The organism is Eubacterium album (assembly GCF_025336545.1).
Classification (GTDB): domain Bacteria; phylum Bacillota; class Clostridia; order Lachnospirales; family Lachnospiraceae; genus Eubacterium_U; species Eubacterium_U album.
Genome location: NZ_JAODBU010000010.1, coordinates 1 through 57,671, shown reverse-complemented (window position 1 = coordinate 57,671; position 57,671 = coordinate 1). Strand labels below are relative to the sequence as shown.

The window sequence follows — 57,671 nt, the reverse complement described above, 5'->3', positions numbered from 1 at the left end:
GGGTGTAAAGCCGGGACCAAAGATTGGAGATATATTTGACAGACTATTAGACATGGTATTAGAAAATCCTCAGTTAAATGAAAATGAAAAATTACGAGAATTAGTTTTAAAATTTAATGCATAAAAAGAAAACTTTTCCAGCTCCATATTCTGGATTTGCATTGCAACCGTCTTAGAATTTAATGTATAAAAATAGAGCGAATAAAGTTTTGACAACGAAAAAATTTGCTACCAAAAATTAAAATATCTTCCGAAGAATTTAATACTTAGGAATATCGCAACCAAAAATATCATAGTATAAAAAAGCTGAAACTATCTGAAACAAAAAGAAAAAGTCCCAGATAAACAGAATATGGTATTGAGAGGTGGCTGTATGAATGAAAAATCGTTAACTGTATTAGAGCAGTATGAAATTAATCTAAAGGAGATATTTAGAACAAAGGGAAATTATGGGTGCGTCACGGAAAAAGACATATATATTTTGCAGGAATATAATGATGGCGAAAAAAAGGGAGGAACCCATAATTTGATAGGTACGTATTTGGAGAAAAATGGGTTGTGCTGCGATTATCCTATTCCAAATAAGGAAGGCAAGTATGTGTCGGTCAGCATAGACGGATATACGTATATCTTAAAAAAATGGTTTAATGCCAGAGAGTGTGATATATCACTAAAGACAGATATAATGAAATCTGTTAGTAATTTAGGAAAGTTCCATAGCATAACCGAAAATACCTACGATTTATGGAATGATGAATATGGTTTACATAATATTGATAATATAATAAACGTCTATGAAAGACATAATAGGGAAATAATAAAAGTAAGAAATTATATTAATAAAAGGAAAAATAAGTCTAAATTTGAGCTTGACCTTCAGGTGGAAATTGGCAAATATTACAGGCAGGGTGAGCAGGGAATATGGGAACTGAAAAATAGTTCATATGAGCAGTTATATAAAGAGGCTATAGCTAATAAATCAGTATGCCATGGAGTGTTTAATCATCACAGCGTTCTATTTGAAGATGGAAAAACGATTGTTATTAATATGAAAAAATTTGGATATGGATTGCAATTATATGACTTTTACGGATATTTAAGAAAGATAATGGAAAAAAATGAATGGGATGAAGAACTTGCATGGGAAGTCATGGATACATATTCTTTGCAGGTAAATCTGACCAAAGAAAAAATTCGTGTATTATGGAGTTTTTTTGTGTATCCGGAAAAGTTTTGGAAAATTATAAATTACTATTTTAATTCAAATAAAGCATGGAGTTCAGATAAAAATCAGGAGAAACTAAAACAATTTCAATTTCAGGAGGAAAAAAGACAGCAATTTATAGCACAACTTAAGAAAAAATGGGAATAAAAAATATTTTTTTATCTAAATTGTTATTTATTTTATGGTATCTTTGTATTATAATAAGTTCGAACTTTGTAGGAAGAGATTGAGGAAGTAGGAGGAGAAATCATGAGCTATAAAGATATATATAACGAATGGCTTAATAATCCATATTTTGATGAAGCTACGAAGGCAGAACTTCAGGCTATTAAAGATGACGAAAAGGAAATTGAAGACAGATTTTATATGGATTTAGAATTTGGTACTGCAGGGCTTAGGGGAGTTATTGGAGCCGGCACAAACCGAATGAATATTTATGTTGTCAGAAAGGCAACTCAGGGACTTGCAAATTACATCAATAAGATGGAACAGGGAAGCAAGGGAGTTGCAATTGCTTATGATTCAAGAAATATGTCACCTGAATTTGCAGATGAGGCAGCTTTATGTCTTTGTGCAAATGGAATTAAGGCTTACGTTTTTGAAAGTCTCAGACCAACACCTGAATTATCATTTGCAGTTAGATATTTAGGATGTACAGCAGGTATTAATGTGACAGCAAGCCATAATCCGGCAGAATATAACGGATATAAAGTTTACTGGGAAGATGGAGCGCAGATTACACCACCTCATGACACAGGAATTATGAGTGAGGTTAAGGCAGTTGCGGATTATTCAGCATGTAAGACAATGGATAAAGAAAAGGCAATTGCTGATGGTTTATACATACAGATTGGTGCAAATGTAGATGATCCTTACATTGCAGAATTAAAGAAACAGGTAAAGAATCAGAAATGCATAGATGAAATGCAAAAAGATATCAAGATTGTTTATACACCACTCCACGGAACAGGAAATATTCCGGTAAGACGTGTGTTAAAAGAATTAGGATTTGAAAATGTATACATAGTAAAAGAACAGGAATTACCTGATGGTAATTTCCCAACAGTAAGTTACCCTAACCCTGAAGCTGATGAATGCTTTGCGCTTGCAAAGAAAATCGGTGATGAAGTAGGAGCAGATTTACTTTTAGCTACAGACCCTGATGCAGACAGACTTGGAGTATATGTAAAAGGTGATAAACCAGGAGAATATCATGTACTTACAGGAAATATGTCAGGATGCTTATTAGCAGAATATGAACTTAGCCAGATGAAGGAAAATGGAACATTACCTGAAGATGGAGCTTTAATTAAGACTATTGTTACAACAAATCTTGCAAATGGAATTGCAAAATATTATGGAGTAAATCTTATCGAAGTACTTACAGGATTTAAGTACATCGGAGAACAGATTCTTAAATTTGAAACAACAGGAAAAGGACATTACTGTTTTGGATTTGAAGAAAGCTATGGTTGCTTAATCGGAACTCATGCAAGAGATAAAGACGCAGTAGTTGCATCAATGGCACTTTGCGAAGCGGCAGCTTATTATAAGTCAAAAGGAATGTCATTATGGGATAAGATGATTGAAATGTACGAAAGATATGGATATTGCATGGATGGAGTACAGTCATTAACATTAAAGGGTAAAGAAGGAATTGAAAAGATTCAGAATACTCTTGAAAAATTAAGAAAAGACGTTCCAATAGAATTTGACGGACTTAAGATTCTTTCAGCAAGAGATTACAGAGAAGATGTAATTAAAGATATGGTAACAGGAAAAACAACTAAGACAGGTTTACCTAAGTCAAACGTACTTTACTATGATTTAGAAGATGATGTATGGGTATGTATCCGTCCATCAGGAACAGAACCTAAGTTGAAATTCTATTACGGTGTAAAGGGTACAAGTTTTGAAGATGCACAGGAGAAACTTGATAAGTTAGGCAAATATTTACTCGATATGGTTAACTCAATGCTTTAAGCCGTAAATATAACTAATATTTATTTGTAAAGACTAATTTATGTTATAAAAATAAAAGCACTATAATATATTCTTAATAAGAATTATTGTGGTGCTTTTTTTATGGCAAAATGTAGAATGGTTTTAGCATTTACTGTTATTTTGGTGGGCATTTGCTTATGCTCCTGTAAAATAGAAAAAATAAGCAGCGAAAAAACGAAGGATGTTGAATACACAATTGTTCCTGAAAATGAAATACCACAGGAAGTAAAGAAAGTAATAGATGAAAAGAAAGGCTCGGAATTTAAATTGGCCTATACTGATCCTGAATACACATATATTCTTATAGGATATGGAAAGCAGGATTATCAAGGTTACTCAATTATTTTAAAGAAACTATATGAAACAACAAATTCAATATATGTACAAACTAAATTTAAAGGTCCTAAAGAATATTCAAATATACAATCAGAAACATTTCCGTACATAGTAATAAAAATAGAATCCACGAATAAAAATATAATATTCGCAGAATAAAAATAATGGGAGGGCATATGGAATTAGTTAAAAATAATGTATATTTGAGAAATAAGGCAGGGCAGGCTGCTAACAAAATGTATGTAAATGAAGAAGTGAATGTATCAGAGGTTTTTCCGGAAATTTACAATATTGTAAGGGAAAAAACAGAAATTCAATTGGATAAAGTTACACCCGAAACTGACCAGGTCATATTAAATGGATACATAAATTACAATATTTTGTATTATACAAATGATTCAGATATGGTGTATGGAATAGAGGGAGAAATTCCATTTGAGGAAACATTAAGAATTGGAAACACAGATGAAAATAGTATTGTTGATGTGAAAATGGAAGTTGATAGTTCAAATGTGAAACTATATAACTCTAGAAAATTTGCATTAAGGGCAGAAATTTTGATTTCAGCTGTGTCAGAAGGGCTTGAAAGCATAGAATTTCCGGATAAGATGGAAAACAGTAGAGGGATGGAAGTATTAAATGATACGGTAGAAACAATGTCCGTAGTTGCTGAACAAACTGAAAACATACGCATAAAAGAAAGCGTGTATATACCGGGAGTTAAGCCGGCAGCAGATAGAATAGTATGGAAAGAGTTGAAACTTAAAAATGTGACATCAAGAGTAAATGATGGAATGATAAATGTATCCGGTGAAATGTATGTGTTTATTATGTATTTGCCGGAGGAAGCAGATATGCCTAATCAGTGGATAGAAACGACCGTAGATTTTAAGGATAATTTGGAAATGAGTGAAGCTACAGAAGATTTAATTTCATTTATAAATGTGACGCTACAGGATGGAAAAATACATTTAAATGAAAATGAAGAGGGAGAAAATAGGGAACTTTCGATAGACGCAGTTTTGCAATTAGAGATAAAACTTTATAAGGAAAATAAAACTGAAATTTTAATGGATATATATTCACCAACTAAAAATGTACAGACAAAATTAAAAGATGTATGCTATAAAAAATTGCTTGTGAAGAATGCATCCAGAACAAAAACAGTAAAGAAAATTGAACTTGATCAGTCTAAAGGAAATGCTTTGCAGATTTGCAGCAGTACAGCAGATTTGAAAATAGACAATATTGAAATTGTTGATAACGGAATCGTGGCTAAAGGAAAAATGAAAGCATGTATAATGTACATTTCTTCAGATGACAAGAGACCTGTTTGTGCAAAAGAAGACAGCTGGGAATTTGAACACAGAATTGATGCAGACGGCATAAGTAAAGATGATTCATACTATGTTAAATGGCGCGTAGAACAGGTAAATACAAATATGGTAAACAGCAGTGAAATTGAAGTTAAAGCCGTAGTTGCACTTGAAGCTATCGTGTTCAAAAAATGTGATATGCAGGTTATAAATGAAGTTGAAGTAAAAGAGTATGATAGTGAAATGTTAAATGAAGTTCCGGATTTAGTTGGTTATATAGTTCAGAGAGATGATACTCTGTGGAATATTGCAAAATCTAATTTTACAACAATGACACAGATAATTAATGTAAACAAGTTGGAAAACTCCAGAATAAAAGAGGGAGAAAGACTTTTGCTTACGAAAACCTGTAATGAGTAAAAGTAGGATACTTTTGTTTACAAAAATCTTTAATGGAATATATGGAGAATACTTTTGCCTAAGTAAACTTGTAATGAGTAAAAGAAATTAGTATACTGATATGGCGTAAGTAGAAGCGTATTTGATTGTTTGAAAGGTTAAGTACAGAATATGGATAAAATTGAATTAAAAGCTTATGGAAAAATAAACATAGGACTTGACGTTATAAGAAAAAGAGAAGATGGTTACCATGATTTGGATATGATTATGCAGACAGTAGGTGTGTATGATGATGTAATAATATCAAGGGAAGATGGCACGCAAACTTATGAAATAGAAGTAAGCACTGATGCAGATATTTTGCCAAATGATAAAGGAAACCTAGCTTTTATGGCTGCAAAAGTATTAATGGAAGCTTATGATATAAAATCAAAAGTTAAAATTCATATAAATAAGAGAATACCTATAGCAGGAGGAATGGCAGGAGGAAGTGCTGATTGTGCAGCTGTATTAAGAGGTGTAAATAAGTTATTTCAATTAGGGCTTACAGATGAACAGTTACAGGAATACGGTGTAAAGCTTGGAGCGGATGTGCCTTATTGCATAGTAGGTGGAACAAAAAGAGCGCAGGGCATAGGTGAAATATTGACAGATTTACCTACACCGCCAAAGTGTTATGTGATAATTGCAAAGCCGGACGCATTTGTTTCAACAAAATTTGTTTACAGCCATATACGCCCGGCGCAGATAGAAAATCATCCTGACATAGATGGAATAATCGAATCTATAAAAGCAGGTGATTTATACGGAATGTGTGAAAAGATTGCAAATGTAATGGAAGATGTAACAATTCCTGAATATCCAATTATTCAGAAGGTTAAGGATATTTTGAAATCAAATGGAGCGGTCAATGCGTTAATGAGTGGAAGTGGACCTACAGTCTTTGGTATATATGATGATGAAGAGAAAGCTAAACAATCAATGGATGCATTATCAGGAAAAGAGTTTGTGAGTCAGCTTTATCTTACAAAATTTATTTAAGCTTTATCTTACGGAATTTATTTAAATAATTTATTTAAAAACGTTAAATATTTGAAGCGGAAAACAGTGTTGTCTTCTGAAATATAACTATAATCTTCCTCGGAGATATTTTCTTTGATAATTTCTTTTGATGATTCGGGAAGAATACCGGAAGATGCATCAACAAAGCATAAAGGTGGATAAAGAACGCACCACCAGTTATGACCTTCTCCACTTCCTATATACATTGTATAAGAAAGATAAGTGCCGGAAGGAAATGACATATCACCGTATTTTTTAACCGGGAAATCATCTAAGCCAAATGAGGAAGAAACAGCGTAATTATAGCCATTGTTTTTAATAACAGTATTAGCTATTTCCTTTAAATCTTCATCATGAGAGGCAATGAATTGTTTGACATCTTCTAAAGAAGTGAATTCAGAAGAATGCTGATTCATATAGCCAACAACATTGTCTTTGACTTTCAATTTTAAATTTTGGTCTGGAATGGTATCGCTATTTGCCTTAACATGGAAACGGATAACACAATTGCTAAGGTCATTTTGTACCTTATATGATTTTGAATTATGCATAATTATAATAGCAAAAAAAGAAACAACAAATATAACAGAAACAAAAAATTTATTTATATGTAACATGTGAATACTCCTCTATAAAAAATATATAACTATGTGCAAAGTAAAAAAATAAATAATTATGTGCCAAATAAAAAATAAATAACTATGTGCAAAGTAAAAATAATTATGTGTAAAATAATTTAAATCTAAGTGGGGTTGCGGACTGTTAGAATAAACGATATATATTAATCCGCAATATAATTTATTGCAACAATATTATTTATATAGAGAGTTCCCAAAAAAGAAAAAAATATACATATTTGATAAATAAAGAACAAAAAATAGAAAGAGATAAATAAAAACTATGAATGAAGAAGTAATTATTTCAATAAAAGGATTAAGAGTTACCGAAGACACCGACGAAGATGTAGAGGTTATTACACCTGGAAAGTATTATCTTAAAAATGGAAAACATTATTTGCTTTATGATGAAATTGATGAAGAAAGTGGTAAGACAATTAAAAATATGATAAAGATAACTTCGGAATATGTAGAAGTTACAAAACGAGGAGGCATTAGTTCAAAATTATGCTTTCAGGAAGAAAAGTCTTATCAATCAATTTACAGTACGATGTTTGGTGAATTCCTTATGGAAACAAAAACAGATGCTGTGATGCTTGACGAATCAGATGAAGTTATTGAAGCAACAGTTAAATATGAATTGTTTATTAATGGAAGCAGTGTTTCGACAAATAATATAGTTATTAAAGTTGAAAATAAAGTAAAATAAAAATTTAGAAACTAATATAGAAAAGTGCTAGATTTTACTCATGATTTAAAAATCGAGAAAAGTGCTAGGTTTCATCTATCCTTGAAAAACGAATAAAAAACAGATTATGTTGTCACAAGTTACAAAAGCAAATGATTAAATGTTGCTTTATGCAAACTGTATTATGACATCATAATCTGTTTTTTATTATAGTTGTTATTTCTTTTTCTTACCAAAGAGACCTTTTTTCTTAGGTGGTTCATATACAGGACCACGGATTCTCTTAAAGTTAGTGATGTAAATTCCGCTTACAGTAGCTTTGATTTCCTGCTTAGGAAGAATCTGGTCAAAAATCTTTCCGTCGCAAATAAGGTTCATAACCTTAGGACCGGCTTTTACTTTTACGATTGGAAGTTTAGCTCTTCTCATGTATTTAGGTGTCTGTTCAACAACGATACTTGGAAGTCCGGCTTCCTTTAATTTCAGTTTCTTTTTATCGATTACTAATAAATTAACTGTCTGAGCATTTGCTTCTAAAGTTTTCTGCTGTTCAGCCTGCTTCTTTTCCGCTTTTCTTCCTAAGAAATATAAAACAACGAAAGCAACAAGTAAAACGGCAATTATTACGATAAGTGTTATTGTAAGTGCCTTCATTACTTACCTCCTATATAAAATTCTTTCAATATTTTAGCATTTAAAACAAAAATTTACAACATAATATAAAAATATGTTGTAAATTAAAGAATCTATTTATTTTCATCAAGAAGTTTAACTACACATTCCTGAACATGTGAAGTAAGTTCACGTTGTTCAGGTCTGCTTAAATCCTTTGTTTCAATTGGCTTTCCGAAAATGATTTTTACAGTTCCCGGTTTTATTTTTGGAAAATGTTCTTCAAAAATTGCCGCTGAATTAATAATTCCAACAGGAACGATAGGTTTTTTAGCTTTAATGGCCATTTTTAAACTACCCTCTTTAAAAGGAAGCATTTCGTTAGTTTTTGAACGTGTTCCTTCAGGACAGATGAACATTGAAACACCGTTTTGTAAATAGTCAGTACCTTTTTGAATTGTCTTTAGGCCTTTACGTGGATTTTCTCTGTCGAGAAAAAGACAGTTAACAAAGTACATAATCCAACTTAATAATGGAATTTTTTTCATTTCAGCTTTAGCAATGTAACCTGTAGGGCGTTTCATATATTGATATGTAGTAACAATGTCAAAGTAACTTTTGTGGTTTGATGCAAATAAAACAGAAGTATCATCAGGAATGTTTTCTAATCCTTTAACTTCAGTTTTAACACCACTAATTTTCATTACAATCCAAAATCCAAATTGTACCCATTTTAAACAAATTACGCTTCTAAGATTCATGTTAAACTGCTGAATGATTAATTCAACTAACATAAATGGCAGAGAAACGATTAAATAAATTACCAAAAAGATGGCTAAAATAATAAGTCGTATCATATTATTTAGTATTCTCCTTATATCATTATTGCATTCGTATAATTGTAGTCGCAAATATATTTAGTTGGAATATTACAATTAAAAAAATGCCTTTTATTATTGTAAGTGGAAAGAATGAAAAAATCAATATACACTATATTTGATAATAAAACGAATATATTACGTGAAGTGAAAAACTGAAAGCCACTTTTAACAGATGAAGTGGATTTTAGGTTTACACAAATATACTAATAAGATAGAAAAGACAATATTAAAATAAGAAAAGAAAAAAGATTGATTTACAAAAAAAGCGTTGGAAAATATGCAATTTAAATATAAATAAGAATAAATAAGAGAAAAATGTATTAAAATAACAAATTTATTAGTAATAATATACATTGTAAAGACAGAAAAGTTGGCGAATATGTATAAAACACCCATAAAAACGGTTTTATTTATTGAATATTAAAATTGCGCGTGATATACTATGGTTAACTTGCGAAATAGTCATTTCGCACTATGAAATAGGAGGAGATTAAAATGAAGTTAGTAAAGAAATTTGCAGCAGCTGTAGCAGCAATGGCACTTACAGTTGCTATGACAACATCATGTTTTGCCGCTAGCTGGGGAAGCTATTTCGGACAGAACGAAGGATGGTATGAAGGAGCATATGGTGAATTAAAGAGCTCAACAGATACAAGCTGGACAGCTAACATGGACGCTATCGGTTGGGGCGGATGCTGGGGAGGTCAGGTATTCCAGCAGAACCTTAAGATTAAAAAAGGCGATGAATATCAGCTTAAGTTTAATATGACATCAAGCAAGTGTGATAAATGGGTATTTATCAAAATCGCAACAAAGGATGATATTGCATACGGTGATTGGATTCAGTTAAAGGCTGGAAAAACAACAAAGTATGATGTTACTTTCAAGGCTAAAGTAGATGCTGATTCAATTTACTTTGGTATCGGTGGTGATTTTGGTGACAGAGCTGAGGGAACAGATCAAGCAAAGGGAGCTATTTACCAGTATTCAAAGACAAAACCAAATGATGGTGATGCTACATACGCTACAGAGCTTAAATGTACAGGTTACTCACTTGCAGCAACTAAGGCAGCAAGCACAGATACAGCATCAAATGATAATGCGTCAGCAGACAGCACAGATACAACAAGTGCTTCAACAGATACAGCAAGCACAAGCGTAACAGATTCAACAGATACTTCTGCAGTAGCAACAGGTGATTTCGCACCTATCGCTTGCGCAGGTGTTGCAATTGCAGCAGCTTCAGTAGTTGTTATCTTTTCAAAGAAGAGAAAAGAAGCTTAATTAAAAATTAATTGAATTTAATATTTAATAAAAAGATAGAGCAAAATTTGCAAATGCGGTTTTGCTCTATCTTTTTTTGTTATACACAATGAGCCGAATAAAAAAAGTTTGTTATACACATGACTGCGTCATGAATAACCACCTCAAATCCGCTGCGCTACTTTTCGGTGATTATACATTCGCCAAATATATAAAATTTTATGTAAACATAAAATTTTATATGTCTGGCTCATTGTGTATAACAAACAATAATAAATAATAACAAACAATAAAAGGCTGAAAGTGGCATAAATAAAGGGTTTTACCACCAAATATCGCAAAAATACAACAAAAAATGTCTATATATAGTAATTGTGAATGATTTAACAAAGAAATGAAACGGTTTTAAATAACAAAGTATACAAGTTTGGGAAAATGAGAAATAACAAAAATGTATAAAATATACAAGAATACGATTTGTAAAATCGTTTTTTTATGTTGATTTGTACATATATGTGTGCTAGAATATGAATTAGGAAATCACGATGTGAATTCTAATGTAGGTGAAATTTTTAAATTTTTTGAAGGAGGAAGTTATAATGAGAAAATTTAGCCGCAAAGCATTAGCTTTATCACTTTGCGTAGTTTTAGGAGCTACAGGTTTTACAGGTTGTGGCGATAAGAAAAATGGAGGCGGTTCTTCTAAGGGAGATAATACTGCAGACATGAGCACAGGCCTCGACAAAGATGCAGAAGGTGACATATCAATCATGGTATGGTCAGGTGATGGTCAGTATTATGAAGATATAGGACATATGGATTGGACAAAGGATGACATTAAAGCACAGAACGTTGCAGCAGTTTATGCAGTAGCTAAGAAGTTTAACGAAACATATCCTAATGTAAAGATTAACCTTTTTGCTAAATCAGGTGATCCTAACCAGGCCGGAACAAACACATGGGATCAGGAAATTGAAAACTTTAAAGTAGACCATGGTAAATATCCTGATATTTGGGCATCAACAGATGTTCCTAATGACATTAAGAAAGGTTTAGTTGCAGATTTATCAGTTTACAAAGATGAAAGTTCATACAAAGCATACAATGAATCACTTATGGCAACAATGAACTATTGGGGATTCCAGGGCGCATTGCCATCATACTCAATTCCTTGGGGTATTTGGGTTAATAAATCACTCGCAACAGAAAACAATATCGATGTTCCTGATATTGATTGGGATATTGATGAATATACAGATTTTATCAAGTCAGCAGATTGTGAAACATTCTGGGGCGATAAGAGCACTCCTGTACGTTTAATTGAAACAGGAACAGAAGATATTAATAAGAGCATCTTAGAGAATGGAACAGTTAATGTTAACTCAGATGCAGTTAAAGACTTGCTTACATATGTACCTGAATGGGCTGAAACAACAGTTGACGTTGCTGAAGGTGCAGGAAATCTTTCAGAAGAAATTGCTAAGGAATGTGGTCAGTACAGCTGGTATTACTTCTGTAACAATAGATTATTAACAGATTCAAATGATCCTTGGTATCTTGCTAGTGCAGCAGATCCTAATGCAAAGAGCACACTTGGTGTTGTACAGGCAGATGACTTTGATATTTATCCAAGACCGTCTACAGAATATTGTGATAATACAGTAGGAACAGTAGTTGACCCAATCTGTGTACACAATTATGCATTAGATGATAAGAATGCTGAATGGAGTGATTCAGAAAAACAACAGTTATTAGTTGCTTACACATTTGCAACATACTGGACTGGAAGCACAGAAGCTAAGCAGGCAATTGCAGATCAGGAATGGGTTCAGGGTACATCATATAAACCTGCTATGAACGATACATTCCCAGTAGTAACTGGAGATGCATATGATGAACAGATGGATATCTGGTATTCAATCGATTCACATGCAGTTTACAAAGATACAGAAAAATTCCCTGGATTTGCAGAAGTTGTTCGTTTATATAAAGAAGGACAGACATGGGATTACTCAGATAAGACAACTCCGGTATCAATTACAGAAAATGGTGAAAAACAGAGCTGCTTATATGAATGGGAAAACATGTGGGATGAAAATGTAGCAGGCGCATGGCAGACAGACCCTGACTGGGTTGACAATGTAAAATCTAGATTGGCTGACTGGAATACAGCTATGAATAAAGATTTAGAAGCAGCTACAGAACAGTTGAAGGAATCTTTAAAGGAATATTATGGATTCACAGATGCTGATTTTAAATAAAAGCTGATTGTTAACATCATTGCGGAACTACTCACTTGGGCAGTTCCGCTTTTGTAACAAGAAAGAAAGGACAACAATGAAAAAAAAGATTATTAGCGGATTGGTTGCTGTATGTGTCATTGTTGCAGCGATATTTGCATATAAGTTTGCGTTTGGCAACTCCGGTACATATGTTAAAGATCCAAGTGCTACTGAAGTACAAAAGGCGTTTGATACTTTAAACAATGCATATGTAGAAGATGGCACACAACCAGAAAAGTATTACACAGATTTCATTGCTGACAGTTCTCTGAGTACAGGCGAAGGAAAACATATTGCATCAGTAAATGGTGGAATATCAACTGAAGAATATTATCAGCAGAACAAAAACAATGAAAATGTTTCTGAAGAAGTTAAAGAAAATAGTAATCCGATGAAAGAATTAGATTATCAGGATGTAGCTCAATATGACATTTCAGTTGAAAAGAGCGGATTGTACTATTTGTATTTGGATTACACTTCAGTAGGAAGCACAATGTCTAATTACACAGTAAGCGTTAAAATTGATGGTGAACAGAAGTATAATGAAATGAATACAATAAGTTTACCGCTTACATGGAAAGATAAAGATGTTGAAGTTGATAAAGATGGAGTTAAAACATTTCCGTTAGACAGTCACAATGATGAAATGGCTCCAAGCCAGGAAGTTGTTAAAGACTGGAATTTAGAATCTCCTCTTTATAATAATACATATACATCAACAACTCCTTTATGCTTCTATTTAGAAGAAGGCGTAAATACAATCGAAATCGAAAATGTTTCATCAGGCGGCTTGGCAGTTGGAAATTTAGTTGCTGCAGCTGCAGAAGATGACACAGATTCATACGAAGATTATGCTAAGAGTCATAGCAATGAAAAACATATCTCAGATGAAGATGTTCAGATTGACGCAGTATATTATGATACAAAAAATACAACAAGTGCTATTTATGGAACAAGCACAAATTCATCACTTACAAGATTTAACATCGATTATGAAAAATTAAATACATTAGGATGGTCAGAAGCCGGAGCGGAAATTACATATAAATTTAATGCTCCAAAGACAGGAAATTATAACTTGGCCTTCCATTATAAAAATGAAAAGAAAGAATTCAGTTCTTTTGAAACAATTAAAATAGATGGAAAAGTCCCATTTACTGAATTAGAAAATTATCAGTTTCCATATGTAGCATCAGGTTGGGACAACCTTACACTCGCTGATGAAGAAGGAACTCCTTATGAAATCTATTTAACAGAAGGTGAACATACAATTACGATTAAACAGGAAAACCAGCCTGTTATGGAAGCGTATAGAGATGCTTTACTTATTGAGCAGCATTTGACAGATTTTGAACTTGAAATCACAAAGATTACAGGTACAAATATTGATAAAAACAGAAAATGGAAAATGACTAAATACATTCCTGAGATTAAGGATTATCTTGATGCGTACGAAACATTAATTCAGCATATAAGATTTTTGCTTCAGGATTATTCAGATGGTGGTAATGATGGTGCAGTTCTTACTTATTTAGATCAGGCAGAAGTTTTCATCAAGAATATTTCAAAATATCCGGATGAAATTGCTTTACATAAAACTGATTTAACCGGAGCTGAAAACTCAATATTAAAATCAATGAGTAACTTTACAACAGAAGTTGTAGCTAACAGCATTACACTTGATAGAATTTATGTTTATGGTGATAAGAGCCAGTTAGGAGCAAATAACTCTTCAGTTGGTGGATCACTCTGGGTTGGAATAAAGTCATTGATGAATACATTTACTTCATCTAAGTATTCTACAGATATTGAACAGGCAGGAGACGACGTACTTACGATTTGGTACAACGGTGCTATTACTCACGTAGATTTACTTCAGAAGATGGCAGATACACAGTTCACACCACAGACAGGAATTAAAGTTAAGATTGCAACAATGCCTGATGTAAATAAACTTACATTGGCTATTGCAGCTGATAAGACACCTGATATGGTATTAGGACTTGCCTCTTATGTACCTTTTGATTTATCAAGCCGTGGGGCTTTATACGATATGACACAGTTTGATGACTTCTGGTCAGTATCAAAGAGATTCCCAACAGGAAGTTTTGTTTCATATGTATATAATGAAGGAGTTTATGCTATTCCTGAAAGAACAGATTTCAACGTTATTGCATATAGAACAGATATATTTGACAACTTAGGAATTCAGGTTCCTGATACATGGGATGACTTAATTGAAATATTACCTACACTTCAGAGATATGGTATGAATTTCTATCATAATATTTCTCTTGGTACAACAGGTTACAAGTGGTTCTATCAGACAGCTCCAATGATTCTTCAGAATGGCGGACAGCTTTACAAGCAGAATGAAGATGGAATTGTAACAACAGGTATTGATACAAAAGAATCAGTTAAAGGTTTACAGGTATTGGGCGATTTATTTACAAAATACTCACTTGATACATCAGTACAGAACTTCTTTAATTCATTTAGATATTCTACATTGCCAATTGGTATTATTGGTATGGAAGATTACACATTGATTAACAATGGTGCACAGGAATTAGAAGGACAGTGGGATATTGCTCCATATATCGGAACAAAGAGAACTGATGAAAATGGAAATGAATATGTAGACAGAACATTCGTAGCAAATGGTTCAGGCGCTTCTATATTTAAATCGTCTAATAAGAAGGAACAGGCTTGGAAATTCCTTAAATGGTGGACAAGTCAGGATGTTCAGGTTGAATATACAAACACACTTCGTTCTACATACGGTAAGACATATTTCTGGCTTTCAGCAAATATTGAAGCTTTAAAAGCTAACCCGATGGATGAAGCTGATAAGCAGGTTATTTTAAATCAGATGAATTATGTAACTGATGTAACAAGAACACCGGGTCAGTACTTACTTGAAAGAACAATTTCAAATATATGGACAACAATGGTATTCGATGGAACAGCGGCACAGGTTGCAGTCGATGAAGCAAAGGTTGATGTAAACAGAGAAATTATTCGTAAGATGCAGGAACTTGGATACTACGATGAAGATGAAGTGATGGTTAAGAAATTCAAACTTCAGGGTTATGATTGGATTAAAGAAAATCAGGATGCGGCAGCACCGGAAAAGGAGGAGTAAAAGATGGCTAAAACAATAGCAGAGCGCAATCATAAAAAACACGCATCTGGCGAAGGATTTAAAATCTTTTTACTTTTCCTTCCATATGCACTTTTATTTATAACATTTATTTTACTTCCTATTATAATAGCTATGGGATTGTCATTTACATATTTTGATGTAATTAACACTCCAAAGTTTGCGGGATTACATAACTATATAACATTGCTCACGGGTGATGAAGTATTTATGAAGTATGTATTACCTAATACTGTATTGTACGCTATTGTAGTAGGTATTGGAGGATATATATTATCTTTCTTAATGGCTTGGTTACTTGCTCAGGTAACACCAAGAATCAGAACAGTATATGCTTTGGCTATGTACACACCTTCAATGGTAGGTCAGGTTTTGATTACAGTAATTTGGAAGACAATCTTCTCTGGTGATCAGACGGGTTTAGCTAATGCATATTTGCAGAAATTTGGAATAATTGATCAGCCAATTCAATGGTTGATTTCATCAGATTACTTTATGCCGATTATGATTTTCGTATCATTATGGTCATCAATGGGTATTGGATTCTTATCAATGCTTTCAGGTATTTTAAATATCGATCAGGAATTATACGAAGCAGCTTATGTGGATGGTATAAAGAACAGAGCACAGGAAATCATTTACATTACAGTCCCATCAATGAAACCACAGATGTTATTCGGTGCGGTTATGGCGATTGTAAATGCGTTTAACATGGGATGGATTGGTGTTGCTTTAGCAGGTGCCAACCCAACACCGGATTATTCAGGACAGTTAATTGCTAACCATATTGATGATTATGCATTCTTACGTTATGAAATGGGTTATGCAGCTGCAATCTCAGTAGCATTACTTGCTTTAGTATGGATTTGTAGCCAGGTAGCAAATAAGTTGTTTACTGAAAAAGATGAATTTTAAAAGGGAGGAGAAATAGAATGGCAAATTTTCAAGGTAATAGAATTAACCCAACAAGATTTTCAACAGGGCAAATAAAATTCCACATTATTGCATTTCCATTGTCAATATTTATGATACTCCCTGTAATTTTTATAATATGTCAGGCGTTTAAGCCTTTAGGTGAATTGTTTAGATTCCCACCAACAATTTTTGTTCACAATCCAACATTGGATAACTTTAAGAATCTGTTTAACTTAGCAGGAGCTACAGGTATTCCAATGTCAAGATACTTTTTGAACTCACTTATTGTAACAGTTCTTACAGTAATCTTGAATGTAATTATTACAATAATGGCAGCATATGTATTCTCAAAAAAGAAATTTAAGATTAAAGGTGCTTTATGGGAAATCAACCAGGCAGCCCTTATGTTCGTAATGACAGCTGTTGCCATTCCAAGATTTATTATTATTGTTAAATTAGGAATTTACAATACATGGCTTGCACATATTTTGCCTTTGATTGCAATGCCGGTAGGTTTGTTCTTAGTTAAGCAGTTCGTTGATGGTATACCTGATGCTTTAATAGAAGCAGCCGTAGTTGATGGCGCAGGAGATATTACTATTTTAAGAAAAGTTATTATTCCATTGACAAGACCTGCGTTAGCAACATCTATTGTGCTTACATTCCAGGCAGTATGGAATAACGTAGAATCATCAAACAACTACATTACAAATGAAACATTGAGAACATTAAACTACTATGTAAACTCTATCAGTGTTAATAACGTAGTTGCAGCAGCTGGTATTTCAGCAGCAGCTTCGATGATATTGTTTGTACCTAACCTGATTATCTTTATCTGTATGCAGTCTCAGGTTATGAACACTATGAGCCATTCAGGTATTAAGTAAGGAGGACCGGAAGATGAAGAGAAATATGAAGAAACCATTAGTGTTTATAATGGCATTAATGATGATGATAATGACAGTTCTTCCGGTTAGTGCATCCCAGGCTACAAGTTATACATACACTTTGGATGATAACAATGAGCGTGTAAGAACACAGGATGCTTACTTGCCAGATAGAACAATTACTAATTTAGGATTGAAAAATCCTTCAGACATAATAATTGATGAAAACAATATTATGTACATCTGCGATACAGGAAATACAAGAATTGTAATATACGATTTAAATTCAGAGAAGGTTTTACATATAATCTCAGGTGATGATGATATTTACAAGGGAACAGATTTCAAAGGATTTACAACTCCTAAGGGTATATTCCGTACAGATGATGGAACACTTTATGTTGCTGATGGCGGAGAAAAAGCTGTTTTCAAATTTGATTCAAATTACAATTACGTAACAGCATTTGAAACTCCAACAGCGCCAATATTTGGTGACACAAACTACGAACCAAGTAAAGTGGCAGTTGATAAAGGTGGAAACATCTTTATCGTGTCAGAAGGTGTTAATACAGGTATAATTCAGTTGAGTTATACAGGTGAATTTCTTGGATATTTTACATCAAATAAAACAAGATTGACACCACAGCAGGCATTCTTGAAAGCTATTTATACAAAAGAGCAGGAAGAAAAATCTGCACTGTTAAACACAGCACCACCTACATTTTCTAATATTTATGTTGATGAGACAGGTACTGTTTATACAACAAGTATGGGAAAAGGTGATGACTTATTAAAGAAACATAGTACAAACGGTGGAAACATGTTCCAAAACGCTGTTGCGGCACATGCAAGTTTGACAGATGTTTCAGTTGATGACAGAGGAATAATTTATGCAAGTGATACTACAGGATATATTACAGTTTACACAAAATCAGGAGAATTGATTTTTGATTTTGGCGCAAATGTAAAGAACCTTGATATTTCAGGTTTATTCTCATCACTTACAACAATTGCTACAGATAATAATAATAATATTTGGACAGCAGATGGAGATAAAGGATATTTACAGTCATTTATTCCAACAGATTATGCTAAGACAATTTATAAAGCCTTAGATGAATATGAAAATGGTGAATATGCAGCATCACTTGAAGACTGGTCAACAGTTCTTCGATTAAACCAGATGTCAGTACTTGCACACAATGGTGTAGGTAAAGCATATTACAATGCAGAAGAATATTCAGACGCAATGGAACATTTTGAAATTGCCGGAAACAGAAACGATTATTCAAATGCATTCTGGGAAGTTCGTAATGAAGTAATTCAGAACAATTTATGGTGGGTAATGCTTATCATCTTTATTCTTATTGTTGTAAAAGTATTGATTGTTTTAATTGACAGAAAGAAAGTATTAAAGAAGAAAAAGAGAGCCCTCGGTAAGAAGTTAAAAGAAGTGCCTGTAATTGGAGAGTTAGGATATGCATTTAAGATATGTAAACACCCAATTGACAGATATTATGATATCCGTGTAGGAAAGAATGGTTCAGTTATCGCTGCAAGTATTATATACATAGTATTCTTTATTGTTTATATGATTTATAAGACAAGCAAAGGATTTATTTATCAGTACACAGATATTGAAGATATGGATATCAGCGCAGTAGTAATCGGTTTCTTCGCAATCGTAATTTTATTTGTTATTTGTAACTATCTTGTTACATCAATTACAGATGGTGATGGAACATTTAAGCAGGTTTATATGATTCCTGCATATGGTGCAATTCCTGCTTTAATATCAATGATAGCAGTAATTGTTATGTCTTATGGTTTGACATATAATGAAGCATTCATTCTTACAGTAATCTTAATTGTTGGTATCGGCTGGTCATTAGTACTGGTATTCCAGGGATTATCAACTGTACATGATTACAGTTTTAAAGAAACAGTAGTAAGTTTGATTATTACATTTGTATTTATGCTCATTGCAGCAATCGTAGTACTTATCGTAATTATCATGTGGGAACAGTTATCAGGCTTCTTAATTACAATAGGAAAGGAGATTATAAGAAATGTTACAGGTAAATAAAAAAGTTATAAATAAAATAATATCAGCATCTCTCATAACAGTCCTTTCAGCAGGAGTTGCAGTAAATGGTTCCTATCTTAATACAAACAGAGATACAAGAAAGGCACCTGAAAGATCAAAGTCAGCAATGAGTGTTTCTTCAGCTTTTGAAAAAATATATGAGTCTGATAAGGTTGCATATTATTATAGAGAAGACAGAGATATATTTGCTATTGAAGATAAGGCAACAGGATATGTCTGGAAAACAGGTTTAGACGTTCCGTTTAAAAAGCAGGTTGAAGATGCTAAAGATGCAGTAAATGGTGAAGGCCATTATACAGTTGAAAGACTAGCAGAAAAATGGAAAATGACTAAAGTTCAGGTTAGAGAAATTGCCAATACTCCAATTGAAGAATCAATGAATGAACAGTACACTGGAATTGCTAATTCATTAATTTCAATTGAATGTTTCAAAGGAAGCGGAGAAAGTATGACAACAACTACATACGCTTCAGCATCATATGATGATAAAGATGGTGATTCATCACTTGAAGAAGTAAGTGGTTCTAATGGAAAACAGTGGAAATTAAATGCTGTATTTGATAAAGCTGAAATTGGTGTTGAAGTTATGATTACTTTAGGTGATGACGGAAGCATCAATTACAATATTCCTTACGATGGAATTTCAGGTAAGGGTATTAAGAAACTTTCATCAATATCAATTACTCCTTTCTTAGGAGCAAGTGGTGGTGTACAAACTGTATATAATGAAAAAGAAAAAGATTGGACAGACCTTCAAAAAAAATATTTAACACCTGGTTATGTATTTGTACCTGATGGAAGTGGAAGTTTAATCAGATTCGCAGAAAATACATCAAAGTTCAGTGATTACACAGGAGATGTTTATGGAAGTGATTTATCAAGTTATATGTATTACTACAGTGCACTTGATGATTCAGTTCCACTTGAAGATCCGGTAATGCCTGTATTTGGCGTTTCACAAGGTGATGGAACTCAGTCAGCGTTTGTTGCATATGCAGATAGTGGCGATGAATTTATGACAATTATTGCAACTCCATCATCTACGGACAAGAATAAAATCAGATATACATATGCATATCCTAAATTCTCTTACAATACAGAATTCTACCAGGTTACAAACCAGGCAGGTGATGCTTATCGTAAGACTCAGGATAAGGCAAATGAATTTGATATTGATATGACATACGATTTCCTTTACGGAGATGGAAGTAACGGCGAACCTGCAGCTGATTATACAGGAATGGCAAAAGCATACAGAGAACATCTTATCGAAGAAGGAATATTGACAGTTAAGGAAGATGAAGAGGGAGATATCCCAATGAGAATTGATTTCTTAATGTCAGATTCTAAAAAAGGTGTATTTGGAACACAGGAAGTTGCCGTAACAACAACAGATGATGTTAAGAAAATTTTAGATAAGTTAATTGGAGATGGAATAACAAATATTAATTCAGGTCTTATGGGATGGCAGAAAAATGGTGAAACATTAGCAAAGCCAAGTGATTGGAAGTTCTCAAAGGACATTGGTAAAAAAGGCAAATTCAAAGATCTTATGAAAGAATTTAGCGAGAAGGGAATTGATATTTCATTCTCAAGAGATTTCGTATCAATTAACAGTAAGATGATTAACTACTATGGAAATGCAGCTAAGCATTTAAATACTCAGTATTTAACAGTAGATAAATCAAAAGTATTGCCTGAAAACTCACCTGTAACTGACTTTAGTTTTGCATTACCTACAAAGTCAGCAAACTGGTTGACAAGTTTATACGAAAGAATTAGTGATTACAATAATTCAATAACAGTTAAAGGTATTTCAAATACATTATTAAGCTCACATAGCAGTACAGGACCTACAACAACTGTTACACAGGCAATTAACTTATATGAAAAAGCATTTGAAAAAATTAAGAAGAATGGGGCAACAGTTAATATGGATAGCCCAAATCAGTACTTATGGAAATATACAGACCGTTACTTACAGTCACCTGTAGGAACATCTCAGTATGTATATGAAACTGATTCAGTTCCTTTCTTACAGATGGTATTAAATGGAACAATGGAAGTATACGCACCATATTCAAACTTCTCATTCTATTCACAGGCTGACATGTTGAAGATGATTGATTATAATATTTCACCTTCATTCGTGTTAACACAGAAGCCTTCATACTTACTTGCATCAACAACATCGTGTGATTACTACTCAACAGAGTTCGATCAGTATGAAGATTTGATTAATACAATTTACACAACAGTAAATGATGTGTTATCAAAGGTTAAGGGATGCGAATGGATTGGAAGAAAAGTATTAGATGATGGTGTAATTGCTAATGAGTACACATCAAATGATGGAGAAAAGACAGTAATCATCAACTATACAGATGAAGAAGTAACAATAAACGGTGAATCAGTTCCTGCCCAGAGTGCAGCAGTAATTGAAGGAGGTGTAAATTAATGGCAGACGAAAATAAGATTGTAACACCTTCAGATATTGAAGAAGCAAAGACAGAAACAGTAGATACACAGACAACTGCTACAGTGGAAAACACTGTAGCAGAGAAAGATGAAAAAGTTGAAAGTGTTGTTACAGATGAAGAAATTGCATCTGTAGAAATAACTCAACCACAGAAAGCCCAAAGTTCAAGTCTTCGAGCTCAGATGAAAAGTCTTAGAGACGAAGAAGAGGAAGAAGCTAAAGAAAAAGAAGAAGAAAAATCTCAGCCGGAAGAAGAACCTGTCCGTGGTGATTCCATAATAGAAGAAAAACTGGCTAAGATTGAAAAAGAAGAAAAAATGAGCAAAGCAGAAGCCAGAGCAGAAAAGGCAGCATTAAAGGCTGCAGAAAAAGCTGCAAAGGAAGAAGCAAAAGCCGTAAATAAAAAAGAAACTAAACAAAAGAAAGTACAGCCAAAGGAAAAAGGCAAAAAGAAAATGCAGACATATCAGCATAGACAGAATAAATATGGATATGCTTTTATGGCACCTTGGATTGTAGGATTTTTACTTTTTACATTATTCCCGTTTGTTGCAACTATTTTCTTGAGTTTTATGAACGTTAAGAAAGCAGCAACAGGTTATGTACTTAAGTTTGCAGGAATTAATAACTATATAACAGCGTTTATTAAGAACTCAGATTTCTTACCAGCGTTACTTAGTTATTTGAAGATGATAATTCCATATACATTCATTGTAGTTGTATTATCATTTATCATTGCGTATCTTCTTAATAAGATTAAGACAGGTAAGGGATTACTTAGAACAATTTACTTCCTGCCCGTAATTATTATGTCAGGTCCTGTAATGTCACAGTTACTTGATGTACAGAATGCGGCAGCAGAAGCTACACAGAAAGTAAGTGGTGCAGTTGATGCGGCTGATCAGTACTCAAACATCTTCATTATGCAGATGATTCAGAGTTACTCAGCACCATTAGCAACAACACTTGCTCAGGTATTTGATCAGTTATCAATAATTTTATGGTTTACTGGTATCCCAATCGTTTTGTTTATTAACGGTTTGCAGAAAATTAATGTAAGTATTTATGAAGCAGCTAAGATTGACTCAGCTAATGCTTGGCAGATAATGTGGAAGATTACAATTCCAATGTTAAGACAGATTGGAATGATTATTACAATCTTCACAGTAATTCAGTTAGGTACTTACGAAGCTATCAACCCTGTATACACCTTGATTCTTGAACAGACCGGTGATACGGCGAGTGGTTTAGGATATGCAGCAACATATGCATGGATTTACAGTATAATCGTATTAATAATTGTAGGATTTGTTTTATTGTTATTTAAGGAAAGAAAGCCAAAAGACATTAAAGACAGAAAGAGACAGGAAAAGAAATTGGCTAAACTTGAAAAACAGCAGATGAAGAGATTAAAGAAACAAAACAGATATGCAAAGAAGGAGGCAAAGAAATATGGCAAGTAAAAATGATCAATCAGTTATTGATTTGACTAAAATGAATAAGTTTAGTTTTGCAAAATTAAAGAAATTAAAAGCTGTTCATGTTATTTCTAAAATTGCTATATATTTCCTTCTTATTTGTATAGGATTTGTATACTTAGAGCCGATATTTGAAATGATATCAAAATCAATCATGTCAGCTAAGGATTTGATTGATCCATCAATTACATGGATTGCAAAGCATTTTACATTAAGCAACTTTAAAGAAGCAGCAAATACTTTGGATGTAAGTCATTCATTGATTAACTCAATTTGGGTTTCAGCATTGTTTGCACTTGGTCAGACTATTGTTTCTGCTACAACAGGATTTGCTTTATCAAGATATTCATTTAAAGGTAAAGGATTATGGTTTGGAATGATAGTATTAGCATTTATCCTTCCGGTACCACTCCTTACAGTACCTAGAATTATCATGTTAGATTCATTAAATACTGCAATCGGTGTTAAATTAATAGGAACTATCATTCCACAGCTTTTAATGTCTATTTTAGGACAGGGAACATATTCAACAATTTTGATTTTGATTTTCTATAACTTCTTCAATATGATTCCAAAATCATTAGATGAAGCAGCTATGATTGATGGTGCTGGAGCATTAAAGGTATTCTATCATGTAGCAATCAGATTATCACTTTCAACAATTCTTGTAGTATTTATGTTCGCATTCGTATTTAACTGGAATGAAACATATTCAACAAGTACATTGATGCGTAATTCAATTGAGTTGGTACCAAATCAGTTAACATTATTTGATAACAATCTTACAACTAGCGATGTAGGTAGTGTAAATGAAGCAAGTAAGATGGCGGCAACATTAATTTCAATAGCTCCATTGTTATTGTTATATGCACTCGTACAGAGACAGTTTATTGAAGGTATTGAAAACGCAGGTATTACAGGAGAATAAAAATGAAACGAAAACTGACAGCAATATGTATGATATTCGCCACAGCTTTTGCTGTGGTGGCCTGCCAGTCTTCTGATAAAAGCCAAACAAATAATACGAAAGATAAAACAGAGACTCAGACAGTCAAAGAAAGAATAGCAAATAGTATTCCGGACAGATATGATGATTACGGTGAAACAAAACCGGCTGATTATTATGTCAAAGCAGATGGATTTGATTATGACTATAGCAATTTGAATTACAAACTTGTATGGTCAGATGAGTTTGATTATGAAGGACTCCCTGATGAAAGCAAATGGACTTACGATATAGGTAAAGGCCAAGGCGGTTGGGGAAATGGCGAACTGCAAAAATACACAGACAAAGGAAATGCCTGGGTAAAAGATGGTAAGCTTACAATCGAACTTAGAAAAGAACAGGATGAATTCGGGAAAGATATGTATACGTCAGCCCGAATTAAAACAAAAGGAAAAGCTGATTTCCGATATGGTAAATTTGAAATTAAAGCAAAATTACCTAAAGGAAAAGGAACATGGCCCGCGATATGGATGCTTCCATCAAGTACTACTGAATATGGTGGATGGCCTATGTCAGGAGAAATTGACATAATGGAACATGTTGGATATTTGCAAAATATTATTCATTCAAATGTGCATTGTCAAAAATACAATGGATTGGATGGCTCTAATAAAGGTTGGGCAAAAAAAGTCGAGGGTGTTAGCGAAGAATTTCATACATATGGATTCGAATGGCTCCCGGACAAATTAATATTTACCGTGGATGGTGAAACAATATTTACTTACGATCCCGATGAATATGTTGGAAATAGTAAAAATGTAACAAAAGATGAATGGCCTTTTGATAAGGAATTTCATCTTATAATGAATATAGCTTACGGCGGAAGCTGGGGTGGAAGTTCAGGAACAGATGATGAATGCCTTCCACAGCAGATGCAGGTAGATTATGTTCGTGTATATCAAAGCGACGTTATAAGCGCTTTGGCAGAAAAAGAAAAATAGGAGGCGCAAATGAAAGCAATGAAAAAAATCACATCAGTTGTTTTATCATTATTAATGGTTGTTTCTATAATTGGTGTTATGCCAACTCAAACAGATGCAGCTATCAAGGTTTTGACAGGCAAAAAGACAACTATTTCAATAGGCGAATCATATGGTATCGCTACATTAGCAAAGGGAGTTAAATACTCTACAAGCAATAGCAAAGTTGCTTCAGTTAACAGCAAAGGTTCAGTAAAAGGTAAAAAAGCCGGTATTGCAAAAATTAAATTATCATCAAGTGCCGGAACAGCAACAGTTAAGGTTACTGTTACACCAACTAAGGTAAAAGGTGTTAAGGCTAGCATTGCTTCAAGTACAGAAACAGCTTCAAACGTTACTGTATCTTGGAAGAAAGTAAAAGGAGCAACAGGTTATTATATCTACAAATCAACAAATAAGAACAAGGGATTTAAGAAGGTTGCTACAGTAAAAAAAGGTAAAAAAACAAAAACTACAATTAAGAATGTAGCCGGTGGTGCAACATATTACTATAAAGTAAAAGCTTATGCTAAAGCAGGCAAAAAAGCAATTGCTAGTAGCGAATATTCAAATGTTGCAAGCGTAAAAACTTGGAAGTTGACTTGGTCAGATGAATTTAATGGAACAAGTTTAGACCTCAATTCATGGAAATATGAAACAGGAGCAAATGGATGGGGTAATGAAGAATTTCAGGATTATACAGAAGGAAAGAACATTAAATTTGAAAATGGTTGTTTAGTAATTATTCCTAGAATGGAATATGATTTAGTTGCTAAGAAACCTGTATATTGCTCATCAACAAGAATTAATACTAAAGGTAAAAGAGAATTTACTTATGGTAGAATGGAAATAAGAGCAAAGGCATCTAAAGCAAAAGGTACTTGGTCAGCAGGATGGATGCTTGGAGCAAACAATGATACAAAAACATGGCCATTATGTGGTGAAATTGATATTTTAGAAGCAATGAACGGTGGAGTTCCACAGACAATCCATTGCCCATATTTTAATAACCAGTCAACATCTCATGGAAATAAGAATTATGACACAGGTCTTACACAGGCTACTGCAGCAGCAGATTTCCATACATATACAGCAGAATGGAATGAAAATTCAATCACATTCATGGTAGATGGAAGAGTAGTTGGTGTATATGATCCTTCAAAATTCAGTGCAAGTATTTTCAATGAAGCTTGGGTATTTGATCATTCATTCTTCTTCATTCTTAACTGTGCAATCGGTGGTAACGCTGCAGGAACAGTTACAACAAATGGATGGACATTAACAGGAACAAATGGAAATATTCAGACATATGAAGACTACTATTATGTTGACTATGTAAGAGTATATCAGTAAGATGAAATTGACTGTCACCCGTTAAGTGGCGGGTGACAGATATAATAAAACCTTAGGAGGGAATAACATGGTTACAATTAAAGATGTTGCTAGAGAAGCAGGAGTTGCAATATCTACGGTTTCTAATGTATTTAACAATGCTGACATCGTAAGTGAAGATACAAAACAGAAAGTATTAGAGGCGGTTGAAAAATTGCATTATATCCCTAATATGAATGCAAAGTTATTAAAATCTAATAGAAAGAATACAATAGGATTATTTGTAACAAGTTTACAGGGAGATTTCTATAAGGTTTTAACACAGGCAATTCATTTGCAATGCAAATTAAACGATTACTTATTAAACATATATGTAAGTAATGACAACTCACCGGATGAAATATATCGTATGATAATTGCATCAGGCGTAGCAGGAGCAATAATTTATCATGAAGATTTAACAGGCGATTATGTAAAGCGAATTGCAACAGTTAATATTCCAATGGTATTTATTGATAGAAATTGTAAGGGAAAAAATATTTCAGGAGTATTTGTAGATGACAAATTAGGAGCATCTATGGCAGTTGACCATTTGATTAAACTTGGTCATAAGAGAATCGGTTACATGCATGGTAACGAAAGCGGCGACGATGAACATCGTTATGCCGGATATGCGGAGATGATGGAAAAGAACAATCTCCCAATCGATAAGGAATTAGAAGTCAGAGGATATTATGAGGAATCACTTGCGTACAGTGAAATGAGATCACTGTTATCAAAAGGAATTGATATCCCGGATGCTATGTTCTGTGCAAATGATGAAATGGCATGGGGCGTTATTCAGGCATTTCAGGATATCGGTGTGAGAGTACCTGAAGATGTAAGTGTTATCGGATATGATGACAGTACAATTAGTCCTTATTATGGAGTACCTCTTACAACAGTACACAGCCCAATTGCAGAAATGGGTAGTGTAAGCGCAAATGAGCTTTTCAGATTGCTCAAATCAGATGATGATAAGAATGGAACAGTAACTAAATTATCACCAAAAATGGTTTATAGAAGCTCATGTGGTAGAGCAAAAGAAAGATAAAAAAGAAAATTATTAGCGTAAGCATAAAGATAAATATAATGATAAAAAAAGGAGTAATAAAATGAGTAACTACAGACTTGAAGGTAAGACTTTTGTTATAGATGATTATGATAGAATGCCGGCTTTTTCAAGCTTTTTGCCAGGTCTTGCAGGTGTTAAAGGAATTCCAATGTGGACATTCTACACTAACAGAGGACAGGGAATGAATAGTTTTGGTATTGGCAACAAGGGAAATGCCATTATGGAATTTAACTCAGCTAATACGGCATTTGAAAACACACAGGTAAAAGGTTTTAGAACATTCTTAAAAATTGATGGACAGTACTATGAACCATTTTTCCAGTATGAAGATGATGCAAAACGTTCAATCAGAATGAATAAAAACAGTTTCAAGATTATTGAAAATAATACTAAATATGGTATTGAGGTTACAGTAAATTACTATGTACTTCCAAATGAAAGTATCGGAGCTCTTGTAAGACAGGTTTCTGTTAAGAATACAGGAGATAAGGCTAAGAACATCGAAATCGTAGATGGTCTTCCAAAGATTATTACATACGGAATTGCAAATGGTGAATTTAAGGAAATGTCTAACTTATTTAAAAGCTGGGCAGACATTAAGAACCTTGAAAACAAAGTTCCATATTATACACTTAGAGCTTCAACAAAGGATTCAGCTGAAGTATCAGACGTTGAAGGTGGTTACTACTATTTAACAATTAAGGATAATGAATTACAGGACGTAATCTATGATGTAGATACAGTGTATGGTTATGATTTATCTCTTATGAAACCTGTTAATTTTGTAGAAGGTGGAATTGATAAAGTATTAGCAAAGAAACAGTGTTTTGCTAATAAAGTACCTTGTGGATTTACTCCATTTAAGGCAGAAATTAAAGCCGGGGAAGACTTCTCATTCTCAACAATGATTGGTTTTGCAGGTTCAGTTGAACAGATTAATGCTAAACTTGCAGATTTTACAGTACCTGGTTATTTAGATAAGAAATTTGAAGAAGCAGAAGAATTAGCAGATAGCTTCACTTCAGATATTAAGACAAAGACAGCAGCTGGAATATTTGACCAGTATGTAGAACAGTGTTACTTAGATAACTTCTTAAGAGGTGGATATCCATATGTATTAAACAAAGATGGAAATAAGTCAGTAATTCACTTGTTCAGTAGAAAACATGGTGACCCTGAAAGAGATTACAACTTTTTCTCAATCGCTGCTGAATATTATTCACAGGGTAATGGTAACTTCAGAGATGTATCTCAGAACAGAAGAAATGATGTATTCTTCAAGAAGGACGTTGGTGACTTCAATGTTAAGACATTCTTTAGTCTTATTCAGGCAGATGGATACAATCCACTTGAAGTAAGACCAAGTCTTTTCAATGTAATTGAAGGAAAAGAAGATGAAGTTCAGGCTTATGTTGAAGAATCAATTAACGGTGATGCTACAGCAATTAAGGAAATTGTTGCAGGTAAATTTACACCGGGACAGATTTCAAACACAATTGCAAAACTTCAGTTAGAACTTAAGATTGATGACGGAGAATTCATTGCAAATATTTTAAATAACTGTGATCAGAACATTGAAGCTGGATTTGCTGAAGGTTATTGGAGTGATCACTGGGATTACAATATGGATTTAGTAGACAACTACTTAAGCATTTTCCCAGATAAGATTGATGAGTTCTTATTCGAAGACAAAACATATAAATTCTATGACAGTGTAGCAACAGTTGTACCACGTGATGAAAAATACGTAATTAACAACAAAGGTGCTGTACGTCAGTATGGTATGGAAGTTGAAGATGAAGAAAAACTTGCAAGACCTGGATTTAATAAATGGGCTACAAACTGGTTACAGACAAAAGACCAGAAGCCATATATGACAACATTATCAGTTAAGATGATTATTTTAGCACTTAGCAAATTCGCTCAGCTTGATGTTGACGGAATGGGTGTTGAAATGGAAGGTGGAAAACCGGGATGGAATGACGCCATGAACGGACTTCCTGGATTATTTGGTTCAGGTACACCTGAAACATTTGAATTAAAGAGACTTGTAAACTTCATCATTGACAATTTCGAAGGCGAAGGCAAAATCGTAATGCCTGCTGAAATTGCTAAGTATTTAAGAGATGTTAAGGCTACATTAGATAAGGCAAATGCAGGCGAACTTAACGATTTTGAATATTGGGATGCAGTTGCAACAATCAGAGAAAATTATAGAGAAACAATTAAACTTTACTTTAGTGGAGAAGAAACAGCTCTTGCTAAATCAGAAATAGTTGAAATCTTCAAAGCATTTGAAGCTAAGATTGAAAAAGGCATTGCAAAAGCAGTTGAAATTGGTGAAGGCGTAGTTCCTACATACTTTACACATGAAGTAACTGACTTTGAACCAGTTGTAGATGCTGATGGAAATCCTGTAATGAGTCATTATGGATTACAGAAAGCTAAAGTTAAATGCTTTAAGGCAGTTCCACTTCCAGCCTTCCTTGAAGGACCTGCAAGAATGATGGGATATGTTGATACAGACACAGCACGTGAAATGTTTAATAATGTTAAAAAGACAGATATTTACGATAGCAAACTTGGAATGTATAAGACATCAGCTTCAATCGAAGAATGCTCAATGGAAAATGGACGTTGCCGTGCATTTACACCAGGATGGCAGGAAAGAGAAAATGTATTCCTTCACATGGAATATAAATATATGTTGGCAATGATTAAAGCGGGATTATATGATGAATTCTACGAAACAGTAACAAGAGCGTTAGTTCCATTCTTAGATCCAAATATGTATGGAAGAAGTATTCTTGAAAATTCATCATTTATCGCATCAAGTGCAAATCCAAATGAAGACATTCACGGAAGAGGTTTTGTTGCAAGACTTTCAGGTTCTACAACAGAAATGATTTCAATGTGGATTGAAATGTTTACAGGTGGAAAAGTATTTACATATGAAAATGGAGAATTAGTACTTAACTTCACACCAAAGCTTGCAAAATGGTTATTTGATGAAGGAAAGGCTACATTCAGATTATTATCAACTTGTGATGTAACATATGTAAACAACACAGGAAAAGATACATATGGTGCTGATGCAGCAGTAGTTGATAAAGTAGAAATAGACGGAAAAGTAGTTTCTACTGAAAATAAGATTACAGGCGAATTAGCAGAAGCTGTTCGTGATGGAAAAGTAGACAAGATTACTGTTTATTTTAAATAGTTGCTAAATGAATAGGCGGAGATCCAGGAGGGTGTCCGCCTTTTGTGTGAATAGTGATTGCAAAAAACGCAAATTTTTATAAAAAATTAACATTTTACACACTTATAAAGACATACAAAGGATACGGGCTGTGGTTTTTGCGAACGCTTACTTGAGTATATTAGAAAGAGGAGAAGAAATGGGAAGTCTTAAATATATAGATAAAAAAGGTACATTTACACTGGACAATCCTGATTTAACAAGTTATATGTATTTTCCACTTGCAAATGAAGCAGGAATGATGAGTGCAATTACTCCTGATTTAGGTGGTGACATTAAGTTAGATCAGAATACATTTTTGTTAGAGCCTGTAAGTAGTGAAAATTTACATAATAACAAATCAAGCAGAAATTTCTGGGTTTATGTTGAAGGAAAAGGAGCATGGTCTGTTACAGGTAGATCTGCAATGCAACAGGCACAGTTGTTTACAGATAAAAAAGATGATGTGAAATTAACTGCAGGTATTATGTGGCATGAAATAGAAAGAAAATCAGATGAATTTGGATTGTCAGCTAAAATTACATCATTTGTACCTTCTACTGATGATAAAGTAGAACTTACTAAGATTGTAATTACTAACAATACAGAGGGAGAAGTAGAATTTACACCTACAGTAGCAATACCTATGTATGCACGTTCTGCGTCAAACATTCGTGACCATAGACACGTTACATCATTATTACATAGAACATACACAATAAAAGACGGTGTAGTAATTAATCCTACATTAACATTTGACGAAAGAGGTCATAACCTTAATAAAGTTTATTATGCGGCATTAGCTAAAATGACAGGATTTGAGAAAATGGTTAATCCTGAAAGTTTCTGCCCTGTTACAGAAGAATTCATAGGAAATGGCGGAAATTTTGAAAATCCATATTATGTGATGAAAAATATGCCATTACCATACAAGGAAGGAGAAGAAGTTGACGGTTATGAAACTGTAGCAGCGATGCAGTTTGAAAAAGTAACATTAATGCCAAAGCAGTCAAGAACTTTCGTAGTAGCTTTAGGTTACGGCGAATCAATGAATGATATAAATGAACTAAGTAAAAAGTATTTATCTGTGGAAGAATTTGATAAATATTTAGAGGAAACAAAGGAATTCTGGCAGAAAAAAATAAATGTAAGTTATAGTTCAGCAGACAAGGAATTTGACAATTGGATGCATTGGGTAAACTTCCAGCCAATGTTAAGAAGAATTTACGGATGTTCATTCTTACCTCACCATGATTATGGAAAAGGTGGAAGAGGATGGAGAGATTTATGGCAGGACTGCCTTGCACTTTTAATTATGGAACCGGCTAAAGTTCGTGGCATGTTAATTGATAATTTTGGTGGAGTCAGATTAGATGGAACAAATGCAACAATTATTGGTTCTAAGCAGGGCGAATTTATTGCTGATAGAAATAATATCACAAGAGTATGGATGGATCATGGCGCATGGCCATATCTGACAACGGAGTTATACATTGAACAAAGTGGTGATATAGAATTTTTAACAGAAAAAAATGCATACTTTAAGGATCCGCAGGTTTGCCGTGGTGAACAGAAAGACTTAGAGTGGAATGATGCACAGGGAAATAAGCAGTTAACAAATGATGGAGAAGTATATGAAGGAACAGTACTTGAACATATGCTTATGCAACATTTGACATCTTTCTATGATGTAGGTGAACATAATCATATTAGACTTAGAGGGGCTGACTGGAACGATGGTCTTGATATGGCTGATGAGAGAGGCGAAAGTGTAGCATTTACAGCACTTTATGGTGGAAATCTTGGAAATATGGCAAAACTTATAAAGAGTTATGCTGACATGACAGGAAATGAAACTGTCGAATTAGCTAAAGAAATGCTTTTATTATTAAATGTTGATCCAACAGTTTATGATAGTATAGACGAAAAACATGAAGTGTTATACAGCTACTGTGAACAGGTAAAGCATAGTGTAAGTGGTGAAAAAGTAAATGTAAAATGTACAGAGCTTTGTACAATACTTAATAGAATGTCACAGTGGATAGCAGAGCATATCAGAAATACAGAATGGATTAAGAGTAAAGATGGTTACTCATGGTTTAATGGTTACTATGACAATCATGGAAATGCTGTCGATGGTGATTTTGAATCCGGTGTAAGAATGATGATTACAGCTCAGGTGTTTACAATTATGGCAGGAACAGCAACTAAAGAACAGATAAAAGACATTACTGCAGCAGCAGATAAATATCTTTATGATGAAAAAGTTGGTGGATATAGATTGAACACTGATTTTAAAGAAGTAAAAACTGATCTTGGAAGACTTTTTGGATTCGCATATGGTCATAAAGAAAATGGAGCAGTATTCTGTCACATGGCAACAATGTATGCAAATGCATTATATCAGAGAGGATTTGCAAAAGAAGGATATCAGGTTATAAATACTCTGTTTAAACATTGTAATGACTATAAAGTAAGTGGAATATATCCGGGAGTACCTGAATATATCAGTCAGCGTGGAAGAGGAATGTACCATTACCTTACAGGGGCTGCAAGCTGGATGCTTCTTACAGTTTTAAATGAAATGTATGGAGTAAAAGGTGAAATAGGAGCGCTTAAATTTAAACCAAAGCTTTTAGCTAAACAGTTTGAAAATGGAGAAGCTTCAGTAAGTTGTATGTTTAGAGGTACAAATATACATGTAACTTATAAGAATGGCATGTGCAAAGACGCAGGCGATTATAAAGTTGCAGTTATTTATATTGACGGACAAAGATACGGCGAAACAGATACGATTGCAAAAGAAGATGTAGACAAATTTGGTGATAAGGCTGATATTGTGGTTGTATTACAATAGAAAGTTTATATTTTTTTGATTTGAATATTAAAACTGAAGTAAATTTAAAGATTAAAGCATAGCGGGGAATCTATGGGTTCTCCGCTATATTGATAAAATGCTAACAGAGACATACGGAGATGATAATAAAGCAATGCTAATTTCCACTATTGTTTTTGTAAAATAAAATCAGGAAGTTGAAAGGAAAAGAGAAAATGTTTGAATGGGGAAGAGCAATATGCTATTCAGGGTACAGAGAAAATCAAAGTCCATTAAATGAAACATATCCAACATATGATGAGATAAAGGAAGATTTACGAATAATTGAAAGCGAAGGATTTAAATACATAAGAATGTATTCACCGGTTATTTATGCAGAAATGACATGTCAGGTTATTAGGGATTGTGGCATGAATATAAAAGTAATGCTTGGTCCTGAACTAATATCAGAGGTTAATAATCCGGGATGCTCATGGGTTCATGAGGTGTATACCGAAGAAGAGTTGGCTAAAAGGGCAGAGTTTAATGATAAAAGAATTGAAAATCTTGTTAGAATAGCAAATGAGAATAGCGATATAATTAATGCAGTATCTATAGGAAATGAAAATACACCTGAATGGGGAGCAAATAATGTTCCTATAGAAAGATTGATTTCTTTTGCAAAAATATTGAAGTCAGAAACAAATGTACCTGTAACATTTAATGAGGGCGCATTCGAATGGGTAAAACTTCAGGAACTTGCAAAATATCTTGACATTATAAGCGTACATTCATATCCGTTGTGGTATGGAAATACAGTTGAAGAAGCGTTAGATGTAAACAAGGAATGGTACAAAAAGATATGTGAATTATATCCGGATAAACCTGTAATTTTTTCTGAAGTAGGCTGGGCTACAAACTGTGCCGATTTTTCACAAATGAAAGAAGGCGAGGCTAACGAAGAAAATCAGAAGAAATATTATCAAGAATTCTGGAATTGGTCAGACAAAGAAAAGATAATATCTTATATGTTCGAAGCTTTTGATGAACCTTGGAAAGGCGGAAACAGACCGAATGAAGCAGAGAAGAACTGGGGAATATTCAGAGTAGACAGAACACCAAAGTTAGTAATGCAAAAATAAATTAAAATCTCTCTTACTGAAAATCAGTTAGAGAGATTTTTAATTTAAAGGAAATTTTGCACATTTATAGTGATGCCGGAGTTTATTTTATAAATGATATTTTTTAATCGACATAATTAGTAATGTTGTAGCATTACTTGAAAATAAAATGTAAATATAAAAATGTTTCAATAGTATTTTACAAAAAACGAAACAGATAAAAACAAATATGCCGTGCAATTATACTAATTAAATTGTGAAAATTACAATATTATTGGTTGTAATGCATAAAACAATATGCTAGAATGAAATATGTAATAAAAAGGTTTTTATAACCAGAATATTGAAAGGAGAATAAAATGAAATTTAATAAGATTTCAAGAAAGGTATTGGCATATGCGTGTGCAACAGCAATGGTATTTTCAAGCGTATCTGCTTATCAGGTGTTGCAGGTAAGTGCATATGAAGAGAGTGATTACACAACTATAGGTGACGACAAGACTGTAACTGTAGGTGATTGGACTTTATATGCAGGTAAATGGGGATCAAATACAGGAGAAATGGCTTATGCAGGAAGTACAGTTGACGACTTAAGCTTAAAGGTTATTTCATCAGATGGTAACTCAGGCTGTTGGAAATTACAGGCTAAGCACACTGTTACAGGATTAACAAAAGATACTACATATGATTTAAAATTAAAAGTTAAAGCATCTCAGGCAGGAACTCTTTATGAAAAAATTGAGACACCTGAAGTAATAAAGACAGGTATTGAAATTAAAGAAGGTGAAAATGAAGTTACAGTTCAGTTTAAAGCAACTTCAGAATCAACAGGAATGGTACTTGAATTGAGCGGAATTCCATCTGGAACAGTACTTGATTTTGGAGGAATTACATGTACAGAAGCAACAGAAATTGAAACAACGACAGAGCAGCAGGCAGATGCAGAAGGATACTATTCATCAGCAAAGGGTAAGTGGACAACATCATTGCCATGGCAGGTATTTACTGTTGGCAGCATGAAATATAAAGGAACAGCAACTAAGAATGCTGTAACAGCTGACTTTAAATTTTTAGAAGCAGGCGGTGGAGACTGGAATACACAGGCAAGAGTTCCTGCAGATAAACAGGTATTTGGACCATTAGAAGCAAGTGGAGATGGAGTAAATTATAAGGTTAAAGTTGCTTATACTTCTACAGCTACATTTGGAGCTAACCTTCAGTTAAACGGAGCAAATAATGATGTTACATTTGAAGAAGGAACACATGAATTGAATTTAGATTATGTTTCAAAGGCAGATTATCCTGTAATCTTTATGAATTTAGGAAATGCTGTAGCTAATTTACAGTTGACATTTACTATGACATTTACAAAGGATGGAGAGACAGAACCAACAACAGAAAGTACAGAAACAACAACAGAAGCAGTTGAAACAACAACAGAAGCAGCTGAAACAACAACAGAAAGTACAGAAACAACAACAGAAGCAGCTGAAACAACAACAGAAAGTACAGAGACAACAACAGAAGCAGTTGAAACAACAACAGAAGCAGCTGAAACAACAACAGAAAAGCAGGAACCTGTTGAAATAACAATGGATCAGGAATTCAATGCAGATGGAGATCGTGAATTAGGCGGATATACAATTTATGTTGGTCAGTCATGGAATGGTTCAACAGCAGTTGCAGGTGTAGATGCAGAAGACGCAGATCACATCAAAGTTCAGCAGAAGACAAGTAACTGGGGTCAGGCATGGGGCTTACAGGTTAAGAAAGAATTTAGCGGACTTGTACCGGGAGCAAAATACTCAATCTCATGGAAGATAAATGCAGAATCAAATGACGGAAAAGTTTTAGTAACAAATAATGAAGCACAGATTGCATTAGTAGGTGGAGAACAGGTATTAACCGGAGAATTTACAGCAACAGAATCTGGAACAGGAGAATTCGTAGTAGGAATGGGCTGGGTAGGTTTAACAAATCCAATCGAATTCTTTGCACCTGAAATTACAAAAATTTCAGACCCTGAAACAACAACAGAAAATACAGAAACAACAACAGAAGCTCCTGAGACAACAAAGGCTCAGGAAGAAACAACTACAAAGTCAGCTGAAACAACAACTGCAAAAACAGCAACAACTACAACAGTAGCACCAACAACAACAGCTCCTGCTACAACAGTAGCACCAGCAAAAGTAACAGTTAAGAAAGTTGCTATTAAGAAAGCTACAAAGAAGAAATCAGCAAAGAAAGCTTCAATTGTACTTAAGAAAGTAAGTGGAGTAGCAGGATATCAGGTTAAGGTATCAACAAGCAAGAAATTTGCTAAGAAGACAACAGTTACAGTTAATGCAAAGAGCGTAAAAGTAACAGTTAAGAAATTAAAAGCTAACAAGACATATTACGTAAAAGCAAGAGCTTACAAGAAAGTAAGTGGAAGCAAAGTATATGGTAAATGGAGTAAAGTAATAAAAATAGCTAACAAGTAATTTAATACAACCAAACTAATTTAGGAGAGTAGTTTTTACTACTCTCCTTTTTTTTGAACTATTTTTATTTGTGAAAAAAGTAAATAAAATGGCTTAAAATAGTCATAAAATGTTCAGTACTTGTGTATTTTGCACAATAAAATAACAAATATAAGAAAATTAAATACGTTGTGCAATGTGCACAATAAAAATGTTTTTTAAACTGTGATATTGTTGAAATGTGCACATAATTATGATAAAATTTAAAACAACATTGGGGCACATAATAAATGTGTAGCACATTATGAAGGGAGACAATAAAATGAAAATTAGGAAAGGAATTAAGTTAGCCTGCTCATATGGTCTTGTGGCAGCAATGGTTGTTACAAGCGCTACAGGCTATCAGGTAAAGAATGTTAGTGCGGCAGATCAATATGGAATTGCTTTATTGGATGGAGAAGTAGCTGTTCCTGAAGGATATACCTTACTTAATGAAGGATGGAATCCATTGGGAGAGAATTTAATCTACAAAGTTGGAGACAAGAATGATGTAGATGGTTCAGAATGGAATCTGTATTCAGGCAATTCATGGTCAGGAGTTTCAGCAGCAGCTAAAGATGGAGCTGATGGACAGAAAACAGTATCTGTATATGTTATAAATACTGCAGCCCAGGCTTGGGGACTACAGCTTGAAAAGGTTTTTGGTAATTTAGAAGGTGGAAAGTTCTATAAATATAATATTAAGTATACAGTTGATGGAACAGAAAATTCATGGGAAGAAACGACAATAGCTGATGAAAACGGACAGATTAAGGTTACTAAAGATCTTAGTGGCGTAGTTAAGGCGGGACAGACATTTACTGTAACAGATGTTACTGTTGAAGAGGCAACGGTTAGTGATGAAGTAAGATGGCTTACAACAGATAGAAACCTTGCATATCAGAAATCATCATCAGTAAGTAATTATAAAGAAGGTAACAATGATTCAACAACACTTACAGATGGTATTTGGGATAAGTGGAATGGTAATTATGTTGGTGTTAAAACACCGGGATATTTTGAAGTAGATTTAGGACAATCATATGCAGCTTCAAGTATTGATGAAGTAGTAGTATGGTTTAGAAATGGTCAGGCAGAATTATATCCGGCAAACGGATTCGATATTCAGTTCGGGGATACAACATTTAAGACGGTTGCATCTGTAACAGAATACCCGGCAGGAGCATCTACAGACCAGAAAGATGGCTCTCAGTACATGGTCGCTAAGGTACTTGACAAAGATAGCCTTAAGGGAAATGTTAGAAAAGTAAGAATAAATGTAAATCAGGCAGTTAACTGGGGAACACAGATTACAGAAATTGCTGTATTCTCAGAAAATCCACAGGGACCTGTAGAAATGGAAAAGGCATCTGCTCCTGCAGGAGTTACAGCAACATCTGATGCATACAATTCTATTACATATTCTGTTGAAGCAGCAGAAGGTCAGGTTGAAGCAGGATATAAATATATGGTATATGCAGGTGACAAGGTAATTGGTGATAATGTTGAAGCCGGAAAGTCATACACAGCAACAGGTGTTGATGCAGGTGAATATACAATTACAGCAAGAGCCGTATGTGATGATATGGATGTTTCAGATGTGATTGAAGCAACAGAAACAGTAAAAGTTACAGATATCTCTGAATTAGTTACAGGAGCAAATAATATTGCAAACACTAATAATAATCCTGAAGCTAAGATAATAGACATTTCATCATATTACAATGACGGATATACACTTGAAAATGCAGGCGTTGCAATTGATGGAAACATTGCAAGTGGTGAAGATAGTGGCGCTGCAATTAGAACAGCTGCAGGAGAAGAAGCAAGTGTTGTACTTGATTTAGGAGATGCGTATCTTCCATCACAGTTTGAAAAATTAATATTAGGATATTCTAATCCAAGAACATATGCAGCAGATACTAAGGTTGAACTTTCATTAGATGGTGAAAACTATACAACTGTAGCAGAAAATAATGGTTATTCATGTAAGAAAGACAATGCAGGAACAGCTGACTTAAATATTATTAATTTAGATAAATTAAGTGATTACACAGAAGCAGGAGTAAGATACGTTAAGATTTCTGTTTCAGGCGGTAGCAACGGATGGGGTTATGTAATTAATGAAATCGGTGTAGGCTTAAATGTAACAGTTGATGATGCTAAAGTTTATACAACAAAAACTCCAGTTGATGCACCTGTAATTGAAAGTAAGACATATACAGGTGAAACAGTTGTAGCAGATATTGAAGATACAGATGATTACACAGTAACAAAGAATGAAGGTGGAGTTGATGTAGGAACATATGATGTTGAACTTACATTAAAAGATGCTGACAATTATTACTGGAGTGATGATAACAAAGCTAAGGCAACAACAAAGACAGTTAAATTTGAAATTACTAAAGCAGACAGAACTGCACCTGAAGGAATTGAATCAGTTGCATCTACATTAGAAGAAAATGCTGATGGTAAGATTACAGGCGTTACAGATGAAATGGAATATAGAGCTGAAGGTGAAGAAGAATATACAGCAGTTACAGAAACAGAAATTGCAAATGTAAAAGCAGGAAAGTATTATGTAAGATATGCTGACAGCAAGAACTATAAAGCATCTGAAGATACAGAAGTAGAAGTTGCAACAGGTAGAAAGTTAAATGTTACATTAACAAATGGAACAGGTTACACATTAACAACAGAATATGAAGCAAGTGTTGTATACGGAACAGAATATACAGTTAAACTTGAATTAGCAGCAGGATACACAAAGGATAGTAAGCCGGTTGTTAAAGCTAATGATGTAGAAGTAGTTGCATCAGAAGATGGAACATACAAGATTGAAATCAAGGAAGATACAGAAATTACAGCAGAAGGTGTAATTGAAGATATTCCTGAAACAACAGCAGCACCAACAACAACAGCTGCACCAACAACAGTAGCACCAACAACAACAGCTCCTGCTACAACAGTAGCACCAGCAAAAGTAACAGTTAAGAAAGTTGCTATTAAGAAAGCTACAAAGAAGAAATCAGCAAAGAAAGCTTCAATTGTACTTAAGAAAGTAAGTGGAGTAGCAGGATATCAGGTTAAGGTATCAACAAGCAAGAAATTTGCTAAGAAGACAACAGTTACAGTTAATGCAAAGAGCGTAAAAGTAACAGTTAAGAAATTAAAAGCAGATAAGACATATTACGTAAAAGCAAGAGCTTACAAGAAAGTAAGTGGAAGCAAGGTTTATGGAAAGTGGAGTAAAGTTGTTAAAGTTAAAAACAATTAATTTCTAAATATTTCATTAAACTATAAAGCTATCGGCAGAGTTTCTGTCGGTAGCTTTATTAATTGTATGGAATCATAAGGAAAAAATATGTTAAAATGAAGTCATTGAAAAAAGAAACTTGATAAATTAGGAGGAGTTATGACTTTAACACAGTTAAGATATGCAATAACAGTTGCTAATTCGGACTCAATGAATGAAGCGGCTAGAAATCTGTTCATATCACAGCCGAGTCTTTCTGCGGCTATTAAAGAATTAGAAGAAGAAGCCGGAATAGAAATATTCAGAAGAACTAATAGAGGAATATCAGTTACTCCTGAGGGAGAGGAATTTATTGGATACGCCAGACAGGTAGTTGAACAATACAATTTAATAGAAAATAAGTATATTGATAAAAAAGAATCAAAGAAAAAATTCAGTGTATCAATGCAACATTACACATTTGCAGTAAGTGCATTTGTGGAAATGGTAAAGCAGTTTGGTATGGATGAATACGAGTTTGAAGTTCATGAAACGAAAACTTATGATGTAATTGAAGATGTAAAAAATTTCAAAAGTGAAATCGGTATTTTATATATAAATGATTTTAATAAAAAAGTGTTAACTAAGCTTTTTAAGGAATCAGGTGTTGAATTTCATGAAATATTAAAGTGTCATATATATGCATATTTGTGGAAAAATCATCCATTGGCAAATAAAAAAGAGGTTACGCTTGAAGAACTTGAAGAATATCCATGCTTATCATTTGACCAGGGAAAAAATAATTCGTTTTATTTTGCAGAAGAAGTATTAAGTACTTATAGTTATAAAAGGCTTATTAAGGCGAATGACAGAGCAACATTTCTTAATCTTATGGTTGGGCTTAATGGATATACACTATGCTCAGGAATTATCTGTGAGGAATTAAATGGAGAAGAGTATTGTGCGGTAAAGTTAAAGTCAGATGAAATAATGACTATAGGCTATATCGTAAGAAAAGGAGTAACGGTAAGTCCTTTGGGAAGGAAATATTTGGAAGAAATAAGTAAATTTAAAGATAAAGCATTAGAATAACATGATTAATTACAGCTTGCTATAGACAAAACCTATAACAAGCTGTATTTTTTTTCGATTAGCACAATTTCTACTAAGGTGTTATACTTTGAAAACATAAGGAATAAAACAATTGAAACAAAGAAAATTAAGTCACAATATATAATAACTTAATAAAGTTAAAAAAGTACATATAAAGTGCTAATTTAATTATATTAATAAAACAAGTTGATTAGATACAGAAAAATGTATATATGCTGATTAGATTGAAAATGGAAATGAGGTGAGGGCATGTCAGAAATATTAATTCAAAATGTAAGTAAAACATATTCTACAAAAGATGGAAATGTTCAGGCTTTGAAAAATGTAAATTTATCAATAGAGCAGGGAGATATATATGGAATCATTGGTATGTCCGGTGCAGGAAAAAGTACATTAGTAAGATGTATTAATTATTTGGAAGAACCAACAGAGGGAAAAATTTTTATTAAAGGAAAAGAACTTGGTAGTTTTTCTAAGAAAGAACTTAGAAAGCAAAGAGAAGATATCGGAATGATATTTCAACATTTTAATTTGCTTATGCAAAAGAGTGTTCTTGAAAATATATGCTTTCCACTTTATATACATGGGAAGAAAAAGACAGAGGCTAGAAAAAGAGCAAAAGAATTACTTGAAATTGTAGGACTTAGTGATAAGGCAAAAGCATATCCGGCTCAGCTTTCAGGAGGACAAAAACAGAGAGTTGCAATTGCAAGAGCATTGGCATCAAATCCTAAAATTCTTCTTTGTGATGAAGCAACAAGTGCTTTAGATCCGCAGACAACAGCATCAATACTCGATTTGCTTAAAGAGATAAATCAGAAATTTGGAATAACGATTGTAATTATTACACATCAGATGTCAGTAGTCAGAGAGATTTGTTCGCATGTAGCAATTATGAAGTCAGGGGAAGTTGTTGAGGATGGAAAAGTATCAGAAATATTTACACACCCTAAATCAGATGTAGCGAGAGAACTTATTAGCAGAGATTTGGGAAATGATATTGAAAATACAGGAAAGGTGGCAGCAAAAATCAGCAAAGGGAAGAATGTAAGAATTGTATTTTCAGAAAATTCATCATTTGAACCTGTAATTGCAAATATGATTTTACAATTTAATGAACCGGTAAATATTCTCAAAGCTAATACTAAAAATGTTGGTGGAGTTGCTAAAGGAGAAATGATATTAGGATTTCAGGAAGATAGCAATAATGTAGAAAAGATGAAAGAATATTTGATAGAAAGAGGTTTAGAGATAGAGGAGGTGGACAATTATGTGGAGTAGTGAAGTAAACAATATGATTTTGAATGGAATATTGGAAACGCTTTATATGACATTGTTGTCTACAGCCGTTGGATATTTATTTGGACTGCCGATGGGGGTGTTGTTAGCAGTATTTGACAAAGATGGGCTTAAACCAAATAGAGCTGCATATAAAGTGATAGACATAATAGCAAATATTGTAAGAAGTATTCCTTTTCTTATTTTGTTAATTTTAGTAATTCCATTAACAAAATTAATTGTGGGACAGAGTTATGGCTCGTCGGCAACAGTTGTACCGTTGGTAGTAGCAGCAATCCCATTTATAGCACGAATGGTTGAATCTTCATTAAAGGAAGTAGATTATGGAGTTATAGAAGCGGCAAGAGCTATGGGAGCAAATGATTTTACAATAGTTGTTAAGGTAATGATTTTAGAATCAAGGACATCCCTTATAACAGGAGCAACAATTGCAATAGGTACAATTCTTGGTTACTCAGCGATGGCAGGAACTGTCGGAGGCGGAGGCCTTGGTGATATTGCAATTCGATATGGATATTACAGATATGATTCAGCAATAATGATTGTAACAGTTGTGTTATTAGTAGTTCTTGTGCAGGTGTTTCAGTCAGTAGGAATGGTAGTTGCATCAAGACTTGATAAAAGAAAATAGACAAAAATATAAAATAAAAAACTAATTAGTAAAAATAAATTAATAACTTAAACAATTTTGCAAAATTAATTAATATAAACAAATTTTAAATAACAAATAGTTAATAACTTTTAAGTTTGAGAATAGGAGGAAAAATATATGAGAAAGAAAATTTTAGCAGTAGTATTAACAGGAATTTTAGCAGTAGGAGCATTAACAGGATGCGGAGCAAAGAGTGATAGTAAAGATTCAGCAAAGGCAAGTGATGATAAAAAGATAACAGTTGCAGCTTCAGCAACACCTCACGCAGAGATTCTAGAAGAGGCAAAGTCTTTGCTTGAAAAGAAGGGTTACACATTAGAGGTAAAAGTATTTGATGATTATGTTCAGCCAAATAACGTAGTAGAAAGTGGAGAATTTGATGCAAACTATTTTCAGCATATTCCTTATTTAGAGCAGTTCAATGAAGAAAAAGGAACACATCTTGCAATTGCAGGAAAGATTCATTATGAACCATTTGGAATTTATCCGGGAACAAAAAAAGATTTAAAGGATATTGCTAAAGGTGACAAGATTGCAGTTCCTAATGACACAACAAATGAAGCAAGAGCGCTTTTATTATTACAGGATAATGGCATAATTAAATTAAAAGATGGAGCAGGCATAAAAGCTACAGTAAACAATATTGTTGAAAATCCGTATGATGTTGAAATTGTAGAATTAGAAGCAGCACAGGTACCAAGAGTTGTAGATGAAACAGCATTTGTAGTATTAAACGGAAATTATGCACTTGAGGCAAATTACACAGTAAGCAAAGATGCATTAGCTTATGAAAAATCAGACTCAGAAGCAGCTAAAACTTATGTAAATGTAATAGCCGTAAAAGAAGGAAATGAAGATAGCGAAAAGATTAAAGCATTGGTTGATGTTTTGAAATCAGATGAAATCAAGCAGTTTATTGAAGAAAAATATCAGGGCGCTGTTATTGCATACGATGGGGAATAATCATATAATATTAGAATGATATGGTGTCATATGAAGATATAATCAGAAATTTAGAGTTATACTTTTAATAAAATAAAGTAGGTAGAGGATTAGATATTGATTTGTTTAATAATTAAATCCTTTACCTATTTTTGTTTTGAAAAGAATGAAATGAAATCATAAAGAAGTAATTATAAAATGAATTACAGGAAGCCATGAAGCTCTACAGAATAGGAAAAAACAAGTTTTGTAGGGCAAATAAGTATAAAAATAACAAGTGAACCCACAAATTAATATATCTACAATATACAAACCAACATATGTCCATATATTAGTTTACAAATCACAATCTACAACCATAAAACCAACCATCCAACATCCAACCATCCAACATCCAACCATCCAACATCCAACCATCCAAATCAAATTTCGTTGAATATTATAGCGATAAATGTTAGAATAAAAAATAATTATGTGGAAGAAGAGAGGTATTAATAATGATTTCAAAAATCGCATGGAAAAAAGTTATGGCGGTAATTTGTTCAACTGCATTAGTTGGAACAGTAATGTGTGGATTTGGACATAAGGTTACATATGCAGAGGGAACTACATCTGAAGTTAATGGAGACCAGGGGACACTTCCTTGGGAGGCAGAATTTTATGCAGGTGAGACTGAAAACAATGGAGATGAAGGAACATTCCCATGGAATGATGAATTCACAACAACTGCACCTGAGACGACAACTGTAGATGTTACAACAAAAGGAAATGGCGATAATTGGGGAGAAGATATTTTTACAACATCGCATCAGGAGACAACTACAACAAAGGCGCCTGAGATAACTACAACAACGAAGGCACCTGAGACGACAACAACAAAAGCACCAGAGACGACAACAAAGGCACAGGAAACAACAACAAAAGCACCTGAGACGACAACAACAAAAGCACCTGAAACAACAACAGTACCAGAGACGACAACAACAAAAGCACCTGAAACAACAACAAAGGCGCCTGAGACAAGTACAACAACGAAGGCACCTGAGACAACTACAACAAAGGCGCCTGAGACAACTACAACAACAAAGGCGCTTGAGACAACTACAACAAAAAAAACACCGGGAATAACTACAAATCAGAACGAAACAACAACACAGAATGCAACAACAAATAATAACTCAAATGCACAGCCAACAAGTGTAGGTGGAACTTCTGCAATTTCTACAGCAACAGCAACAGAGACTACGATTGGTGGAGCAAATGTATATACAGTAAATAATCAGACAGCACCTGTAATCAAAAAAGCAATTAAGAAAAAATCAGCAAAAAAAGCAACAGTTAAACTTAAAAAAGTTGCGGGAGTAAATGGTTATCAGGTAAAGGTTTCTTTAAACAAAAAATTTAAAAAGAAAACAACTGTTACAATAAACACAAAAAAGGCAAAGGCAGTTGTTAAAAAATTGAAAGCCGGTAAGAAGTATTTTGTTAAGGCAAGAACATATGTGATTGTAGATGGAAAGAAAGTATATGGAAAATGGAGTAAGGTAAAGAAAGTTAAGAATATATAATCAGACTTTTAAGTGGTGAAAGACATGAGTAATATTAGTAAAAAAACATATGTATGGGTTTTATTGGCTATGGCAGTGATAATGGGAAGCGGATTGTTGTATTCTGCAAATGCAAGAGCCGGGGAAATAGTTAAAACAGAAAAGAATGGTGATGAAGGAACTTTCCCATGGCAGAACGAATTTACAACAACAGCACTTAATTATGAATCAGATACACAGAAAGAAACAGAAAAGACAACACAAAAAGTAACGACACAGCAAAAAGAAGAAACTAATGTAACAACAGTTGTTATATCTGATGAGAAATGTGTTAATGCAACTATTAAAAGAACCAAAATTAAAAAAATAAAAAAGAAAGCATCAAATAAAATATCGATTAAGCTTAAAGTCTTAAAGAGTGTTAATGGATATCAGATAAAAATATCAACATCAAAGAAATTTAAGGCGAAAGCAACAAGAACTTTAAATATAAATAAAATTAATTTTACAATTAAAAACATAAAAAATAAAAAAATTTATTATGTAAAAGTTCGAGGATATAGAAAAGAAAATGGTGTAAATCTTTATGGAAAATGGTCCAAAATAAAGAAAGTAAAATAAAGAAATAAAACAAAATAATAATAAAAAGGTTCAATGAATTGTATAGCTTACGAAAAGTTAGATTTTTAAGTCTGACTTTTGAGAGACTAAACAAAATTTCAATGAACCTTTTTTATTTAAAAATGACAAACTAGTTTAGGCAGTGTCGTATTAGAAAACGAAAAGCAACATAGCAACGAGCCAACTCATAGATGCTGCGCATCTATTTCGTTTAGGCAGTCGCCATATTCTAAAACAAAACCCCTCTGGTTTGTAAGCAAGCTTACACCAGAGGGCTATACTTTAGTAGGACGATAAATAATGCGTTTCTAAATTGAAAATAGGCTATCAAAATCGGTCTTGGAACTTCAAAAAAATATTTTGATTTTCTTGAAAAACAGTTCCGCTTTGTACCCCTATTTTCTCCTATTAGCAGAGGGAGTAATCCCTGTAATGCTAAATCGGATTACATAAGGAAAGGAGGATAAGAGAATGTCAAGGAGTTCAAAGATTACAGCACTCTATGAGCGTTTGTCGAGAGATGATGATCTTAATGGTGAGTCAAATTCAATCACCAATCAAAAGCAATACTTGGAAGATTACGCCCGAAGAAATGGTTTTACGAATATCCGTCATTTTACTGACGATGGTTTTTCGGGTGTAAATTTCAATCGTCCGAGTTTTCAGGAGTTGATTAAGGAAGTAGAAGCAGGAAATGTCGCAACGATTATTGTTAAGGATATGAGCCGATTAGGGCGAAACTATCTGCAAGTCGGTTTTTATACGGAAGTTCTGTTCCCACAGAAAGATGTCCGTTTCCTTGCGATAAATAACAGTATCGACAGCAATAATGCTTCTGACAATGACTTTGCCCCATTTTTGAATATAATGAACGAATGGTACGCAAAAGACACAAGCAATAAAATCAAGGCTGTGTTTGACGCCCGTATGAAAGACGGAAAGCGTTGTAGCGGTTCAATTCCCTATGGATATAACCGATTAGCAACCGACAAACAAACGCTTGTCGTTGACCCTGTGGCTTCTGCGGTGGTAAAGCGTATCTTTTTGCTTGCCAACGAGGGCAAAAGTCCGAGAGCAATCGCTGAATTGCTTACCGAAGAAAAGGTTTTAATTCCGGCTGCACACGCAAAGGAATATCACCCCGAACAGTATAACGGAACAAAGTTTTCAGACCCGTATCTTTGGGGAATGTCAACCATAAGAGCGATTTTAAGCAGACAGGAATATCTCGGTCATACTGTTTTGCGTAAATCGGTCAGCACCAATTTCAAACTGCACAAAAGAAAGAATACCGATGAAGATGAACAGTATGTATTTTATAATACGCACGAGCCTATCATCTCGCAGGAACTTTGGGACAGCGTTCAGAAGCGAAAGAAACGAGCGAACAGGACAGCGGCAAGAGGAACGCATAGCAACCGTTTAAGCGGTTATCTGTACTGTGCGGATTGTGGCAGAAGAATGACCCTGCAAACGCATTACAGTAAAAAAGACCGTTCGGTGCAGTATTCTTACCGTTGCGGCGGATATGCAAGCAAAGTAAACTCCTGCTCTGCCCATTCAATTAGTGCTGATAATGTTGAAGCCTTGATATTATCGGCTGTCAAACGATTATCAAGATTTGTTCTGAATGACGAAGAAGCCTTTGCAAAGGAACTTCAAGCACTTTGGAATGAAAAGCAGACAGAAAAGCCAAAGCACAATAAATCGGAATTGCACCGTTTTCAGAAGCGATACGATGAATTGTCTAAACTTATTCGTGGCTTGTATGAAAATCTTGTTTCGGGATTACTGCCCGAAAGACAGTATAAGCAACTGATGAAGCAGTACGATGACGAACAGGCTGAGCTGGAAACGAAGATTGAGGAAATGGAAAAGGAACTTACCGAAGAAAAAGTAAATGCTGTTGATATTAAGCATTTCATTTCTTTAATTCGCAAGTGCAAAGAGCCGACAGAAATTTCCGATTTGATGTTTGCTGAACTCATTGACAAGATTGTGGTTTATGAAGCAGAGGGTGTGGGAAAAGCAAGGACACAAAAGGTTGATATTTACTTCAACTATGTCGGGCAGGTCGATATTGCCTATACAGAAGAAGAACTTGCTGAAATAAAGGCACAGGAAGAACAGATTGAGATGGAACGCTTGGCAAAACAGCGTGAGCGTGAAAAAGCCTACCGAGAGAAGCGAAAGGCGAAAAAACTCGCTGAAAACGGTGGAGAAATCGTCAAGACAAAGATATGTCCTCACTGTCAAAAAGAGTTTGTGCCTACAAGTAACCGACAGATATTCTGTTCAAAAGATTGTTGCTATCAGGCAAGGCAGGACAAGACAAAAGCCGACAGAGAAGCTGAAAAAGGAAATCATTATTATCGTCAGCGTGTCTGTGCTGTGTGTGGCAGTACCTACTGGCCTACACACAGTCAGCAGAAATTCTGTTCCGAAGAATGTCAAAAGATAAACCATAACGAGAAGTCTTTGGAATTTTATCACAAGAAGCAGAAGGAGAAATCAGAATGCAAAGATTTATTACAGACGAAAGAACTGGTATCCAGTACGAACTCATCGGAGATTATTACTATCCCTGCTTGACGATAGAAAACGAAGAACCGCCTACGCTCACAAAATACGGAAGAATGAGGGAAAGATATTTGAGGGAGCATAGGAAAGTCTTATATTGCAATCTGCTTACAAGCGGAAAGTTATATGAACACCTTGCTGAAATTGATACTTCGGCGTGTAATATGGCGGAGTATCTGATAAAGGAAATGGCAAGAAAACAAGGTGTGACGGAACAACTGAAAGCGGAGGATATGATGAGATGGGTCGGATTGATGAATAATATCCGAGCCTGTGCAGATGAGATTGTATTGAACGATATTGTGTATTCCTAATAGCATACCAGCCGAAAAGGAACTGCTGTCTTTACTGATGGCAGTTTTCTTTTTCGGGAAGTATTCAAGAAGTCATTAAGTCGTGAGTGTAATGGAAGTGGTTAAATTGAAAGTTCATAAAGATGGTATGATGTGTTAAAATGAGAGTGATGAATTGTAATTTTCCGCATTGAATATTAAGAGACTTGTAGGTGTAAGCCTTTTGCTGTTTTATTATATTCTTTCAAAAAATGAAAGCTAATCTTTGAATAAATATTTTTTGAATTTAAGTGACGCTTGACACATTTTTCCCGTTTATTAGGGTGAAAGGCCTTAATACAAGGGAAAGGAGGAGAAGCCTATGGATGATAAGCAGATATTAGATTTATATTGGGAGCGCTCCGAAGCTGCTATATCCGAAACTTCAAAAAAATACGGAAAGTATTGCAGATACATAGCCTTTAATATTCTTCACAATGACGAAGATAGCGAGGAATGTGTAAATGATACTTATTTAAGAGCTTGGAACAGCATACCGCCTAACCGTCCATCTGTCCTAAAAACTTTTTTAGGGAAGATTACTCGCAACCTATCTTTGGACAGGTACGAACTGCTTAATGCAAAGAAACGTAATGGTGGGCAAATGCCATTGGTTTTTGATGAAATACAAGAGTGCATACCATCGTTGGATAGTACAGAAAACATTGTTGAAGAAATCGCTCTAACGGATATTCTCAACCGCTTTCTTTCTTCCCTGTCATTAGAACAGCGAAAAATCTTTATGAGAAGATATTGGTATTTATCGCCCATTAAAGAAATTGCAACGGAATATGGTATGAGCGAGAGCAAAATCAAGATGTCATTATTTCGTTCAAGGAACGAACTCAAAAAATTGTTAGAGAAAGAAGGTATCTCTGTATGAAAGAAAAGAAACTTTTAAGGGCATTGGGAAATGTCGATAATCAGTATATTAAGGAGGCTGAACCTATGAAAAAAACAAGTAAAATAACTAATCGGCAAAAATGGGTGTCTGTTGCAGCTTGCTTCGTACTCGTTGCTGTGATTGGAGTGGGAGTTTTTCAAAGCAATCTGTTTGGTACAAAAAACGATATTGCCACGCTGAATGATGGAGAAACAATTACTTTTGTTAAAAATGACTTATCACAATCTTCAATTAACTTAAATGTAACAACAAGACCTTTGAGCGATGCTGAAATTGAAATGCTTTTTGCAGACTTGCCTGTTACCGCAGATGCTTATTTTGATGCTGACAATCATAATATTCTGGGTTTTGAGGGAAAAATTGATGATACAAGAATGGTAGTTTCTAAACAGGGTGTAAATCTATTAGATACTATCATTGATGGAAATACAATCACTTCAAGTGTAGACGGCGTTGATATCAACGCAGGATATTTCGTAACAAAGTCAAATAGTCAAGGTGTCAAAACCGTAATATATTATGCAACCTTTGATATGGGAGAGAACACTATTTATGTAGAGTATTCTGGCGTTGAAAATGAAAGTGAAACTGTAAAAAACAACTTGGCAGACACAATTTTGAAGTTGATTGAGAACGGTGCATTTGATTTGAGCCAAATCCAAGAATAATCTGCAAATTTCATATACTAAGAACTTGATGTAACACCCTATACCCTTAAAAAATAGGGAAAGTAATATAAAGCCCCAAAAAACAAGTCTAAAAAGCTCTATTAGAACGGTATCTTCGCTTTTTGCCTGTTCTTATGATTATAATTTTAGTGGTCACGTTTTTTGCTACTTGAATGACAGAAAACATCGTAGAAATACGGTGTTTTTTGTTGCCCCAAACCCTACAATTTCATACATAACCACAGGTTAGTACAAATACCTTGCGTGATTTTTTTGAAAGGCTTAGAAAGGCAATTTTGCCCGATTTTCGCCCCGAAAAATGACAGAAACAAGGCTCTGAGTATCTTTCCTGTGGTTTTTTTATTTTCAGACGGAAAGGAGGATTGATATGCCGAGAATGAGTAAGAAACGGAAACAAGATTGGGCATTGTTTCTGAACGAAAGAAATCGCATTACCTACAACGAACTTTGCAGAAAATGCAGTAATGACTGCAAGCAGAGTTTCCGTTGTATCGTGGTGCTTTGCCCTAAGTATTTATCGAAAAGGAGAACGAAGAAAAATGAAGCAAATGGAAAATGAAATGAATGTAAATGTCCCTCTCGAAGTTATTAAGGCAAGTGAGATTGAGCCGAAGGAAGTGAAATGGCTGTGGTATCCGTATATTCCGTACGGCAAGGTTACGCTGTTGCAGGGCGATCCGGGCGATGGAAAAAGCAAGTTAATGCTGTCAATCGCCGCACTGCTCTCTAAGGGCGAACCTCTGCCTTTTACTGAAACGGAAGAAAATGAGCCTATGACTATCATCTATCAGACAACGGAAGATGATGCAGACGATACGGTAGTACCCCGATTTAACTCTGCCGGTGGGAACGGAGAAAACCTTATCTTCATCAAGGAAGATGAAAAGTCTTTATCCTTTGGAGATAACCGTATTGCTGAAGCAATCGAAAAGTATCACGCAAAACTTTTAATTCTTGACCCGATGAGTTCCTATATCGGAGAGAACTGTTCAATGAACAATGCCAACGAAACAAGGGCAGAGTTTAATCACTTGATTGCAGTTGCAAAAAATACTGGCTGTGCCATCGTGATTATCGCCCATATGAACAAGATGAGAGATATAAATCCTCTTTATCGCACCAACGGTTCGATTGATATTGCGGGTGCTGCAAGAAGTATTCTTGCAATCACACGCACACCGAACAAAGAAGCACCAGCGGAACGATATATGGTGCAAGTGAAATCTAACCTTGCCCCGACAGGCTCGGCAATTCTTTTTGAGGTGGCAGAAAAGGGAGTGGACTTTATCTCTGAAATGGAAATGACAGCAGAAGAAGCGTTCCAATCCCTCGCACCCAAAATGGGCAGACCGAACGAAAAGGAAATCAAGGCGAAAGAATTTCTTTTGGAAATGCTGAAAGACGGAGAAATGCTTTCTTCGGATTGCGAAGAAAGACTTGAAGCCGCTGGGTTCAAAAAATCGACCATCAAAAAGGCAAAGAAGAAAGCAGGAGTTATCTCCCGAAAACAAGGCTTTCTGTGGTACTGGTCTTTGCCGATGGGCGATATACCGAGAGAATAAAAGCAGGCTGTCTGATGGCGGGACAGTCTGTTTTTATGATGGAGGTATCAAAAGGAGGTCAAGGGGGAACACCCTTGCCCACGACATCTTTGCAGACGAAGTCTGAAAGTGTCATAGTGGGTTACACACATTCAGAGAATGTTGTGTAATGGCTTCGCCCTGTCTGGAAAGGAGAGAAAAATGGCAAAAACCAATAAGGCGGATATGAGTTGTGCAAGGGTAAAACAGTACACCGCTTTTGATGTGAGCAAGGCGGAAAGGCACAATGAACGCAAGAATGAAACCTATGAAAATATGAATGTGATTACGGAACGCATAGCCCTTAATGTGCATTTCAAAAAACCGACTGTCCCAACCTATATGGAGCAGTTAAAGCAGATGGAAACAGACGGGTTAGTATCGCTTCGTGGACTGAGGAAAGACGCTACCCTTTTCAATGAGATTGTGATTGATGTGAATACGATGTACTTCGAGCGTAACGGTGGTTATGAATATGCAAAGCAGTTTTATGAAGAAGCCTATCATTTCATCGAAGAAAAATTCGGTGCTGATAATGTTATATCGGCAGTAATGCACGCTGATGAAATCAATGTAGCCGCAACCGAGGAACTGGGAAAAGAGGTTTACCATTATCATCTTCACGCAATGGTTCTGCCTGTTGTGGAGAAAGAAATCTTATGGAGTAAGCGTTGTAAAAACCCCGAACTGCGAGGAACGGTCAAGGAAGTGGTTAATCAGATAAGCCATTCAAAGAAATGGAAATCGGATATTCCAATGACCGATGAAAAAGGAAATCCATTGTTAAAGAAGAACGGCAAGCCGATGTTTCGAGCTTCGTACAGCATACTGCAAGATGAACTGTTTAATTATATGACGGAACGAGGGTTCAAAGGCTTTCAGCGTGGCGAATACGGAAGTACAGCAGAGCATTTAACTTCCCTGCAATATCAAATCCAACAGGACAAAGAACGATTGGAGAAGTTGCAGAAGCGTATTCAAAAGGAACAGGTTAAATATGAGCCTGCCCGTCATATCTCAAAGATCTTAAACGAGATTGACGGTATGGGACAGAAAACCTTTACGGGCAAGATGGCAATATCCAAAGAGGACTACTCACAACTGACTGCCCTTGCAAAAGAGGGAATTACCAGTCGTGCGGAAATCAATAAGTTGGAGCAGAGTGCAAATTATTACCGACAGAAATATTTTGACAGTGCAAACGCATTGGAGAGAATGAAAACCAAATACAACGAACTGAAAGAAAAGTGCAGACCTTTTCTTGAAGCGTTGGAGCATTTCCCCGAAGTTGCTAAACTTTTTACCGAAAAAGTGAAGCAACTTTTTTCTTTTAAGGAAGCACAGGAACGAGCCGAAAAAGAAGCGAGGGAAAAAGAAAGACAAGAGCGTATTAAGGCACGAAGAAACAAGCGTGGTATGGAAAGATAACCATTTCCATTATACTCACGACTTAATGACTTCTTGATATGTTCCGATGAAACAGGCTGTATTTGTGGGGTGTTCCAAACGGAATGCCCCACAGTCAATTTATGAAAAGGAGAAACGGACTATATGAAAGAAAACACTTTATCTTATACAACGCGAATAGGCAAAACAACTTTTATTGTCAATGTGAAGCAATCGGAAAGTGCGAAGAAGCCTTTGAATACGGTGTTTCAAGAAATATGCCGACACGAGATGTTAGGCGTTTTTTCAGCAGATAAATATTTGAATTTAGAAAACTTACAAAAATCATCTTGACAAACTCGTTCCCGAGGGGTTTTGTTTTAGAACGTGGCTCGTTGCTATAAAAAATGTAGCTTTTATAAAATAAAGATACTTTATTTTAAATGGTTTAGTGGTAAAATTAAAATGGTTTATACGATTTACAAATAAAAAAGAAAGGATTATTTAATATGTTTAAAAAAGGAATTGCATTTATAACAGCTGTTGCTTTAGTTACATCAGGGATTGTATTTACACCTTCTAATGCAGATGCAGCAGTTAATTCAAATCAGGGTTCAAATTCATGGAAATTAGTGTGGAGTGATGAATTTAATCAGACTGTTGGTCAGGCACCGGATACAAGTGTATGGAATTATGATATTGGACATGGTAGCAATGGATGGGGAAATAATGAATTACAGCGCTATACGGATAGCACGAATAACGTTTACATTGCAGATTTATCTTCTGATTCGGGTTCGAGTGACGGAAGAGCACTTGCAATAAAGGCACAGAAAGAGGGAAGTGAATATACATCAGGTCGTATTCAGACTCAGAATAAACAATATTGTAAATTTGGAAGAATAGAAACAAAGCTTCGTGTTGAAAATGGAAGCCAGAGTGGTGTATGGCCCGCATTCTGGATGTTAGGTCAAAATTATAATGCGAGTGGTAATAATTGGAATGGCGCATATGGTGCATCACCATGGCCGTCATGCGGTGAAATTGATATTATGGAACATAGAAATGCAGAAACGCAGGTAATTGGTACACTACATTGGAATCCAAGTACAACTAATTATGAACATGTTTATGCGGGTAGTGAGACAACAAAAAGTTTTGGAGCAATAGATACAATTGAAAATTGGCATACATATGCAATTGAATGGTATGAGGATTGTATGAAATGGTATGTTGATGGTATTTGCTATCAGACAATGAATATTTCAAGTGAACAAATGGATGAGTTTCAGAGAGACCATTTTATTATTTTAAATTTGGCATTAGGAAGCAATAGTTCACCATTTACTTTGAATCAGACTGTAAGTGCAAATTTTACAAATGCTACAATGTATGTTGATTATGTAAGAGTTTTTCAGGGAAATGATGCTTCATTTTCAATTAAGAATAAAAAAGAAGGCATTGCTCAGCCTGAAACTACAACTAACAGATTTTCAAGTATGACTTCAATTAATAATGATGGCAATATGCATAATATAGGGCAGTGGAATTATTTGTTCGCAGGCGCTTGGACAGGCACATCAGGCTATTATAAGGGCGGAACAGATTTAAATGATTTGGAAGTTTATATTGGAAGCAATAACAATACAAGCGAAGAATGGGGAGCACAACTAAAGACAAATGCACTTAGCCTTAATGCAGGGAAAACATATAATTATTCCATTTCAATAGAGTCTGATAAGGCAGGTGCAGAAGTTCTGCTTAAAAATGATACGGATGGAATTGAATTACAAAGAAAGACTTTAACAAATGGCAAAAACATATTTGCAGGAACTATAACATCAGAAAAAGGAAACGCAGAGCTTATATTTGCACTTGGAAAAGTAGCTGCAGGGACGACTTTAAAAGTAACAGATTTTACTATTTCAGATAGCTCGGGAGAAATAACAACAAAAGTACCGGGTACAACAAAGGTTTCTGAAACGACAACAAAAATTGCAGAAACAACAACTGCTAGTGGTAATAAACCGGAAACACCATTTGGTTTGGTGGTAAATTGTCCAAGTGATAATACTATTTCTGTAGTATGGGGAAATGTAGTTGGAAATTTATACAATATTTATATAGATGGAGTAAAAGTAAAAGAAGCTGTAGGATGTGCAGAATATAGATTTGAAGGATATTCAGTAGGAAGTCATACAGTAGAGGTGTGTACGATAAAGGGTGGTATCGAATCAGACAAAATTTCAGGTACAGTTAATGTTACAGGAAAAGATGAGATAACAACAAAAGCACCTGAGACAACAAAGGTTTCTGAAACGACTACAAAAATTGCAGAAACAACAACTGCTAGTGGTAATAAACCGGAAACACCATTTGGCTTGGTGGTAAATTGTCCAAGTGATAATACTATTTCTGTAGTATGGGGAAATGTAGTTGGAAATTTATACAATATCTATATAGATGGAGTAAAAGTAAAAGAAGCTGTAGGATGTGCAGAATATAGATTTGAAGGATATTCAGTAGGAAGCCATACAGTAGAGGTGTGTACGATAAAGGATGGTATCGAATCAGACAAAATTTCAGGTACAGTTAATGTTACAGGAAAAGGTGAGATAACAACAAAAGCACCTGAGACAACAAAGGTTTCTGAAACGACTACAAAAATTGCAGAAACAACAACTACTAGTGGTAATAAACCTGAAAAACCATTTGGTTTGGTGGTAAATTGTCCAAGTGATAATACTATTTCTGTAGTATGGGGAAATGTAGTTGGAAATTTATACAATATCTATATAGATGGAGTAAAAGTAAAAGAAACTGTAGGATGTGCAGAATATAGATTTGAAGGATATTCAGTAGGAAGCCATACAGTAGAGGTGTGTACGATAAAGGATGGTATCGAATCAGACAAAATTTCAGGTACAGTTAATGTTACAGGAAAAGGTGAGATAACAACAAAAACACCTGAGACAACAACTAAGATTG

General features: G+C 34.4%; 42 protein-coding genes (1 of these 42 running past the window's edge). 39 read left to right on the top strand and 3 right to left on the bottom strand.

The genetic code is table 11. The annotated features are described in order from the left end of the window. From N5B56_RS10735 to ispE, 6 genes are all read left to right on the top strand, one after another. Positions 1-124, top strand: partial view of a CCA tRNA nucleotidyltransferase gene (locus tag N5B56_RS10735; RefSeq protein ID WP_346432199.1) — the final stretch only. 1,235 nt of this gene lie to the left of the window's left edge; the window shows 124 of its 1,359 coding nt (coding positions 1,236-1,359); its start codon lies off the left edge, out of view; the stop codon is at positions 122-124. Positions 125-373: 249 nt separating this feature from the next. Continuing rightward, positions 374-1,372 (top strand): protein kinase family protein, encoded by a 999-nt coding sequence (locus tag N5B56_RS10730; RefSeq protein ID WP_147586633.1) that lies wholly within the window; start codon positions 374-376, stop codon positions 1,370-1,372. 99 nt (positions 1,373-1,471) lie between these two features. Then, the gene (locus N5B56_RS10725) at positions 1,472-3,208 is read left to right on the top strand and encodes a phospho-sugar mutase (protein WP_487318531.1); all 1,737 of its coding nucleotides are present in this window, start codon (positions 1,472-1,474) and stop codon (positions 3,206-3,208) included. A gap of 102 nt (positions 3,209-3,310) precedes the next feature. Next, positions 3,311-3,724: a protease complex subunit PrcB family protein gene (locus N5B56_RS10720; protein ID WP_147586635.1), complete on the top strand. Its 414-nt coding sequence runs from the start codon at positions 3,311-3,313 to the stop codon at positions 3,722-3,724. Positions 3,725-3,741: 17 nt separating this feature from the next. After that, positions 3,742-5,301: a DUF3794 and LysM peptidoglycan-binding domain-containing protein gene (locus N5B56_RS10715; RefSeq protein ID WP_260978915.1), complete on the top strand. Its 1,560-nt coding sequence runs from the start codon at positions 3,742-3,744 to the stop codon at positions 5,299-5,301. Positions 5,302-5,451: 150 nt separating this feature from the next. Next, on the top strand, positions 5,452-6,321 hold the full coding sequence (gene ispE, locus N5B56_RS10710; RefSeq protein ID WP_022088802.1) for a 4-(cytidine 5'-diphospho)-2-C-methyl-D-erythritol kinase: 870 nt from the start codon (positions 5,452-5,454) through the stop codon (positions 6,319-6,321). 17 nt (positions 6,322-6,338) lie between these two features. Here ispE and spoIIR read toward each other — a convergent pair whose 3' ends face one another. Continuing rightward, complete coding sequence (gene spoIIR, locus N5B56_RS10705) at positions 6,339-6,959, bottom strand: stage II sporulation protein R (RefSeq protein WP_260978914.1); 621 nt, start codon at positions 6,957-6,959, stop codon at positions 6,339-6,341. 283 nt (positions 6,960-7,242) lie between these two features. Between spoIIR and N5B56_RS10700 the strand changes: the two genes are divergently transcribed. Beyond that, positions 7,243-7,668 (top strand): YwiB family protein, encoded by a 426-nt coding sequence (locus N5B56_RS10700; protein ID WP_022088804.1) that lies wholly within the window; start codon positions 7,243-7,245, stop codon positions 7,666-7,668. Between the two features lie 195 nt (positions 7,669-7,863). Here the strand turns inward: N5B56_RS10700 and N5B56_RS10695 are convergent, their stop codons facing one another. Then, on the bottom strand, positions 7,864-8,301 hold the full coding sequence (locus N5B56_RS10695) for a hypothetical protein (protein WP_022088805.1): 438 nt from the start codon (positions 8,299-8,301) through the stop codon (positions 7,864-7,866). 92 nt (positions 8,302-8,393) lie between these two features. Then, the gene (locus N5B56_RS10690; RefSeq protein ID WP_260978913.1) at positions 8,394-9,116 is read right to left on the bottom strand and encodes a lysophospholipid acyltransferase family protein; all 723 of its coding nucleotides are present in this window, start codon (positions 9,114-9,116) and stop codon (positions 8,394-8,396) included. Between the two features lie 519 nt (positions 9,117-9,635). On the opposite strand from N5B56_RS10690, the gene N5B56_RS10685 reads away from it, so the two are divergent. From N5B56_RS10685 to N5B56_RS10530, 32 genes are all read left to right on the top strand, one after another. Further along, complete coding sequence (locus N5B56_RS10685; RefSeq protein WP_022088807.1) at positions 9,636-10,424, top strand: hypothetical protein; 789 nt, start codon at positions 9,636-9,638, stop codon at positions 10,422-10,424. Between the two features lie 578 nt (positions 10,425-11,002). Then, positions 11,003-12,664, top strand: coding sequence for a hypothetical protein (locus N5B56_RS10680; protein WP_260978912.1), 1,662 nt, complete (start codon positions 11,003-11,005; stop codon positions 12,662-12,664). Positions 12,665-12,740: 76 nt separating this feature from the next. Beyond that, the gene (locus N5B56_RS10675; protein WP_260978911.1) at positions 12,741-15,830 is read left to right on the top strand and encodes an extracellular solute-binding protein; all 3,090 of its coding nucleotides are present in this window, start codon (positions 12,741-12,743) and stop codon (positions 15,828-15,830) included. Positions 15,831-15,833: 3 nt separating this feature from the next. Beyond that, complete coding sequence (locus N5B56_RS10670) at positions 15,834-16,763, top strand: carbohydrate ABC transporter permease (protein ID WP_147586643.1); 930 nt, start codon at positions 15,834-15,836, stop codon at positions 16,761-16,763. Positions 16,764-16,780: 17 nt separating this feature from the next. Then, a complete protein-coding gene (locus N5B56_RS10665) occupies positions 16,781-17,650 on the top strand; it encodes a carbohydrate ABC transporter permease (protein ID WP_022088811.1) in 870 nt (289 codons plus the stop codon). Between the two features lie 13 nt (positions 17,651-17,663). Beyond that, positions 17,664-19,736 carry a YIP1 family protein gene (locus N5B56_RS10660; RefSeq protein ID WP_260978910.1) on the top strand — a complete coding sequence of 691 codons (2,073 nt, stop codon included), beginning with the start codon at positions 17,664-17,666 and terminating at the stop codon, positions 19,734-19,736. After that, complete coding sequence (locus N5B56_RS10655; RefSeq protein WP_260978909.1) at positions 19,720-22,215, top strand: DUF5696 domain-containing protein; 2,496 nt, start codon at positions 19,720-19,722, stop codon at positions 22,213-22,215. The genes N5B56_RS10660 and N5B56_RS10655 overlap by 17 nt, the downstream gene beginning before the upstream one ends. Next, positions 22,215-23,699, top strand: coding sequence for a carbohydrate ABC transporter permease (locus tag N5B56_RS10650; RefSeq protein WP_022088814.1), 1,485 nt, complete (start codon positions 22,215-22,217; stop codon positions 23,697-23,699). The genes N5B56_RS10655 and N5B56_RS10650 overlap by 1 nt, the downstream gene beginning before the upstream one ends. Further along, entirely contained in the window at positions 23,689-24,642 is a 954-nt protein-coding gene (locus tag N5B56_RS10645) for a carbohydrate ABC transporter permease (RefSeq protein ID WP_022088815.1), read from the top strand. Before N5B56_RS10650 ends, N5B56_RS10645 begins: the two co-directional genes overlap by 11 nt. 2 nt (positions 24,643-24,644) lie before the next feature. Then, positions 24,645-25,661 (top strand): glycoside hydrolase family 16 protein, encoded by a 1,017-nt coding sequence (locus tag N5B56_RS10640; protein WP_022088816.1) that lies wholly within the window; start codon positions 24,645-24,647, stop codon positions 25,659-25,661. 9 nt (positions 25,662-25,670) lie between these two features. Next, on the top strand, positions 25,671-27,032 hold the full coding sequence (locus N5B56_RS10635; protein WP_147586648.1) for a family 16 glycosylhydrolase: 1,362 nt from the start codon (positions 25,671-25,673) through the stop codon (positions 27,030-27,032). A 67-nt stretch (positions 27,033-27,099) separates the two neighbouring features. Continuing rightward, complete coding sequence (locus N5B56_RS10630; protein ID WP_022088818.1) at positions 27,100-28,104, top strand: LacI family DNA-binding transcriptional regulator; 1,005 nt, start codon at positions 27,100-27,102, stop codon at positions 28,102-28,104. 61 nt (positions 28,105-28,165) lie between these two features. Beyond that, complete coding sequence (locus tag N5B56_RS10625; RefSeq protein WP_260978908.1) at positions 28,166-31,345, top strand: cellobiose phosphorylase; 3,180 nt, start codon at positions 28,166-28,168, stop codon at positions 31,343-31,345. Between the two features lie 178 nt (positions 31,346-31,523). Then, the gene (locus tag N5B56_RS10620; RefSeq protein ID WP_118565601.1) at positions 31,524-34,220 is read left to right on the top strand and encodes a GH36-type glycosyl hydrolase domain-containing protein; all 2,697 of its coding nucleotides are present in this window, start codon (positions 31,524-31,526) and stop codon (positions 34,218-34,220) included. Positions 34,221-34,414: 194 nt separating this feature from the next. Then, positions 34,415-35,320 carry a glycosyl hydrolase family 17 protein gene (locus tag N5B56_RS10615; RefSeq protein ID WP_118565602.1) on the top strand — a complete coding sequence of 302 codons (906 nt, stop codon included), beginning with the start codon at positions 34,415-34,417 and terminating at the stop codon, positions 35,318-35,320. A gap of 338 nt (positions 35,321-35,658) precedes the next feature. Beyond that, a complete protein-coding gene (locus N5B56_RS10610; protein WP_260978907.1) occupies positions 35,659-37,785 on the top strand; it encodes a hypothetical protein in 2,127 nt (708 codons plus the stop codon). Positions 37,786-38,086: 301 nt separating this feature from the next. After that, positions 38,087-41,080, top strand: a complete 2,994-nt coding sequence (locus tag N5B56_RS10605) for a discoidin domain-containing protein (protein WP_260978906.1) — start codon at positions 38,087-38,089, stop codon at positions 41,078-41,080. A gap of 138 nt (positions 41,081-41,218) precedes the next feature. Continuing rightward, on the top strand, positions 41,219-42,130 hold the full coding sequence (locus N5B56_RS10600; RefSeq protein WP_117910613.1) for a LysR family transcriptional regulator: 912 nt from the start codon (positions 41,219-41,221) through the stop codon (positions 42,128-42,130). A 270-nt stretch (positions 42,131-42,400) separates the two neighbouring features. Then, entirely contained in the window at positions 42,401-43,432 is a 1,032-nt protein-coding gene (locus tag N5B56_RS10595; RefSeq protein ID WP_022088256.1) for a methionine ABC transporter ATP-binding protein, read from the top strand. Further along, the gene (locus N5B56_RS10590) at positions 43,422-44,081 is read left to right on the top strand and encodes a methionine ABC transporter permease (protein WP_118565604.1); all 660 of its coding nucleotides are present in this window, start codon (positions 43,422-43,424) and stop codon (positions 44,079-44,081) included. Before N5B56_RS10595 ends, N5B56_RS10590 begins: the two co-directional genes overlap by 11 nt. A 138-nt stretch (positions 44,082-44,219) precedes the next feature. Further along, positions 44,220-45,065, top strand: a complete 846-nt coding sequence (locus N5B56_RS10585) for a MetQ/NlpA family ABC transporter substrate-binding protein (protein ID WP_118565605.1) — start codon at positions 44,220-44,222, stop codon at positions 45,063-45,065. 476 nt (positions 45,066-45,541) lie between these two features. Then, positions 45,542-46,612 carry a hypothetical protein gene (locus N5B56_RS10580; RefSeq protein WP_118565606.1) on the top strand — a complete coding sequence of 357 codons (1,071 nt, stop codon included), beginning with the start codon at positions 45,542-45,544 and terminating at the stop codon, positions 46,610-46,612. 24 nt (positions 46,613-46,636) lie between these two features. Then, positions 46,637-47,212, top strand: a complete 576-nt coding sequence (locus N5B56_RS10575) for a hypothetical protein (protein ID WP_118565607.1) — start codon at positions 46,637-46,639, stop codon at positions 47,210-47,212. A 471-nt stretch (positions 47,213-47,683) separates the two neighbouring features. Beyond that, the gene (locus tag N5B56_RS10570; protein WP_117599152.1) at positions 47,684-49,804 is read left to right on the top strand and encodes a recombinase family protein; all 2,121 of its coding nucleotides are present in this window, start codon (positions 47,684-47,686) and stop codon (positions 49,802-49,804) included. After that, positions 49,729-50,106: a TnpV protein gene (locus tag N5B56_RS10565; protein ID WP_054325472.1), complete on the top strand. Its 378-nt coding sequence runs from the start codon at positions 49,729-49,731 to the stop codon at positions 50,104-50,106. Before N5B56_RS10570 ends, N5B56_RS10565 begins: the two co-directional genes overlap by 76 nt. Positions 50,107-50,446: 340 nt before the next feature. Then, positions 50,447-51,007 carry an RNA polymerase sigma factor gene (locus N5B56_RS10560; RefSeq protein ID WP_071428839.1) on the top strand — a complete coding sequence of 187 codons (561 nt, stop codon included), beginning with the start codon at positions 50,447-50,449 and terminating at the stop codon, positions 51,005-51,007. After that, positions 51,004-51,696, top strand: a complete 693-nt coding sequence (locus N5B56_RS10555) for a hypothetical protein (RefSeq protein WP_054690455.1) — start codon at positions 51,004-51,006, stop codon at positions 51,694-51,696. Before N5B56_RS10560 ends, N5B56_RS10555 begins: the two co-directional genes overlap by 4 nt. A 388-nt stretch (positions 51,697-52,084) precedes the next feature. Continuing rightward, positions 52,085-52,276 (top strand): hypothetical protein, encoded by a 192-nt coding sequence (locus N5B56_RS10550; RefSeq protein ID WP_054325471.1) that lies wholly within the window; start codon positions 52,085-52,087, stop codon positions 52,274-52,276. Beyond that, positions 52,257-53,279: an AAA family ATPase gene (locus N5B56_RS10545; protein ID WP_173783928.1), complete on the top strand. Its 1,023-nt coding sequence runs from the start codon at positions 52,257-52,259 to the stop codon at positions 53,277-53,279. The genes N5B56_RS10550 and N5B56_RS10545 overlap by 20 nt, the downstream gene beginning before the upstream one ends. Positions 53,280-53,459: 180 nt before the next feature. Next, positions 53,460-54,725, top strand: coding sequence for a plasmid recombination protein (locus N5B56_RS10540; RefSeq protein ID WP_260978905.1), 1,266 nt, complete (start codon positions 53,460-53,462; stop codon positions 54,723-54,725). 123 nt (positions 54,726-54,848) lie between these two features. Next, a complete protein-coding gene (locus N5B56_RS10535; RefSeq protein ID WP_054325550.1) occupies positions 54,849-55,037 on the top strand; it encodes a transposon-encoded TnpW family protein in 189 nt (62 codons plus the stop codon). Positions 55,038-55,192: 155 nt separating this feature from the next. Next, positions 55,193-57,671, top strand: a 2,479-nt coding sequence (locus N5B56_RS10530) for a glycoside hydrolase family 16 protein (protein ID WP_260978904.1), incomplete at its 3' end; no start/stop codon positions are given.

Coding starts and splice junctions, on each gene's coding strand:
- N5B56_RS10730 (WP_147586633.1), top strand. CDS start 374: ATGAATGAAAAATCGTTAACTGTATTAGAGCAGTATGAAATTAATCTA.
- N5B56_RS10720 (WP_147586635.1), top strand. CDS start 3,311: ATGGCAAAATGTAGAATGGTTTTAGCATTTACTGTTATTTTGGTGGGC.
- N5B56_RS10715 (WP_260978915.1), top strand. CDS start 3,742: ATGGAATTAGTTAAAAATAATGTATATTTGAGAAATAAGGCAGGGCAG.
- ispE (WP_022088802.1), top strand. CDS start 5,452: ATGGATAAAATTGAATTAAAAGCTTATGGAAAAATAAACATAGGACTT.
- spoIIR (WP_260978914.1), bottom strand. CDS start 6,959: ATGTTACATATAAATAAATTTTTTGTTTCTGTTATATTTGTTGTTTCT.
- N5B56_RS10700 (WP_022088804.1), top strand. CDS start 7,243: ATGAATGAAGAAGTAATTATTTCAATAAAAGGATTAAGAGTTACCGAA.
- N5B56_RS10695 (WP_022088805.1), bottom strand. CDS start 8,301: ATGAAGGCACTTACAATAACACTTATCGTAATAATTGCCGTTTTACTT.
- N5B56_RS10690 (WP_260978913.1), bottom strand. CDS start 9,116: ATGATACGACTTATTATTTTAGCCATCTTTTTGGTAATTTATTTAATC.
- N5B56_RS10685 (WP_022088807.1), top strand. CDS start 9,636: ATGAAGTTAGTAAAGAAATTTGCAGCAGCTGTAGCAGCAATGGCACTT.
- N5B56_RS10680 (WP_260978912.1), top strand. CDS start 11,003: ATGAGAAAATTTAGCCGCAAAGCATTAGCTTTATCACTTTGCGTAGTT.
- N5B56_RS10675 (WP_260978911.1), top strand. CDS start 12,741: ATGAAAAAAAAGATTATTAGCGGATTGGTTGCTGTATGTGTCATTGTT.
- N5B56_RS10670 (WP_147586643.1), top strand. CDS start 15,834: ATGGCTAAAACAATAGCAGAGCGCAATCATAAAAAACACGCATCTGGC.
- N5B56_RS10665 (WP_022088811.1), top strand. CDS start 16,781: ATGGCAAATTTTCAAGGTAATAGAATTAACCCAACAAGATTTTCAACA.
- N5B56_RS10660 (WP_260978910.1), top strand. CDS start 17,664: ATGAAGAGAAATATGAAGAAACCATTAGTGTTTATAATGGCATTAATG.
- N5B56_RS10655 (WP_260978909.1), top strand. CDS start 19,720: ATGTTACAGGTAAATAAAAAAGTTATAAATAAAATAATATCAGCATCT.
- N5B56_RS10650 (WP_022088814.1), top strand. CDS start 22,215: ATGGCAGACGAAAATAAGATTGTAACACCTTCAGATATTGAAGAAGCA.
- N5B56_RS10645 (WP_022088815.1), top strand. CDS start 23,689: ATGGCAAGTAAAAATGATCAATCAGTTATTGATTTGACTAAAATGAAT.
- N5B56_RS10640 (WP_022088816.1), top strand. CDS start 24,645: ATGAAACGAAAACTGACAGCAATATGTATGATATTCGCCACAGCTTTT.
- N5B56_RS10635 (WP_147586648.1), top strand. CDS start 25,671: ATGAAAGCAATGAAAAAAATCACATCAGTTGTTTTATCATTATTAATG.
- N5B56_RS10630 (WP_022088818.1), top strand. CDS start 27,100: ATGGTTACAATTAAAGATGTTGCTAGAGAAGCAGGAGTTGCAATATCT.
- N5B56_RS10625 (WP_260978908.1), top strand. CDS start 28,166: ATGAGTAACTACAGACTTGAAGGTAAGACTTTTGTTATAGATGATTAT.
- N5B56_RS10620 (WP_118565601.1), top strand. CDS start 31,524: ATGGGAAGTCTTAAATATATAGATAAAAAAGGTACATTTACACTGGAC.
- N5B56_RS10615 (WP_118565602.1), top strand. CDS start 34,415: ATGTTTGAATGGGGAAGAGCAATATGCTATTCAGGGTACAGAGAAAAT.
- N5B56_RS10610 (WP_260978907.1), top strand. CDS start 35,659: ATGAAATTTAATAAGATTTCAAGAAAGGTATTGGCATATGCGTGTGCA.
- N5B56_RS10605 (WP_260978906.1), top strand. CDS start 38,087: ATGAAAATTAGGAAAGGAATTAAGTTAGCCTGCTCATATGGTCTTGTG.
- N5B56_RS10600 (WP_117910613.1), top strand. CDS start 41,219: ATGACTTTAACACAGTTAAGATATGCAATAACAGTTGCTAATTCGGAC.
- N5B56_RS10595 (WP_022088256.1), top strand. CDS start 42,401: ATGTCAGAAATATTAATTCAAAATGTAAGTAAAACATATTCTACAAAA.
- N5B56_RS10590 (WP_118565604.1), top strand. CDS start 43,422: ATGTGGAGTAGTGAAGTAAACAATATGATTTTGAATGGAATATTGGAA.
- N5B56_RS10585 (WP_118565605.1), top strand. CDS start 44,220: ATGAGAAAGAAAATTTTAGCAGTAGTATTAACAGGAATTTTAGCAGTA.
- N5B56_RS10580 (WP_118565606.1), top strand. CDS start 45,542: ATGATTTCAAAAATCGCATGGAAAAAAGTTATGGCGGTAATTTGTTCA.
- N5B56_RS10575 (WP_118565607.1), top strand. CDS start 46,637: ATGAGTAATATTAGTAAAAAAACATATGTATGGGTTTTATTGGCTATG.
- N5B56_RS10570 (WP_117599152.1), top strand. CDS start 47,684: ATGTCAAGGAGTTCAAAGATTACAGCACTCTATGAGCGTTTGTCGAGA.
- N5B56_RS10565 (WP_054325472.1), top strand. CDS start 49,729: ATGCAAAGATTTATTACAGACGAAAGAACTGGTATCCAGTACGAACTC.
- N5B56_RS10560 (WP_071428839.1), top strand. CDS start 50,447: ATGGATGATAAGCAGATATTAGATTTATATTGGGAGCGCTCCGAAGCT.
- N5B56_RS10555 (WP_054690455.1), top strand. CDS start 51,004: ATGAAAGAAAAGAAACTTTTAAGGGCATTGGGAAATGTCGATAATCAG.
- N5B56_RS10550 (WP_054325471.1), top strand. CDS start 52,085: ATGCCGAGAATGAGTAAGAAACGGAAACAAGATTGGGCATTGTTTCTG.
- N5B56_RS10545 (WP_173783928.1), top strand. CDS start 52,257: ATGAAGCAAATGGAAAATGAAATGAATGTAAATGTCCCTCTCGAAGTT.
- N5B56_RS10540 (WP_260978905.1), top strand. CDS start 53,460: ATGGCAAAAACCAATAAGGCGGATATGAGTTGTGCAAGGGTAAAACAG.
- N5B56_RS10535 (WP_054325550.1), top strand. CDS start 54,849: ATGAAAGAAAACACTTTATCTTATACAACGCGAATAGGCAAAACAACT.